The following is a 57671-nucleotide window of genomic DNA, read 5'->3' as shown; positions in this document are numbered from 1 at the left end:
GCTAATTCTGACGCATAATTTTTATGTGCATCCTCATGCCTCAATGTGCCGTCCGCTTGATAAATGCTGACCGTATCCCCTTCACGCCCGAATGAAGGCTTCTTCACATAGGCAGCCTGATTGTTGCGGAACGGTTCTTTATCTAAAAAGGTTGGCAAAAAGTATTGCCCGATCCAACAGTGCTCTTCTTCAGAGTAAAAAGAATGCTTTTGCTCATGAAGACCCCATATTAACGACATGACCGCTTTTGACTGCAATAAAAATGATGATGGAGGATTTATAATCGCAAGCTGCCGATTGGCAACTAACTGCAATAATAATTCACCGACTGAAGCGCCGGTTGCTGCATCTTTATCATTAATTAAATACTCGAGCGGATACGTCTGCCGATACAGCACATCAATTCTTTCGTTGTCTAGTGTATATAGTCCTCTAGGAACGACAATTTCACCATTTTGAATCACGTCCTCGTCAACCAACTGCAATTCATGAAGCGGAATGAACTCGGCTTTTAATCCGCTTATTTCCAATAAATATTTTGTCGTCAAATAATCTTCTTCATGGTCAATATGCGATGTAAAAACAATTTTACCGTTAGGCATGTAATCAAGGCTGTTTAACGACTGCTCCACTGCTTCCCGAATACCTTCAGCCAATTGTTTTTCCGAGCCTTCATTCGGGTTTTGAAGTTGCCAGTCACGGCAAATATACTCATTAACAAAAAAACATTCTTTTATAAAAGTCGGCGTGTCGCTATTAAATTCTAATAATTTTATTTTGTTCTTTGTAACGACTAAATCAAGACGGGCAATGATACTCTCATGCGAAATTCCTTTATAACGAAGATACCGCAAGGTTGCGGCAGGATAACCTAGCTGCAGCAATGTTTTGTCATCTAATTGCCGAAGCAGCGACGAAGTTTTATAAAAAATGCGAGCAATCCGCTCAGATGCGGTTCGAATTCGTTTGATTGTCTCTTCTTTTTCTGTTTTTACATCAAAAAGAGCGTACTCTGTATTATACAAATCGTGCCAAAATTCAGTAATTTCAGCATAAAAGTTTTGCCGTTTTTCTATATACATCAGCCGCCATAACTTCCCTTCGTTCCGCTTCCGATGCCGGATTTATAGCTAGCATAGGAACTGTCCTGGCTTAACGCGCTTTTTGATAAAAACTTTTTCCCGCCATAATAGTAGTGGCCATAGCTTCTTGATGAGGAATCATCGCAATAATAGGTGCCTGTCTCTTCATCCCAATCCCAGTCCCGGCATGAAGAATCATTCGGCTCAGCGGGCAAATTACCTGAAGAAGAGCCGCAGCCGGCCACGGTCACAGACACCAATGATGCCATTACCCCTGCCATCATTTTCTTTGTTTTATTCACGTTCTTCTACCCCTTCCATACATAGCTTGTCGGCGTGCCGTATAACACATAAACCATCCGGTCCTCATCAAGCTCCGCACTGTCGCGGAGCCATTCTTTTTCATCGACAAAAGTAAACGTGGAACCGATGACCGTCAATATATCGATATGCCGTTCAAATTGCAGCGTTTTTACTAACGGATGATTTTTTAAAGCATTTAACTCTCGAATCTCTAGCGTTATATCATCATGACTTGATAAGTAAACAGATTCAACCGGCCCTTCTTCAAACATTTCCACATAAATAACGCAAACATTGCCTTCTAGAGCAGAAGAAACTTGCTTATATGTCACACCATCTTTAACGAAAAACTCACATTCCCTTCTCGCCAAAATCTGCTCTAAATCTATATTTTCATAATAGTAAAGAGGCGTATAATGTTCATTGCCTTCCCATAATCGATACTCTAAAACGAATGTCTGTCGTTTCAATCCCCCACCCCCTCACTAAATTTTACACAATTGCAATACGGATTGACAGGAATTAAGGTTTCATATAGAAAAACCGACAACAATCCTTTTTCATGCGTATCACCTATGTTTACTCGATACTAAATATCAAAATAGGAAAAGAGAGCGACTCATTTATCGCTCTCTTTCAAACATTTCAATATTTCTCTCTGATTCTTCTCCAATTCCAATATTTGATCGTGCAGTTTTCCAAAATCAATTCACTTTTCAAATCGGTATGATAATCATACTTACTTCGCTGCGAATCTTTTTGGCTCTGTCTGTTCTGACTCATCATAATAATCGGAGCCTGCAATGCCGCCAAACAAGATAGCATCAGGTTCAACAAGATAAACGGATACGAATCGGGCGCTTCTTGGGCCAAGAAGTAATTTAAAATCAAGTTATTTCGATATAATGAAACTTACTGGTAATTACGCATACAAAATAAAAAGCCTATCCTTATAATAGGCTTTTTACTCTATATAATTTTGGTCGAAGTCGAAGTTCTTTCTAAAAAAACACTATATTAGAACCATTATTTCAGTTGAATTTGCTCGTATTCGCCGCCGGACCAGCCAAAGCCGCTAGAAACTTCTAACGTGTAGCTTGTAGCGTCTGCAGGCAATTCAAATACTAGCTGACCGGATTTCGAAAGTCCAGGATTGATATCCTGCAAGAAGAAGTCCATCATGCCATCAACTAACATCATCACTTCAGAATCACTTGACGGTTGGAACTCTCTTCCTTGATCATCTTTCATTTTAAACATGTTGCTGTCAACCATTCTTGCTTCGCTATCATTATTGTAGGCAGTAACATCAATGATAATAAATTGCCCTTCTGTTACTGCGGATTCAACAAATTCGTTATCTGATGCAATTTCGTTAGTCACTGATATATTTGTTACTTCATATGCTAATTTGCCGGCTTCTACTTTTTCGCCAACCTGATACACTTTTTCTTCAGTCGCTGCTGATTTCGTCGACGCTTTATCGGAAGACGATGTTTCATCATCTCCAAGCATTGATGCTATAATTCCAAAGGCAATAATTACCCCAAATACGATTAATATAAATTTACCGATTTTTTTCATTTTAAATCTCCCCATTCCGTTTTGTTCTGCTTACAAAATAAATATTATCAGGGAATGCGGCACTATATATGTTACATTGAAAATACTTATTATAAATTTTCAAGATTTTATCCACTATATATTTAGATTAAAAAAGCTTTTCACAGTTCCTAACCGGTGAAAAGCTTTTAATGAAGAGCCCCCCTAATCAATAGAAGGACTCTGTTATTTTATTGCTGTTTTTACTCACCCACCATACCATCACCGTCGTTATCTCTCATATATTGATACAACCAATGATCGCTTGTAATCGGCATACTATAACCTGCATCTTTGGCTTCCTTAATCGTAACTATTCCATTGCCGTCCGCATCTACACTGGAGAGGTCACCGCCCTCGCTTGAACCGGCACTTGAGTCCGTGCTTGAATTAGCGTTTGAATCAGTTGAACTAGAAGGCTCGCTCTCTGTTAAACCAAGCGATTCATTCACTTCGTCAGGATTTACATTATCAAAGGAATCCACAATCTCATTTCCGTTAATTGTGTAAGTATACTGATAATGTGATGGAACTTGCGTTTCCGTATTAGGATATGTGATTATCGCTTCAAAATTAGTTGCTCCACCTGCATCGCGAATAACTTTTTCCATATATGCTTGGTCACCGTGTCGATTGAGTGTACTATTTTGAGGAGTAATATTGTAAGCATTTGATACTCCGCCAAGAGAATCAGCGATAATATGTCCTTCATCTAATGAATCACTTTCAACCCCTGGAACTTTCGCCTCATCAGAATAGTATCTGCCGGAGGAATTTACGGGTTCACTGTTATCATCTTGCAGAATGATTTTGTCAGCAATGACCCTCACCAACTGGCCATATTCATTTGTAAATGCCCAGTATTCACGATCCCCAAAGCCAATATCTACGACAACCTTAGCTTGGCGATATCCAGACGTATCTCCACCATCAACTTCAATAAGTTTATAGCCTGAAAACTGTGTTTCTGTTTTTTGGGCTGCTTCCTTTTCTTCTTCTGCTTTGGCTTTAGCCTCTTCCTCTGCCTTAGCTTTAGCTTCTGCTTCCTCTTTTGCCTTAGCTTCTTCCTCTGCCTTAGCTTTAGCTTCCGCTTCCTCTTTTGCCTTAGCTTCTTCCTCTGCCTTAGCTTTGGCTTCCGCTTCCTCTTTTGCCTTAGCTTCTTCCTCTGCCTTAGCTTTGGCCGCACCTGCTTCTTCGCTCTTTTGTTCTACTTGCTCACTACTATCAGTGCTCTCTTCTGCCGGAGGTGCAGTTACACCAATTAAAATCATAAATAATAATGCTGCTGCCCCAAAAATCATCAATACATGCAATCTATTTTTTTGGGCCACAGGAAACTTCCTTAACACAATACCGGGTTTAACCAAACCTACGATTAATGCCAGAACAGATAATAAGAATAATATAAAAAATAAGGTATACATCTTATTTTTCCTCCTCTTAGCTCCCACAGTTAAATTTGTTTCATATTCATTGAAGACTCAATCAGTTCTCTCTAAGTTGATAAACTTATTCACTAATGTAATACCATTATTAGGTTTAATGGAAACCTTTTCTTAACGGATAGCAGGTAAGTCGTTGTGCAGTTTGTCCATTAATAAAAAAAGCCTCCCACAAGTTAAACAACTCATGAAAAGCTTCTACACTCAATGAAAAATCTTACTCTTCTTCGCATTTTTCGTAAACGCTTCGACTGCATCCATTAGCGGTTTTTTCAAAATCGTACCGATGATAATGAAGAGAGCCGCAAAGATGAGCAACATAGCAATATATTGAATTGCATTTTGCCAAATGACGCCTCCCAGCCCTTCCCGTAGCAAGTTGACCGCATACGTAAACGGCAGAAACGGGTACAGATGCTGAAAGAAGGATGAAGACACTTCAATCGGGAAGTTGCCTCCCGAGCTGGAAATTTGCAGGACGAGTAAGATGATGGCCCCGCCCTTGCCGATGTTGCCGAAGATTGCGACAAGCGTATACACAATTGTCGTGAAAACAAAACAAATGAGTAAGCTGAACAACACAAATGCAGTCCGGTCATGGACATCGACTCCAAGCAGAAAGATATCTCCTACAGAAACAATCGTTGCTTGGACAAGGGCAATTGCTAAGAACGTTAAACCACGGCCGAAATAAAAATGATGCGGCTTATATATTTTTTTAGGCATCTCAACATCTACCGATAGCATTGATACGAGCAATAGTGCACCGACCCAGATAGCCAGGCTCGTGTAAAACGGCGAGCTTGCCGAACCATAATTAGCAATCGGAAATAACATTTTCTCCTTCAACTCAATCGGATTAGACAGGAAGTCACTATCGGTTTGCACGTCCCGTCGCAAAATATCAATTACCTCTTCAAGCGTAATGTTTTCCTTCATCTCAGTTAGCTTGCCGGCAGCATTATTGATTGTTTTCACAAGCTGCGGCAGCTGTGATTGCGCCAACGAACTGGCTGTTTCAACTGCCTCCACAACTTTTGGCATTTTTTCTTCGACAAGCTTGGATGCACGTTCAAGCTCGGATTCCAAACCCGGCAGTTCATTTTGGACAAAATCACTGCCTTTATAAATGCCGGCTTCAACTTCGGCAAAATGATCACTATAAAAGGAAGCTGCAGTATCAATACCGTTAATGACATTATCCAAATTTTCATTAATGTAATTTGTTGCTGTTTGTACCTTTTCAGTCAAAGCCGGCAACGAGTCTTCGTATGATTGTAAAGTTGTTTTCGCATTTGTGATCATGTCGCTAGTGCTTGTGAGCAGTCCGGAAATATTCGGCAGCTGTTTTTGCGCTTCTTGGATGACATTTTCAGCTGTTGGCAGGTCTGTCTGTATATTGCTGAGCATATTTTTCACAGCAGGCAAATACGTGCCGTCAAAGTTATTCAACAGATTAGAAGTTGTCTGTTGAACTTTCACAGCCTGATAATACATATCTTGTATGTTATTGCTTTGCAGTTTGGATGATAGACTATTCACCTGGTTTTGGGCTGTGTTCGTTTTTTGCAATAAAGATTGCAGAGCAGCAGAGCCGCCATGGCCAGAGTTCAGCAAGGCTTGTAAATGACTGCTTTGCACACTTAATAAAGTGGCTTGCTGATTGAGTAATTGCTGCAATTGAGCTGTCGTCTGGGTCGAGTCCGTTTGATTGAGCATCGTCTCCAATACTTTGACAGTACTATTTGACGTACTGTTTACAATTGATATGTTGAGTTTTAAAGCATCAGCTATTGTATCGAAAGAGCCATTCATTTTTGCAACAAAATCCTCCACCACTGCGACATATTCTCCGCTGTTAGTAGTGATTTGTTCAATTTTCGGGAGCTGTTCCTGAACGGCTGCTATGACGGCAATCGCTTTATTCGCCTGATTGATGGCATCAGGGAGCACAGCTGTTGCTGAATCAAAATGGTTTTGAAAATCTCCGAGTTTTTCGGCAGACTCACGGATTTGTGGAATTTGTCCCTGCAATACGACAATTTTATCCCCAACTGCTTCTAAAGTCGGCAAAGCTTCTTCTACTTTCAGAACGCCTTCGCCAACCTTGTTGATTTCTGGTATATATTGAGGAAGGTCGACAATTTTATTGGCCTTCTCTTGAATAGTGGGCAAATGTTCCTCAAGCTTGACCACTTGCTGACCGAATTCTTTGATTTTCGGCAAAGCCTGCTGTAATTTATACAGTTTCTCTTCCAAATTGCGTATGGTCGGCAAATCTTCTTTCAAAGCAATGCCAATTTCATTAAAAGCTGATAATAAAGCCTCTGAAACAATCCCGACAAACTCTTCACGCACTTGATTAGTGATAGTGGTTGCTCCTGTTGTCGTAATTTTTGGCGTAATCGCATTGATTTTATCGTTCACAGTAAAAACAATTTCCGCTTTTTCCGGATTATCTGTAAGAACGCTAGAAAGGTTTTCAGAAAAGTCCTCCGGTATGTATAAACTTGCGTAATAATCGCCGTATTTTACGCCTTGATCAGCTTTTTTCTTGCTAACAAATCTCCAGCCGAGATTTTCATTGTCCTTTAGCTTTGCGATAATCTCATTACCTACATTTATTTTCTCGTCATTAATTGTTGTCCCTGCATCATCATTCGACACCGCAATTTCAATGCCGCCTGTATTTCCATACGGATCCCAGAGCGCTTTAATATTGAACCACGCATACAATGAAGGCAATATCATCAACGCAACAACAAGTAGAATCGCTGCCTTCGAACGCGAAATTCTGCGCCAATCAATCTTGAAAATATCCCACACCTTTTTCAACCTGCCACCTCATTTCACAGTTTTCATTAATTTCCCCCAAAACTGTGAAATTAAAAATGGTGCCTGTCACTCCCTGGTATTTATCAAAAAATCCCAGTAGCCACAGGCACCACTATCCTTATTTACCTTATCGACCTTCTATAACGATACTGCTTCCATTGATACCTAAAAAAGCAGCCAATGCAATATCCGAATGCCGCCCCAAGATTCGCTGCTAAACACATAACTGTGAATCCGTAGTAAATGCCGGGCATACCAATATAATAACCGATTACGGCTACTGCCAGCATGATAAAGGCCAGTGTGCTGTTAAAACGGAGCTGATCTTTGTCCTCCATGACATATTGATTTTTGCTGTTAAGAAGACTTTTTCCGATTAAGATAATCGGATTTTTGCCAATAAAAGCCCCTAAACCAAAATACAAAGTGGGAATAAGTATAAGTAATGGCTGCTGAATGATCCAAGCAACAGCAATGAGAGTAATAGTAATCCAATTATTAATCCGGACTAGTGGCTGAGGAACCGTAAGTGACCTATGATTATTCATAAAATTCCCTCCAATTTAATTCGTAGTATTTTTGTATGAATTATATGATTAATCATACAATAAAACTCAATATTTCGGAAGTGAAAAATATCCTATCATAGGCTCTTGGATAACCATTCGACAAAAACTGAGGAATTTCGGGTGGCGTAAGGTACCACCATTTACCATTTACAACACACCAAAAACTATATTAATATAACGTTAATTTAAAAAGAACCTTTAAGTTCAGTCCCGTGAGGCTGACAAGGTGGGCGTGTATGTAGGGTGTACTGTATTCTTTTTGAGTAGAATACGTATGTCTCTTTAGGCAAACCACTTGTCAGATCTTGACAAGTGGTTTTTTTATGCTCACCAAGGATTAAAAACTTGGGAGGAATTTCAATGCAAATGCAAGATAAAGATTATTCGTTTCAATCAGTGCCGAAAGGAGCTAGAAACAGCTTCATGAAAATGCTGGTTGTCATGCTCGGATTAACATTCTACTCAGCTAGTATGTGGGCTGGCGGATCACTAGGAGAAGGTATGACCTTCGCGCAAACGTTGGGTGCCATTTTAATCGGTAACATTATATTAGGAGCATTTACAGGAGCACTTGGCTATATTGCAGCAAAAACAGGATTATCAACTCACCTTCTTGCCCAATACTCTTTCGGCATCAAGGGAGCTTACATTAGTTCATTCATGCTTTCCGCTACACAAATCGGCTGGTTCGGGGTAGGTCTTGGCATGTTCGCATATCCGGTTTCTAAACTGACTGGTCTTCCATTAGTAGGTATCGTCATCGTTACAGGTATTTTAATGACAGCAACAGCTTACTTCGGCATGAAAGCTTTAACGATTTTAAGTTTTATTGCAGTACCGGCAATCGCTATATTAGGATCATTTAGTGCAACAAAAGCCGTTACCGACATAGGCGGGATGAGCGAGTTATTCGCTTACACACCGACAACATCTCTTTCATTGGCAGCAGCTTTAACAATCACAATCGGTTCATTCATCAGTGCAGGAACATTGACTCCAGACTTTGCACGTTACGCAAAATCAGGAAAAGACGCAGTATCAACAACTGTTATTGCCTTTTTCTTAGGAAATTCATTAATGTTCCTATTCGGTGTCATCGGCGTCATCGCAACTGGTCACAACGATATTTCAGACGTTATGCTTTCACAAGGATTACTATTGCCGGCAGTACTTGTACTCGGATTAAACATTTGGACAACGAATGACAACTCGCTTTATGCATCAGGTCTTGGTTTCGCCACAATGTTCAAAAAGCCGAAAGTATTCATGGTTATGATGAACGGAACAATCGGTACAGTGTTCGCTATCGTGCTTTACAATAATTTCACAAGCTGGCTGACATTCCTAGGATCTACCTTGCCGGCAATCGGGTCAATCATTATTGTCGACTATTATTTTATTAAAAAACGCCAATATATCGATTACGAAAGAGCGAACATTCAAAATGTTCATATTCCGGCGGTAATTGCTTGGGCTGTCGGTGTGATTTCCGGTTTAACGTTGCCGGGTATTTCATCACTAAACACATTATTCATTACAGGAATTGTTTACTTTGTTGCCGTTAAAGTTATGAAAACATCCCCTGTTACGGAAATTGAGGAGGAAGAAGTAGTATATGAAAAAGTGGGCTAATGCAGCAATCTTCGGCCGTGAAGGCTTATGGGATTTAATTATTGAAAATGATACATTTACGAAAATTGTCGAGGCTGGCACTGCCGGCTTTGATAACTTCGAAACATTCGATTTGGAAGGAAAACTGGTTTCAGCTCCGTTTATCGAGCCGCATATTCATCTGGATACGACTTTAACAGCAGGACAGCCGCGCTGGAACGAAAGCGGCACACTGTTTGAAGGCATCCAACGTTGGTCGGAGCGTAAAGAATTTTTAACAAAAGAAGATGTGAAAGAACGAGCAAAGAAAGCGTTAAGCTGGCAAATTGCCAACGGAATCGGTGCGGTTCGTACACATGTTGATACGACTGACCCGACATTAGTCGCTTTAGAAGCGATGCTTGAAGTGAAAGAAGAAATGAAGAATTACGTTGATTTGCAAATCGTTGCCTTCCCTCAAGAAGGACTGATTTCTTACCGTAACGGTCTGGAACTTGTTGAAGAAGCGATGAAGATGGGCGCTGATGTTGTCGGCGGTATTCCGCACTTCGAATTCACACGTGAAGACGGTGTTGAATCGATTCGTGAAATTTTTAAAATCGCCAAGAAATACGATAAACCTATCGACATTCATTGCGATGAAATCGATGATGAACAATCACGCCATATTGAAGTCGTTGCCCGCGAAACGATTATGAACGACTACCAAGGCCGTGTTACAGCGAGCCACACGACGGCAATGGGCTCATACAATGATGCATATACGTATAAATTAATGCGCGTGCTTGGTCTTGCGGAAATGAATTTTGTCGCAAATCCGCTTGTGAACATTCACCTGCAAGGACGCTTCGATACGTATCCGAAACGCCGCGGTTTAACGCGCGTGAAAGAGTTGGAGCAAAACGGCTTGAATGTATGCTTCGGACACGATGACATTATGGATCCTTGGTATCCGATTGGCAATGGAAATATGCTGCAAGTCCTTCATATGGGTCTGCATGTATCGCAGCTAATGGGCTACAGCGACATCGCAAACGGACTGCGTTTTGTAACTGAAAACAGCGCGAAAGCATTACAGTTAGATACTTACGGAATTAAAGAAGGAAACCCAGCCAACTTCATTGTTCTTAATGCCCAAGACGGCTACCATGCGCTTCGCCTACAATCCGAAGTACTGTACTCCGTCCGCAACGGCAAAATCATCGCACAAACAAAACCGCGTCAAACGAACATCTTTTTAGATAAAGAGATGCCGATTACTTTTATGTAAAATAGAAGAATAGTGCCTGTCACTCCCCGCAATTTGTCAAAAGAAAATTCGGGGAGTGACAGGCACTTTTTCTACTGCTTCAATTAAAATCGCAAATGACGGAATCCTTCGTCATTCACTACAGTTCCTGCGTCAACAAATGAACCTAAAACTGTCAAAGCGATTAAAATTCCTACTATTAAAAATACCCCTTTGTTATTGCTTTTTATATCTCCCATTTCCAATCCCCTTTAGTACGTTGGTCCTTGTTATTGTACTACATATAATATTCTCAATACTATTAATCAAGCCTTGGTTAATAGTGGCTGCGATGTATATAACTTGCAAACAACCTCCCTACCAATCTTTTTGAGAAAATCGAGGAAATGCGAGAAGTGACAGGCACTATCAAATAACGTTTCGACAAAACCCGAGGAGTGATAGGCACCATTTATGTCTATACTAAAAAATAAAGGAGATGATTCAGTTGTATTTGAGAAAGATTTGGCTAGTTTTGGCGTTTGTGCTTTTGTTTTTTCTGATGCCGACTGGTGATAGTTCTGCAGCAGAGATTAAGCAGGGTTATCCGGCTCCGAATTTCGAGTTGTCTACGCTTGACGGGAAGACTGTTGAATTGAAAGATTATAAGGGCAAGAAGGTGATTTTAAATTTTTGGGCGAGCTGGTGTGCACCGTGCAGAACGGAAATGCCGGTTTTGCAGAAATTTTATGATGAAAAAAATGAAGAGGTCGTCCTCTTGTCCGTCAATTTGACGAAAGAAGACAAAAGCAAAGACACCGTCAAAAAATTCGTCTCTGACAACAACCTGACTTTTCCGATTCCACTTGACGAACGCGGTGAAGTAAGTGATTTATATCAAGTGATTTCCCTTCCCACCACTTATTTCATCGACGAAAACGGCATACTGAAACAAAAAGTAATCGGTCCATTAAATTTAGATTTACTTAAAGAATTGCTGAGCGAAACATAAAGGGGCTATCCAATTGGATGCCCCTCATTCATCTTTAAATCGAAAGTTCTTTTTTATATCCTTAATATGTATAACAACAGGACTTCCCTTATAAAGGCCTTTATTCGGTCCATCCTTCTCAAATTTGCTTTGGCTATACGTTTTGAAAATCCGGTCTACTTGAAAATCACCATACATCACGACATAATCACAATACGGATCGTCACAATGCACCCAAACAGGCTTCGTGCTAGTCAGCACCAGCTTGCCTCCGCATTTGCATACATCTTCTTTTCTTAAATATTCTTTATCCATTTCATGCCCTCATTTTAAAAAGACTTGTTCTTAATTATATAGCATGTTGTGAACAAAATAAAAAGACAGCATGCAGCTGTCCATTGTATTATTTAAACCAGCCCTTTTCCTTCGAGCGTTTAATGGCTTCTATCCTGTTCTTTACCTCAAGTTTATCCAGAATAGTTGAAATATAGTTTCGCACCGTGCCGGCTGTGATGCTTAGCTGATTGGCAATTTCTTTTGTATCTTTGCCGTCGGCGACAAGTCCAAGCACGGCCTTTTCCCGGTCAGTGAGCGGATTTTCTTCACCGTACACTCCGTCCATTAGCTCAGGGGCATAAATTTTCCTGCCTGACAATACGCTTCTGATTGAATTTGCCAGCTCTTCACTCGGGCTGTCTTTCAATAAATAGCCGCTGACACCTGCCTTAAGGGCCCGCTGAAAATAACCTGTTCGGGCAAAGGTAGTCAAAATAATAACCTTGCACTTCCCTTTCAGCTCCTCAGCTGCCTCTAAGCCACTTTTCCCCGGCATTTCAATATCCATGATGCAAACATCCGGATGGAACTTCTCAACAAGTGCAATTGCTTCCTCTCCATTTGCCGCTTTCCCCACTACAGTCATATCTTCCTCCAACCCCAGCAAGGAACCGAACGCTCCAAGAAGCATTTTCTGGTCTTCCGCAATTACAATTGTTATCATCGAACTTCCTCCTAGTCTGTTTGCTTTACATCATTGGGAACAGTAATAATTAAGGTCGTTCCTTCAGAGATTTTTATATCAAGACTGCCGTTTACAAATTCGAGTCGTTCCTTCATGCCTGTCAGTCCATGTCCGCGTTCAAAGCTTGATTCATAATCTTTAAATCGGCCATTATCGTGGATTTTCATCTGAATACCATTTGCCGATTGCTCAATTGTAATTGAACATGCTGTTGCACCGCTATGCTTTACAATATTCGTAACAGCTTCTTTTAAACACATACTCAAAATATTTTCCGTCAACAATGTAACGTTTTTCAACTTTGGCAGCTGTATGGCATTAAATTCAATTTGCGCGACTTCAAGCATATCGGTTACCCGTACAATTTCATCCTTTAAGCGAATGCTACGCATCGATGAAACAAGTTGTCTAACTTCATTCAGCGCTGTTCGCGCCGTTTGCTGCACATCCTTCAATTCATTTCGTGCCGCTTCCGGATCATTGTTCATCACCCGTCTTGCCAAATCTGCCTTAAGCCCGATCAGTGAAAGCTTCTGACCTAACGTATCATGCAAGTCGCGCGATATACGGTCCCGCTCTTCAATTAAAACAAGTTCAGCAATCTTCTTGTTGGCATCTTCAAGTTTTATTTCCAACTGTTCCTTCACTTTTCGGCTCCGGATTGTCAGCGGTAGCAAAAAGATACTGATCCAGACGATAATTACGAACGGCAGCTGCTTCATCAATAAAGGTTCTTGCTGAAGCAAAATAAAGTTGATAGCAATTGATGAAGTTACACCATTAATGAAATAAAACGTGAAAAAAGCTGATTTCTGCTTAATATTACCGATATAATAGGCAAGGAAAAAGCCAAAATATACATAGCTAAACAAAGTAATCGCAGAAACTGAGATTGCTATTAAGATAGATGCCCAAACATAGACAGACCAACCTTTAGCCGTAATAGCAATCCGGTAAATTACTAAGAAAATAACCGTAAGGACGATTCCGATAATGATTTTGAACGTCGATGTCGCCTGAAAAATAAAATAAAAAGGCAGCACACAAAGAATCATCCAAATATACGGCACAATTCCGTTGTTTTTGTAATACGCAATATATTTCTTAAGCATGCTAAAACCTCATTTAATTTGACTAAACAGCTTGCTTTTGTAAAATCCTCTTTATATCCCTATATGTGACGAATTTCTTCTCCTCTTCATCCCAAAGGCGGAATTTTAGAGATTCTAGACTCGTCTTTAACGTAACCGTCGGAACATTCTGTAATGGCGCTACATTTTCATGCGCCTCTTCTAATTTATAATTCGGCACACGCGGACTTAAATGATGCACGTGATGATAGCCGATATTGCCAGTAACCCATTGCAAAACTTTCGGAAGCTGATAATAAGAGCTTCCTTCTACAGCTGCTTTAACATATTCCCATTCATCGCTCTCTTCAAAATAAGAGTCCTCGAATGTATGTTGCACATAAAATAGCCAGATGCCAAGCATCGCTGCGATAAACACAATCGGTCCATGAACCAACAGGAATGCCTTCCACCCTATTGTATAACATAAAACCGCAATGATGCTAACAATAGCTGCATTTGTATAGTACGTATTCATGCGCTCTTTTTTGCGGGCGCCTTTTCTATTAGTACGATTCGTCCAAAGCATTAAATAAAGTGGTCCCAAACCGAACATGACAAGCGGATTGCGGTATAAACGGTATGCTAAGCGCTCCTTTGGAGTTGCGGCCATATATTCATCGACCGTCATCACCCAGATATCGCCAACACCGCGCTTATCCAAATTGCCGCTTGAAGCATGGTGGACATTATGCTCATGTCTCCATTGCATGAACGGAAATCCAGTCACTATCCCTGTAATATTTCCGAAAATTACATTGGCCCGATGGCTTTTAAAAAATGAGTTGTGGCAGCAGTCATGGAAAATAATGAACATCCTGACGACAAACCCGGCTGTTAATATGCCAAAAAATAACGTGAGTAAATAGGATACGGATAAGCTTGCATAGGCAGCAATCCATAGCGCAAAAAAAGGAATAAATGTATTAACCAGTTGACGCACGCTCTTCTTCATCTCCGCTTTCTCATACGGAACAACTTGCTTTCTAAGAAGATTTTGCTTTTGTTTGATTTTGCTCATAAACAATTTAATTCCCTTCTATTTATTAGTAAGCTCATTATAATAAAAAAAGATATCAATCGAACAGACATAGCTGTCATGTAATGAACATGACATTTATCATATATCTAACTTAATAAGTCGCAAAAATAGAAATTATCTTGAAAAAGAAATACAATAAAGTTGGGATAAAAAAAGAAGATTTTTGTTTGAAGTATGATAGAAAAATGTCGAAGCAAGAAATTTATCATTCTTTCAAGCGTCCTAGGGGGATTATTAAATGGAGCTTTTATCTACTGATTCATTCTTTGATATTATAGGAGAATTGTTTTCGGATGAAATTTCAATTGCTGTTTCGGATAAAGAAAAATATATTTATTACCGTCCGAGCAAGCGCGTTAACCTAAAAATTAAACCAGGCGATCCGGTTAAAGAAGGAACAATGGCCCATAAAGCATTGAATACCAAAAAGAAGGTTTCTGAATTCATTAATAGAGAAGTATTCGGTATACCTTACGAGGGGCAAGCAATTCCGTTTTTTAAAAATGGAGAATTGCAAGGATGCGTAACTGCTATTTTCCCAGCAACAACACACGGAAAAGCAGTGATTACTGTTAAATCAAATGATGGCTGGATTCCAATTCCTTTCTCTGAAGTCATTTATTTGGAAGCCAAAGAGCGGAAAACATTTGTATATTCCGAGAAAAATACAGGAACGCACAAATACACTTTGCAAGAGTTTGATTATATATTGCCAAATGAGTCATTTATAAGATGCCATCGCTCTTATATTGTGAATGTGAATCACATAACAGAGATATTCCCGGATACTCATTCGACATTTATATTATCTATGTCAGATGGCTCGCAAATTCCTGTCAGCCAATCTTATTCCAGTTATTTCAGAAAACTTCTATCATTCTAAAAAAATTCTGTTTCAACCATGAAATATCGTCTTCTATCCAAAATCATTCTAATATCGTCCAAATTTGTCTAATTGATGAACAAGTAGTAGTAAAATGAATTTAGTTTCTTACGAAAGAGGGATGAAAATGGCAACTAACTTAGATCGAATTAGAGATCCTCGCCTACATGACAGAATCGTAACGGCTGAGGAAGCTGCTTCTTGGATTCAAGACGGTATGACATTGGGGTTAAGCGGATTCACTAAATGCGGTGATGCGAAAGCGGTTCCACACGCACTAGTAAAACGCGCTGAAAATGAAACTTTTAAAGTAAACGTTCTTACAGGTGCTTCACTTGGAGCAGATGTTGATACAAAAATGGCTGAAGCTGGAATCATTAACAAACGTACACCATTCCAAGCTGATCCTGTGATGAGAAAAAGCATTAACTCAGGAAACATGTTCTATACTGACATTCATTTATCTCAATTGGCTGAAATGGTGCGTCAGAACACAATTACTGACGGCATTGATTTCGCCATCTTGGAAGCGGTTGCAATCACTGAAGATGGATACATCATTCCTACTACTTCAGTTGGTAACAACAACATCTTCGCTGACCATGCAAAGAACATCATCGTTGAGGTTAACTTAGCTCATGTACAAGCACTTGAAGGAATACACGATATTTATACTCCGGAAGAGCAAGGCTCACGTAAAGCGATTCCTTTAGTAAATGCTTCTGACCGTATCGGTACAAAAGGCATTAAAGTGGATATCGAAAAGATTAAAGGTATCGTAATCACTGATTGGCCGGATTCTCCTTCAGCTATGGTTCCGCCTGATGCTGAAACACAAGAAATCGCTAACAATCTATTAGACTTCCTTCGTGCTGAAATTAAAAAAGGAAATCTTACTGAAAAATTAGCTCCTATCCAATCAGGTGTTGGTTCTGTAGCGAATGCTGTTCTTGACGGTATGCTAGATTCTGAGTTTGAAGATTTAGAGGTTTACTCTGAAGTACTTCAAGATGCAATGTTCGACTTGATCGATGCTGGCAAAGTTAAATTTGCTTCTGCTTCATCATTCACATTATCTGAAGCGAAAATGAAAACTGTTTTCGGAAACTTTGAGAAATATGCGGACAAGATTATCCTTCGTCCACAAGAAATCTCTAACCATCCGGAACTTATCCGCCGTATGGGTCTAATCGCAATCAACACTGCGCTTGAATTAGACATCTACGGAAACGTAAACTCAACACACGTTACTGGTACAAAAATGATGAACGGTATCGGCGGTTCTGGTGATTTTGCACGTAATGCTCGTATTGGCATTTTCGTAACAAAATCAATCGCTAAAGACGGCAAAATTTCTTCAATCGTACCATTCGTGTCACACGTAGACCACACTGAGCATGATGTAGACGTTATCGTTACTGAACAAGGCTATGCGGATCTTCGCGGAATGGCACCAAGACAACGTGTTGAAGCAATCATCACAAACTGTGTGCACCCAATGTACAAACAACAACTTTGGGATTACTATACAGAAGCTTTAACGAGAGGCGGACAAACTCCTCACGTATTAGAAAAAGCTTTCGAAATGCATACAAACTTTGCTAAGAACGGCACAATGCTTTTAGAAGAGCAATCTGCTTCTGAGCAAAAAGCGTAACACACGATCAAACAATGGGGTATTGGGGTTAAATAGATAGAAAAGGACCAGTATGGGGATGCTGGTCCTTTTTGGTTTCTCCCCCGATAGAATAGCATAGACACCCTCCTTTATTTATCTATTTTCCTGAAATATTTATAATTAAATAACCGGAAGGGAGCGTAAACGAAACAATCAGCACTACGCAGCTGTAATTGGAGGCATTCTGCTTCTGGCAGTGATAATCAGCTGTTTCGCATATTAATTTGTGAGAGCACTTATTTTCATGAGCACTCTTCTATTCTTTGGACCACTACTAAACAAGGCCCTCATCGTTGCATAAACGGCCCTTCATTCAACAACATCATGAGAAATCATTCTAAAGCCATCAATAATGAATCTTCCTCGCTTCAAACCAAACCTTCGCAAAGTCCACTAAATCTCTTTGCAGCATTAGGCGGCTCTCCGCTTTTCCGACATACCCGATTGAAACTTCATGCTTTTGTTCATACTCCTTGCCAAGTTCTGGAAAGCTATCAACATCATAAATGAATTCCTCATATTCCTTCCAGACACGCTTGCCTTCTTCCATAATTGGCGAGCACTGTCGGAAAGTAAAGCAACTGTTTGCGTAATGCTCAGCCAAATGAAGGCTTGTGTTGTTGCCGTAGCCGACACCGAGCAGCAGCACATACGCATTTAAATCGTACAGTTTTTGCAAAGGTGATTCTTCGCCTAAAGAATAAGACAAAGATTGTTCGCTCGTAATAGCCGCTTCATGCTTGCCCCAGGCGGCAAAACTGGTTGTCGGGTGATAGGAGCGCGTGACTCCTTCATATGTACGAAAGCATTCGACAATTGAACCCATTCCAAGCGTCGGGGTTGTACGAGGGTCAAAGGCTGGCATCTCTTGACGGATCGTTTCCCACCATTCCTCGGGTACGGGAGGATTTTCCCAAAATGACGGATCGCTTAAATCTGCTGATTGCGTCGGCATCACAATTGTTCCTTCCTTGCCGACTGTTTCCATCAAAGCGTTAACGACCGCTACCGGCCCCCCGCAAACCCATCCAAGCGACTTCAGAGAAGAATGAACAATCACAGTCATTCCTTCGCGTAAGCCTAGCCGCTGTAAGTCTTCTTTCAGGCTCGCAGCCGTATTCGGCAACTTTTGTTTTTCAACACTATATTTCATTAAATATTACTCCCCTCACTATTACTGACAGTATAGCTTTTACTTAGCTATACCATTTTTTTTGATAAAAATAAACATGCCCATTTTCAAATCATCATGTTGAATAGTGCAGGTACGTGATAAAATACAAATAATGACCTTGTATATGAAAGGTGGTCCTGAAAATGAGCTTTAATGAGGAGTTTGATATATTACTGAAAAAATATACAGAACTGCTTTTAGGAGAAAGTGACGATGCAAAAAAAGATCAAGTGGTAAAGTGGGCTTTGTACAGTCACATCGCTAAATCAATGCCGGCACTTGTACAGCACTGGAACCGCGAATTTCCCGAAGCAAAAGCTGAAGTGGTGAAGATAATTGCTGAAATCAAACAATTAAATGAGACGCATCGGCAACAGCTTAAAAAAGATTAAATATAATAAAAAGCGCGAACATCACCTGTTTCGCGCTTTTTCGCTATATAAACGTCAATACCTTTTCAATATGAAGTTCGGGCTGCTGCTGCAAATCTATAATGCGACCATTCTCCATTTGGATTACCGACCGAAGCGGCCTATATTGATTATTCATGACAATCGTGCCTTTTTGTCCATTATTTAATAGTACTGTTTTTCCGACAAGCATTTCCGTCATTTTATGCAAAAAAGTAATGATTGTAACAGGATCGAATCGTCCATGCAGCGTATCATTCATATGAGTAATCACTTGATAAAACGGTACCGCTTTTTTATAGGAGCGCTCCGACGATAAAGCATGGAAAACATCGGCGACATTGATGATTTTCGCATACGGATGAATTTGTTTCGCCCGTAATTGAAACGGATATCCTTTTCCGTCCATTCGTTCATGGTGCTGCAATGCTGATAGAGCGACAGCATCCGAGAGCGAAGGGGTATTTTGAATAATCTTATAACCATAAATGGTATGCTTATTCATCTCATCCACTTCGCTTGACGTCAACTTTCCGCGTTTATGTAACAAATAAAGCGGAATTCTCGTTTTACCGATATCATGAAATAATCCTGCTATTTCGAGCTCATGGAGTTGCTCTCCATTATAACCTAACCACTTCCCAATCATGGCTGAAATAACAGCAACGCAAATATTGTGACGATATGTGTAATCATCCTTATCCTGAAGCTCTTTAAACAAATAATAAACATGCGGTACTTCCGAAGCCTGTTGAATGATCGGCACTATGTCATTCATGACCTGTTTAATCGGTATTTCCTCTTTCCTTCTTACATATTGAAAAATCTCTTCTACATGCGCAGAAGCTTCATCGATTCCATGAGTTAATTCTTTAATTTTTTCTTTCATATTCCTCGGCAGCTTCTTTTCTTTTTCAGCACCAATTTCAGCAATTGTATAATCAAAATCTTTATATTGGTCAAGCAGTTTGTCAATCTCATCGTGTGTTAGCGGGGTTATATATTGGTTGGATTGTTTCATTTTCCTCTCCCCAATTGTTTTTCTTTCTATTTTACCAAAGTTAGACAAAGCAATGGAAGATATATGCATAGATTGCGGTTATTTCTTAATCTTATTAATTTGGTTTCCCGCTTCTCTTAATTGCTCCCCGACCGTGCAATGTGATAGACAAAACTTATGAGCATACGTTCTGCCAAACTCTTTTCTATGAGTACTGTACAGAAAGCAGCCCTCACAATATTCACGAAGTGTCCGGTCAACCTCATCGAGCAGCATCATTCTTTTTTGTTTCTTACTCATAGTTCCTCCTTGCCGGACAATTCAATTGTACTATTGATCATTGTTCTCTCTAAAGCCTGTGACGCAAGCGCATCAGCTTCTTTATTTTCTTTTCTAGAAATCGGCTCATACATAGGATGAATGCCCATTTCCTCCATCTTCTCTTCAATTCGGTCAGCCCATCTGTTCAATACATCATCAAAACATGGCCAATCACCTGAAAGCTGATTCAACACAACTTGCGAATCGCCTTTAAATGTACAAGATTGATGGTGAACACCAATCTCCTCTAATAAACGCAAACTTTCGTAAAAGGCGGCATACTCAGCCTCGTTATTGTTATCAAGCTGCTCCATCAGCTTATTTTGACGAATACGGTATTGTTTATCATTTTGCTTATAATAAATGATTACGCCGAGTCCGGCCAACCCGGCTTCACGATTAAATCCACCGTCAAAGTATATTGCCACGTCTTGTGGCTCTTCCTTTACTTCCTCAAGCAGCTTTTTCAATTCTTTTTTGCTCCATTTTAAGTCTTTCTCATCAGTAAATGTAATATCATGCGCTCTTCCCGTTTTCTCGAGATCCTCGGCAATGATTAGAGCAGCTGCTCCATCGATATATTCCGATTGGAAAATGCATGTTGGCTTTTTGGAATGTTTATACTTCCATGTTACATAAACTTTCATATCGACAGCCTCCACTCTTTTACTCGGTTAAAAATTACCTTCAATCCCCTTGCAAAATAGGGATTGAATAATTTGTGATTGTTTATTATTATATACAGATGGCTGTTGAAAATGAAACCTTTCAGCTGTTTCTTTCATAGTCAAAACAATTTCATATTAAAGCGGTTCGAAACCATCCCGCTCTAACAAAACTAGGGAGGTAACATGTAATCATGTTCAATGAAATTTTTGGTTTAATTTTTATTCTTATCAACTTCAGTCTCGTTTTGCTGATGTATCGTATGTTCGGTAAAACCGGCCTATTTGTATGGGTTGGATTTGCAACGGTGTTAAGCAATCTCCAAGTCATCAAATCGATTGAAGTATTCGGCATGTCAGCGACACTCGGAAATACAATGTATGCTTCTGCCTTTCTTGTAACGGATATCATTAATGAACGTTACGGGAGAAAGGAAGCGAAGAAAGCTGTTTGGCTTGGCTTCTTCACATTACTTGCGATGACGCTTATTATGCAAATGGTGCTTTTATTTGAACCGGGTGTTGGAGACTTCAGTCAAAGCTCGCTAGAAAGCATTTTTGGATTGCTTCCGCAGCTGGCGATCGGGAGCTTAGCCGCATATGTAGTCAGTCAGCATACTGACGTAATGATTTTCTCGGCAATCCGTAAACGATTTCCGAAGGATTCACAGTTCTGGATCCGCAATAACGGAAGCACACTAATCAGCCAATTGCTCGATACTCTAGTCTTCACAGGCATCGCCTTCTGGGGACTGTACTCATTCGAAATATGGCTGCAAATCTTCTTCACAACCTACATCCTAAAAGCTGTCGTATCAGTATTAGCCACACCATTCGGCTACGCAGCAAAACGCTTCAAATTCCCTGAAGAAGAACAACAAAACGAAAAACTACAGCAAGCTGTATAAATAGAAGGCCGGCAGATTATAAAAATCTGCTGGCTTTTTTGGTGCCTGTCACTCCCCGTTTTTTGTCGATGGCACCACCAGAACTTCCTCGAATTCACTCGATTTTTGTTCGAAGAATTCGCTTACAGTTGTCAATCAATATATAATAAGGGTAAATATTACACATAGATGGAGGATTGGACTCTATGCTAGAGGTTTATATTGATGGTGCAAGCGCAGGGAATCCCGGTCCTAGCGGAGCTGGAATTTTCATGAAGGAGAATGGCGTTGTAGATCGATTCGCGATTCCTCTCGGAGTGATGGATAATCATGAGGCAGAGTATTGGGCATTAATTAAAGCGCTGGAAATATGCTGTCAAAAAAATGCACAAACCGTTTCCTTCCGCACAGACTCGCAAGCGATTTGGTCAGCAATGGAAAAAGAATTTGCCAAAAACAAAAAGTATGCCCCACTATTAGAGCAAGCAGTGAAATTATCTAAGGAAATCCCGTTATTTTTCATCAAATGGATTCCGAGCAGTCAAAATAAAACCGCAGATGAGCTGGCTCGCAAAGCTGTCCAGCAATGCAAGGAAGACATAAGTTGAATAAAAAGTTCATTGCGGACTTCACACTGCTTCTCGTCGTATTTGTTTGGGGCTCGACGTTTGTTATTGTGCAAGATGCCATTTCTTTTCTGACACCATTCAGCTTTAACGCTATTCGTTTCTTTATTGCTTTTGTTATCTTATCGATAATATACTTAGTTTTTACGAAAAAAAACAAGCTTCATTTCACGAAAGAAAGCATTAAATCAGGGTTCATACTCGGAACATGGCTATGTCTCGGATACGGTTTTCAAACATTCGGCCTGCTATATACGACACCTGCTAAAGCAGGATTCATTACCGGATTAAGTGTCGTATTAGTTCCGTTACTTTCATTTCTTCTATTAAAATATCCGTTAAACCGTAACATCATTCTCGGTGTTATCTTTGCTGCCGGCGGTTTATATATGATGACAATGATGCAGAGCTCTTCATTCGGATTCGGAGATTTTCTTGTGCTGTTATGTGCAGTCAGCTTTGCGATGCATATTATTATGACGAGCAAATATGCGGCAAAATACCACGCAATACCGCTAACCATTCTGCAAATCGGCGTCGTCTCGCTTCTGTCATTCATCGGCAGTCTCTTGTTTGAACAGCCGGGCAAAATGTATCAGCTTGATGTGCTGTTGCAGCCGGAAGTGGTAATTGGATTGCTTGTGACTGCGATATTAGCGACGGCATTCGCATTTTTGGCACAAACTTATTTTCAGGCGTACACATCTCCGACCCGTGTTGCGTTAATTTTCGCTCTTGAGCCGGTATTTGCCGCTTTGACATCGTACTTCGTCATCAACGAAGCCTTTACTGCCAGTATGATTGCTGGGTGTACACTGATTTTGGCTGGGATTATTTTAGCTGAATGGCCTGTCAAAACTTCAACTAAACTTCAAGATCAGCATCATAGTCATTAATTTAAATGCACATAAAACGCTCAGAATACTGAGCGTTTTTCCCTGTTTTATATCCGCTACCTCTTCACAACATCAAACTCTTTATGAAAGGAACCCCCCATCAAGTTTTCTTACATCTACTAATTCAAAACGCTCACATACCAACATCATATCTTCCGAATATTCAAGTCCTAATGCTCTTAGTTCCTCAGTAAAGAAACTTTCATGTACTTCTTTCCAATATCGGTATGTTCTATCTCCTTCACCTTCTGCAATAGCAAAGTCTTCCGGAACCTCATTCATTGGCATCAATTTCACATCAATGGTTTTAATAATCGCTAAAGGTTCATCTTTACTGTTTAAAATAATGCCGTAATCTCCAATCGAAGGCACTGGTTCATTTTCAATTTCATAAAAAACATGTCCTGAACAAGTGGCTGTTTTTATGCCGTCTATTACTAATTGAGCTAAATATTCTGGATTATCACCGAATTGCCACGCACTTACACTTTCCGGTTTTTCTTGATTTTGAGACTCCCAAAATTCATTCCAATACACTCGTGCTGCTTCATTCATAGTTATTCTCTCCCTAGAAAATTTATCATCTTGCATAAGTTATACCAAATTAGCGTTTAAGTATTTCAGCCTCCGTCAGCCCTAAAGCTTCCCGTTCCTCTTCTATCCGTTCATTTGGAATTCTTTCAAAAAGCGGCTTTACATCCCGAATCTCAGTAATAGCAATTTGCACAAAGCCCCACACCGCATCCTTCAAGCCAAGTTTCTTCCTCACCCTCTCACTTGAAAACGGCAAAAACGGCTCAAGCAGCTGTGCCAAGTTGGCGATCATCTGCAAACAAGTGAAAATCGTTTGTTCACAGGCAGGTAAATTGTTTTTGATTTGAATCCATGGCTGTCGCTCATCAAAATACTTATTCGCCTTCCGTACATACTCAAAAATTATCTCCAAAGCATGCTTCATTTTCCCTTCCTCAATTGAAGCTCCGACTGTCGAATACAACTGTCTGATCTCCGCTTCAATCGCTTCAGAAACCAGACGTACCGGTACATATCCATTCATATTCTTTTCAATAAACTTCAACGTCCGATTAACGAAATTGCCGTATGCCCCTAACAGTTCGCTGTTATGGCTGTATATGAATTCCCGCCATGAAAAATCCGTATCGCGCTGCTCCGGTGCATTAATGGTCAGAAAATAACGGATGCTGTCACTTTCGTATTGCTCGAGCAAATCTGGCAGCCACACCGCCCAATTGCGGCTCGTTGAAATCTTCCGTTTCTCAAGCGTCACATACTCATTAGAGATTATATAGGTTGGCTTCTGCTCAAGATTTGCAGCGCTCATCAACGCCGGCCAAATGATGCTATGAAACGGAATATTGTCTTTTCCATGCACATAATACGCTTTGGTCTCGTTTTGCCAAAACGGTAAATAACTGTTGCCCGTTCGCTTCTCCCAAAGCCGGCTCGCTGTGTAGTAGCCTGCCACAGCTTCCATCCAAACGTAAATTTTCTTAGAATCATAGCCGGCAAGCGGAACCGAAATACCAATCGGCAAATCTCTTGTAATGGCTCGATCCTTCAACGTTTCATTCACATAACGTTGGCTGAGATCAACGGCATTTCCGCGCCATTTTCCTTTTACATTATCAATCAGTTCTTCGATTTCTTGCTGAAAAGACGACAGCTTGAAATAAAAATGCTCGGTCGGCTGCAAAGATGGCTCGGTGCCGCAAAGCTTGCAGCTCATCTCCAGCAGCTCCCCTGCTTCAAATATCGCCGAACAATGATCACATTGATCGCCTCGTGCCGGCTGATTGCATTCCGGACAAGTGCCCTCCACATAACGGTCAGGCAAAAACTGCTCACATCTTCCGCAATATAGTTGTTCCTCTTCTTTTTTATAAATATGTTTATTTTCATATAATTCCAAAAAAAATCGTTGCACTACTTCATGATGATGCGCTTCATCAGTCCTCGTATAACAGTCATAACTAAAGCCTAATTTTTCGAAGCAAGAAGCAAACTCCTGATGATAGTGCTCTTGAATCTGTTGCATCGGCACGCCTTCCTGCTTGGCGCGAATAGCAATCGGTGTTCCATTGCAATCACTACCTGAAACATACAACACCTCTTCACCCTTCAAACGATAATAACGGGCCAAAATATCCCCTGGCAACAAACTTGATACGTGGCCAACATGAAGCGAACCATTTGCATATGGCCAAGCCCCTCCAATAAATACTGCCATCTCTCCATCATCCTCCTAGAAAAACCGTTACCGGTCCTTTTTCGTGATATACTCCTTGATACAACTCCAATGGGAAAGGAGCCATGCGGCAGGTATAAGGTTAGACAACTTTCAATTTCAAAGTTGAACTTCCTTATCAATAAAAAAACCCCGCCCTCTTCTTTATAAAAAAGAAAAGGACGGGGATTGCTCCGCGTGGTACCACCTTTGTTCTCCGAAAGCTCACACTGTCGGACTCATTCAGTACGGAATGCGCCTGCATTCTTATACTGTGGCTTTTTGTAACGAGAGCCAAACCTCGTCGTCACCTACTCCATCTTCAAAGACGTTTCAGCACGCAGCTCCAAGGCCATTGTTCAAATGCGCGATCTCGCTTCTTCTCAGCTACCGAAGCTCTCTGTACAGACTGCCATCATTTTACTTTTCCTCTTCAACGCTTTTCGCAACTATTTCCATCATTATACAAGCAACTTATACTCTTCTGCAAATTGTAGAGCTTCTTTGCGGGATTGAATTTCCTGGCTCATCATAGATTCCAGTAAAGAAATAAAGAAGCTGCCGTCGAATGTAATTTTTGACTTCAGCGTCAGCTCGATCGCCGCGTTCACTAATTCATCCGGTGCGTTCGTCATTTCTTTGCCAAAAAAAATAAAGCCCTTGCCGTCTTCTCCTAGTTGAAATCCCTTCGATTCTAGCTGTTCAATATATTGTTCTACCTTCATATATGTATGCAGCCCTTTCATCAAACGCTTCTTTCTTTAATAATCTTACATGACACATTCGACAATTTCCATGACTATTTTCACAAAAATATAAAATTATTACAAAATTAGACATTTCTCCTCCAACAATAACCATTGACCTCAAGCTAGATTGAAAGATTATACTTTTATTGAGAGGAGGAAAAAAACATGAAAATCAAAGAAGTCAGCGAGAAATATAGCTTGCCCGTATCGACTCTTAGATACTATGAAGAAATCGGATTAATCGAACCTGTCAACAGAGTGAACGGCATTCGAGACTATCGGGAAGACGATCTGCACAGAATTGAATTTATCATTTGCCTGAAGGACGGCGGTTTGCCGTTAGAAGTTGTAAAAGAATACTTCGACCTTTATCGCCGCGGTGACGAAACGCTCGAGCTTCGGGAAGCATTGCTTATGAAGCAACATAATTACTTAATGGAGCAGCGGAGCAAATTGCAGAAATCGCTTGATTACATTGATTTTAAAATTCATATGACACGAGAAAAAATACAGAAACGCGAACAAGTACAGTGCTATGTGCAATGAAGACATTATATTTAATGCGGCGACAAACTTTATTCAATGCCAGAAAAGTGAAGACTTAAATCCGCCGATTGATCCAAATCGTAAAACGTACGGCGATTTTTTCGTACAGTATAATGGCAAATCCGACATTCAAGTGGAGGAGCAAATGAATAATTGCTTAACAGATCTCATGAAAAAAAACGATCATCGAAATGTTCTGGCCGTCAGTCATAGCGTCGCTTGTTATGCCTTCCTGATTTAATTGTGCAATTTAAAAATTTGAATATAAAGTTAGAGAGTACAAATTTATTGAAGCAATCAATCATGATTTTGACTTTTAATACATACAAAAAACCGTTACCGGTCCTTTTTCATTTTTGATTTTGCTCCTCGAGGCTACTTCTGAAGCGAAAAAATCCCCGCACAATGGATATGCGGGGATTTCCTATTATTTAAACTTCGACATAAGCCCTTTTAGCTCATGACTATGAATCATGTCCAACACTTTTTCATTATCATACTGGTAAAGCGCCGACTCAACATCCCAAGTTAGCGGCACGTCACATTTAATCGTGGCCAGCTGTCGAGATAAATGGAGCATATCCAATGATTCCTCGATTTTCTTGCGCTGTCCGGCAGTCAGCGACGGCAAGTTTTCCAAAATGCCTTCTACTGTCTCGTATTGTTGCAGCAGCTTAATAGCTGTTTTTTCGCCGATGCCTTTAACGCCTGGGTAGTTATCGGCTGTATCACCCATCAGGCCTTTCAAGTCAATCATTTGCTGTGGCTTAATGCCCTTCCAGTCAAAAAATGTTTGCTCATTGTGCGTTTCATAATTACCGTAGCCCTTTTTCAAAAGCGTTACCGCAATTGACTCTTCAATTAACTGTAGCATGTCCTGGTCACCTGTAATGATATTGACATCATAATCTGTGCGATGTGTTTTCGCAATTGTACCAATGCAATCATCTGCCTCGAAACCGGCTAGTCCAATATTCGGGATATCAAACGCCTCAACAGCTTCCTTCGCCAGATCAAACTGCGGAATCAATTCCTCCGGAGGCTGGCTGCGATTGCCTTTATAATCGGAAAACATCTCTGTGCGGAACGTCTTGCTTCCCATATCCCAGCAGACCGCAACATATTGCGGATTAAAGTGTTCAACCGCCATCAGCATATGCTTCAGCATCCCCTGCACGCCATTTGTCGGTACACCTTTAGAATTATACATAAACTGCCCCGTCATTGCCGTCGCATAAAAAGCGCGGAACAACAGCGCCATACCGTCCACTAACATTAAGTTTGATCGATTGTTGTTATTCAACGTGTCTCACCTCTAAAATCTATGATTCACCCATTGTAACACATTAAAAGACACAGCTAGTACAATCAATCACTGAGAAATGAAGAAGAAATTGTAAAGCAATTTTATTTCATGAATTCATGATTTGTAAAACAAATGAAAATATAATTAATTTTATTGCTTCCCCCTTGAAAACTATAATACCAAACCCATCGCAAGAAATTTTTTCAAATAACCATTGTTTCTGACGTTACGTCATGTTTTACAATGTACTTAGAGGGGAGGAAAACAAAATGAACGAAAAGTTTTCAATCGGACAGTTTTCCAAGAAAACCGGGACTACCGTCCGGACTTTGCATTATTATGATGAAATAGGCTTACTTATCCCTGAGCTGACTGCTTCAGGACGACGAATATACAATAACGGACATTTGATTACATTGCAGAAAATATTGACCTTAAAGTTTTTAGGATATTCTCTGGAGGATGTTAAGGAATTTTTGCAAGATGAGTCATGGGATTTGCGTGATTCTTTAACGATGCAACGAGAAATGATGGTTCAAAAGAGGAAACAGCTCGATCACATTATAAAAGCACTCGACCATGCGCTTCATATTGTCCATGGCGAAGAAAAAATCGATCCTGCCATCTTTGTTACGATTATTAATGGCATTCAAGATGAAGAGGAACATAAAAAATGGTTAAATAAAGTTTTCCCCGAACATATTGTTGATGGCATTTACGATATACCGGATGATCAGCAACGCGAAATCGAAAAAGTATTTGCGGAACTCATTGCCGAGATTAAAAAGATGGTCCAAGATAAAATAAGCCCCGATGATCCGAAAGCCATTCAGATTGCGAAGACATTATTCGAACTGGCATCAGAGCTTTTCGGTGAGGATCTTTTAAATATCATACTATCCGTTAATGAAGATGACATCGACGAAGAAAGTGTCATGCCGAATCCATTAAATGCCGAAGAAGAGCAGTGGTTTAAGCAAGCAATGGGACACTTCGAAAGTCAGGAGAGGAAAAACAAATGAAAAAATCTAATATACGCACCTTCATGCACTTGCTACATCGTACAAAGCCATCGTACGGCAGGCTATCATTTGCCCTTGGCTTAAGTATTATCACTACACTAATCGGGCTGCTCATACCGTTAATGACAAAAGAATTGGTCGACGGCTTCAGCATGGCTTCGCTATCGGCAAACCAAATTATTTTAATTATTGCCGTTTTCATCGTTCAAGCCATTTTAAGCGCCTATGCGACTTATGCTCTAAGCTACAATGGACAAAAAATAATAGCCGGTCTGCGCGAACTGCTTTGGAAGAAATTAATCAAACTGCCGGTTTCCTATTCTGACCGCAACCCATCCGGAGAAATGATCAGTCGCATAACAAATGATACTATGGTTGTCAAAGAACTGATTACGACCCATTTCACCGGGGCTATCACAGGCATCATCTCCGTCATCGGCTCGATTATCATTTTGTTTATCATGAACTGGAAGCTGACCTTATTGATTTTTATCGTTCTTCCGGTAGCAACTGCTATTCTTGTGCCAATAGGACGTTTAATGCATAAAATCTCGAAAGAAACACAAGCAGAGACAGCCAGTTTCACCGAAACATTGAATCAAGTATTACCAGAAATCCGCTTAGTGAAAGCATCAAATGCCGAGAATATCGAGCTAAAAAACGGCATGAGCGGCATCGAGAAACTGTTTAAATTAGGCTTAAAAGAAGCGCGCACGCAATCATTGGTCGGACCGCTCATCACATTAGTGTTGATGGCTGCCTTAGTCGAGGTCATCGGTTACGGAGGTATGCAGGTCGCAAGCGGCATTATTACAGCCGGTTCACTTGTTGCTTTCATTCTCTATATCTTCCAAATCATCATGCCGATGGGACAGATTACAATGTTCTTTACACAACTGCAAAAATCGGTCGGCGCAACCGATCGCATTATCGAAATTTTACAGGAGGAAGAAGAAGATTTAACGACAGGCGAGAAGCTAATAGCCGCCAATCAACCGATTACACTTCACAATGTATCGTTCCATTATAACGAAGAAGAGCCGATTTTAACCGACATCAGCGCTGAAATAGAAGCCGGCAAAGTCACCGCGATTATCGGACCGAGCGGCAGTGGAAAAACTACTTTGTTCAAGCTACTGGAGCGCTACTATGAACCAAATTTCGGCACGATCCGTATCGACGATAAAAACATTACCGACTACTCACTGGAGTCATGGCGCCAGCATATCGGCTATGTCTCCCAAGAGAGCCCGCTCCTTGCAGGCACGATCCGCGAAAACATTTGCTACGGAATTGAGCGGGAAGTAACAGATGAGGAACTTTGCCAGGCAGCGGATATGGCTTATGCCCTTCATTTTATCAAGGAGCTTCCGAATCAGTTTGACACCGAAGTCGGCGAACGCGGATTAAAGCTTTCCGGTGGACAGCGCCAGAGAATCGCTATCGCCCGTGCCCTTCTGCGCAACCCGGAAATATTAATGCTCGATGAAGCAACATCAAGCCTTGACAGTCAATCTGAACAATATGTGCAAATGGCATTGGAAAAATTGATGGTCGGCCGGACGACGATTGTGATTGCCCACCGTCTTGCAACAGTTGTCGATGCCGATCAGCTTTTATTTTTAGAAAAAGGCGAAATCACCGGTCGCGGCACTCACCATGAATTGATGCAATCACACCAAATGTATCGTGAATTTGCCAGCCAGCAGTTAAAGATTAATGAAGATTTAGAGGCTAAAGTATAGATACAAAAGTTTATAAATAAATGAAAATAAGCCCTCCTGTCAAAAGACAAGAGGGCTTATCATTTTAAAAAATACCTAAAAAACGTTTCCTTTTAATTGGTTGGATCGGTCTTGTCGGTATGTATTCACTTCGGACAAGTAATTCCGCATTTTTCTTCAAATAATCAACATAAGAAGAATCGAAATTTTTCGCAATTACTTCAAACGCTTCCTTCATGCGATTATTGCGTGATGTCGTATTGTGGGCATCCGATGCAACGAAATGCACTAAGTTTGCTTCCAGCAATTGCGTTGAGAACCTCTGAATTTTCTTCCCGAAAGCGCCAGTCACACTGGCAGCAGTTAATTGAACGAGCGCTCCTTTTTCGACAAACTCGCTTAAAGACTCCGGACGTTCAATAAAATGGCTGTTCCTTTCCGGATGGACAATAATCGGAATAATACCTTCAAACTGTATGTTGTAAAGTAATTGACTCGCATACATCGGAACATGACTCGAAGAAAACTCAATGAGTACATATTTGCCTCCATCATTGAGCGTCAATATTTCACCCTTTTGGTAATCTTCAACTAACTCGCCAAAAATACGGCACTCCTGCCCTGGCAGCACTTCTAAAGGAATACCCTCCTGCACAAGCGCAGCATTCAATTCCTCCACTTTAGGTAAAATACTATACTTCTCATTCGTGTACTTTCCATTTCTATGATGGGGCGTGGCAAAAACAGTGGTAATACCCTGCTCCACCGCCTGACGGGCCATCGCAATACTATCCTCGACAGTCTGCGCTCCATCATCAACGCCAAATAATATATGTGAATGAATATCGATCATATATGCAACCTCTTTCATATTCATTTGTTTGCTAAATTAATGGTAGTAATAATAATAGGATTTAGAGTAAGAAAATATATTATTTCATGTGAATTTTATTTTGTAATTGCCTGAACTAAACTCATAACATGAGACTCAAGTTCTTGTAATTGATGATGGCTCTCATCGTGAGAACTTCCACAAACACCAAAATAAAATTTGATTTTCGGCTCTGTGCCAGAAGGTCTTAAGCAGAACCACGAACCATTCTCGCAATAGAACTTTAGCACATTCGATGTCGGCAGTTTGATTGCTTTTATTTCCTTAGAGACTAGATCGAGTCGTTCACTAGATTGATAATCTTCTACTGCAATAACTTCCACTCCTGCAACTTCTTTCGGCATATGCTTACGGAATTCACTCATAATTTTTTCAATTAAAGCGGAACCTTCTTTTCCTTTTAACGTCAATGATTTGATTGATTCTTGGAAGTAGCCGAATTGTTTATATAATCCCATCAAGCTATCATATAATGACATTCCCTTTTCTTGATAAAATGCTGTCACTTCCGCCATCATTACCGCTGCCTGAATAGCATCTTTATCGCGGACGAAATCACGAATTAAGAAGCCATAGCTCTCTTCATAACCGAATAAAAAGTCATTTTCTTGCTTTTGACTGCATTCTTCAATTTTTTCAGCGATATATTTAAAGCCTGTTAACACATCTTCTGCTTGAACGCCGAATGACTTCGCAATCGCGACACCCATTTCAGACGTTACAATCGACTTCAGCACAAGACTTTTCTCTGACAGAGTTCCTTGTTCACGCTTTTGCGTAATCAAATAATGAATCAAGATTGCTCCGATTTGGTTGCCTGTCAGAATCACATATTGTCCTTCTGTATTTTTGACAGCAACTCCTAAACGGTCGGCATCCGGATCTGTCGCAATCAATAGATCCGCATTAAGCTTCTCGCCATAAGCAATTGTTAGCTTAAATGCATCTTGCTCCTCTGGATTTGGGGACTCGACTGTAGAAAAATCCGGATCAGGTAATTCTTGTTCTTCAACTACTGTCACATTTGCGAATCCAAGTCGCTTCAGACCTTCACGTACTAATTTATTTCCCGTTCCATGAAGCGGAGAATAAACGATTTTAATATCTTTTTTCGCTTTCTTGCGTAACGAGATTGTTTCTAATTGCGAAAGATATGCTTCATCAATCGTTTCCCCCACATACATTAATAGACCCTGTTGAATTAATTCTTCTTCCGTTAACACTTGAATGTGAAGTTCATTTTTAATTTGTTCAATATTATGAATAATTTGTTCCGCAGCTCCTGGCGTTATTTGACTGCCATCTTCGCCATATAACTTAAAACCATTATAAATAGAAGGATTATGACTTGCTGTAATCATAACACCCGCATAGGCATTTAAATATCGAACTGCAAAAGATAATTCCGGCGTAGGACTCAAAGCATCAAATAAATAAGCACGAATTCCATAAACACCAAGAGTTTTTGCTACTTCCAGAGCAAAGTCAGCAGATTTATGACGACTATCATAAGCAATCGCCACACCTCGATTCTTCACCTCTTGACCTAACCCATTCATATAAAGCGCTAACCCTTGCGCCGCTTTACGAACTGTATAGACATTCATTCGGTTCGTACCAGGACCAAGCTCACCGCGCATCCCCGCAGTACCGAACTCTAAGTTACGGTAAAACATATCCTCCAGCACTGCTTCATTTTCTTTGTATTCCTCAAGCTGTTTTTTTAATTCTTCATCCAAACTCGCATATTGTTGCCAAATAACTGACTTTATTTCCCAGTCCAATTTAGTACACTTCCTAACAATTATATTAATTAAAGTAGTTAAAGAGAATTTATTTGCACATGAAATTTTTCATAAAATATTTAACAAGCAGTTGTGTCACTCATCGAAACACACCATTAACTAGACTTATCACTTTAGAAAACTTATTAATTTATAAGCTAGTTATTATATAAATCATATTAACATAATTATTTTATGTTTCCAGTTATAATCTGAATGTATTTAATGAAACAACAAAATAAGCCCTCCCGATAGATAACGGGAGGACTCTAACTACCTAGAACCTGCTTCATCCTATGCCATTTTACAAATTGGGATTATTTCTTCCAAGAAATTAATTAAGTCGTCTCTTAATTCTTCATCCTGCAATGCCATCTCAATCGTCGTCTTTACAAATCCAAGCTTTTCTCCAACATCATGGCGTTTTCCTTCAAAGTCATAAGCAAATACACGTTGAATTTGGTTTAATTGTTGAATTGCATCTGTCAATTGAATTTCTCCGCCTGCTCCTTTTTCTTGTTTATCCAGAAACATGAATATTTCAGGCGTCAGAACATATCGACCCATAATAGCCAAGTTAGATGGAGCGGTTCCTTGCTTTGGCTTTTCAACGAAGTTATTCACTTGATAACGACGGTTGTATTGTTTATCCGGATCTATAATTCCATAACGATGCGTTTCGTCATTTGGAACTTGTTGCACGCCTATAATAGATGAGTGTGTTTCTTCATATTGTTCAATTAACTGTTTCAAACAAGGCTTGTCACTTTGAACAATATCGTCTCCTAAAAGTACAGCAAATGGCTCATTGCCAATAAATTTCCGCGCACACCACACAGCATGCCCTAACCCTTTTGGTTCTTTCTGACGAATATAATGAATGTCAACTAGATTAGATGAGTAGTTGACCTTTTCTAGTAGATCGTATTTCTCTTTTTCCAACAAGTTTCTTTCTAGTTCAGGAGCATAATCGAAATGATCTTCAATCGCTCGCTTTCCTTTACCGGTTACAATGATGATATCTTCAATACCTGAAGCAACAGCCTCTTCAACTATGTATTGAATTGTCGGTTTATCAACAATTGGCAACATTTCCTTTGGCATTGCTTTAGTTGCTGGCAAAAATCTTGTTCCTAAACCTGCTGCTGGAATAATGGCCTTTCTTACTTTATTCAAATTGTTCCCTCCAATTTTTTTAAAATAGAGTTTGACAATAACGTTGTACGTACTAGCTAACTGCAAAATTATTAAATTTTATTTGTTCTATACATAGTTTTTACTTATATATTGCAAGCACTTGCGAAGAAGATTAGTATTTACAAAGCCATAAACTATTATTTTAATTGGTTATATATTATATTAGCATAATTATTTTCTTTTTCCACCATGTAATCTAAAGAAAAATTTAAGTATCAAAATATAGTTTGTAATCATTGTGGTTATTTAAAGCACAAAAAAACTACCCATTTAAAGGTAGTTTCATTTCTTATAAAAGTTCTCCGTATAGTACGGGTGATTTTCCTTATTAAAAGCAACACCGACTCCTAAATATTCATACTTCGATTGCAATATATTTTCCCGGTGTCCCCAAGAATTCATGAGCCCTTCGTGAGCAAATATGCTGCTCGTCTGCCCATAGGCAAGGTTCTCACCTGCCATAGTATAACGGAGTTTATCTTCTTCCATGCGTTCGAATGGTGATTGTCCTCTCAAGTTCGTGTGGCTGAAATAGTTGTTTTCCGCCATATCCAAGCTGTGGTCACGCGCTGTTTCTCTTACCGCATCATCCCATGTTAGGACGGATAATTGATGAACAACCCTCGCTGCATTCGTCAAATCAAACAATTGATACTCAAAACCTTGGCGCAATTCTTCACTAGCAGCTGTATAATAATCAGATTTTTCTTTCTCAGTCTCTACTTCGATAATTTGAATTGCTGTTACAGTATCCTCTTCATGCACATCATAAAAAATTGTGACATAGCTATTGTTCAATTGAAAAACATCAAATCCGTCATCAGGTTGGTACTGATACACAACCAGCCCTTTTCTCATTCCTGTCATCGGCTCGCCCAATTGCTGTCGGACCTCATCTTTTGAGCTGTTCAGCGTAATGCCGATCGATGAAGTAATCAAATCTTGATTCGTATACAGACCAACGACCTTATCATTTTCATCATACATGACGCTAATATAATTGTAATAATTTTCATGATATGTAAACCAATTTTTTCCGTATTCGTTAAATGATACCCGCTGCGGTGTGCCGATAGCTGCTTCAACTTCTGATTTAGCATTGCCAATTTCAACATTGTATACAGAAAAGACTTGTTGTTCCGGTTCTTCTAAAACCGGCTTTTCAATATTTTTAGTTTGATTGTCCTGGGTCAATTCATTTTCAAGCTTTTGAAAGAAGGATTGAAAGGAGGTATATAGTTTGGAAAATTCCTCCTTATTAATGAACGATGAAATTTCGTCCTTGATTGACATTCCATTCTGGTCAAATTGGGCATTTACATAAAACCAACCGACCACCAATATACAAATGATGAATAACCAACGGATTAATTTTCTCACCTTCATTCCCCCCTTTCCATAAACACATATTATTAGTGTAGCCTATTTTTACGCAAATTTAATGGTTATATACTCACAAATAAAAAGACAAAAACCGCAAAATCGGATTCTGCGGTTTTTCTCATTCATTTCACTTTACCAAGTCCAACCGTATGCCTTCACATCAATGGTTGCAACTTTATCAGCTATGCCTTCAGGAAGATCCGGATAAGAAAGATCGAACCCTGCTTCACTTCCTGCGTTAATGCCTATGTCAACGCTACCGCTGAATACGCCTAATAAATTGCCTTCTGCATCATATAACCCTGCAGCGATACGAATATCATCTTGTAATTCTTCTGTTGTGTTTTTCACTATACCTGTCACTTTATATTGAGTATATTCATCTCCTTTAATTCCTTTCACTCCGCTCACTTCAAGAAGATTAGAAGTTTCATCCGTCTCTTCAAAGTTATAGTTAAAAGTTGTTTCCTTAAATTGGGCCGGATCAGTAATTCCATCTAGTATTGTAGACTCAGTAATATAGGCTGTTTCCCCCGGCATAACAACTTCCGGAATAGAATAAATCATCGTTGCTGTTCCTAATATAGATTCATCTTGACCTTTGAAATTCATTTGTGTTTCGCCTATTGCTACTGGCATATCGCCTGTATTTTCAAATACTGCTGAAGTGTGAACCCATACTGTGTCAATTGAATCCATCCATGCACCACTTGTTTGTTTGACAATTTCCACATTAGGTGCCGCCTCTTCTGCTGCTTTTTCTTCTTTATTGCTATTTTCCTCAGATTGGTTATCTGCCTTTTGGTTTGTATCTCCGGCATTTTTCACACCGCCACAAGCTGTCAGAAACGTCATTAACAAAACGATCAATAGTAAAGCCGACTTTTTCATATGTGATTCTCCTCAAAAATAAAATTTATAATGTGTTATTGTTCTGCCGTCACTATTTCATCAGGCAGTAATTTGACGATGATGGTATCTTTGACGATAAAGGCCACCTGACCTTTACATACCGTATCGAATGTATCGTAGATTCTTCCGGCACTGCGTGTTCCTTTAGCCACTGTCTGATAACTGTTGGCTACATATCCAACCTTGCCGATTGTACCTAATTCAACTTGAATTGCTTCATCATCGTACTTATTTTCAAGATCTTTTTTGAGCATAAGTTTTTGCCCCACTTTGAATATATCAGACCCAAAATAATGATTGACGCCAACAACAGAAATATAAAAATCCGCCATAATATCCCCTCTTTTCAATCCTGTTACTTTTCATATCCCACCCTTAAAAAACTAGTAAACCTCTCCCAATACTGATTTTCCTTCTATTATCGGGTGCTTACTTCATACACTTAGATTAACAGACAATGCGGTACTATACATGTCACATTGAAATATTTTTATTATTTGTTAACCTTCTATACAAAAGGATGTGTATCCCTCAGTTCATGAACTATACCATTATGTCCTTTTGCTTAACCGGGATTATTCACAAAAAAAGTCCAGCGCTAAACGCTGAACATAATCATAATAAAAACTCAAAAAATCTCCCGCAATATCCAATGACTTTCAATAACGCTGCTTTCATCGTACCCACTGTCCGTTCTTTAATGCTGTCCTTTTCAATCACATATTGCCCATCATCGCCAATAAGCAGGCTTTTCTTTTTATAGTCAGCCGTCATATCATCTAATTGTTTTTTTACCTCTTCACTATGTATGACGACCATCGTTTCTGTGCTTAAAAAGGCGCTCCTCGGATCTAGATTAAATGAACCGATCAAACTGATGTTATCATCAATGCCGTACGCTTTCGTGTGAATAGAGTGTTCGCCGTGGTATTCATACACTTCGGCCCCGGACTCAACAATTTGCTTCCGATACAGCAAGTAAACGGAAAATGCTAAATAGTTCGGTGTTGAAGCGCGTGAATTCGTTAAAACATTCAGTTTAACCCCTTCGTTCTTAAATTCATTGACAAAGCCCGGCATCATTTTCTTTGCAGGTACAATATACGGACTTTGCAGAAAAATTGATTTCTCGGCTTGCCTGAAAAGCTGTGTCATTTCATACCAAACCCAAGGTTCCTTGAATCGCTGAATCGGATTATGTATGAGTGTAATTTTATTGGTCGGAAGGGTCACTTCTGTCCAATTGATTTGTTTATGAAAGATGTTGTCTTTAGTAACCCGCTCTTTCTGCAGCGTTTGTTTCAGCTCTTTGATCTTTTCTGTCGCCATTTCTTCTTGTGGTTTCGATAAGATCCCTGCGGGTTCTTTTGCAAACTTACTGTTATACACTTCATTGAAGTATGCTGTTAAACTTGGAATAACGCTGTTTTTCTGATGATTGTTAAAGATCACTACATCGCGATCAAACGTCACTTTCCCTTCATAGCCCTTTGGAACCATGAAGCGATCGCCGATATTGCGCCCGCCTATGACAGCAATTGTTTCGTCTGCAATTATATACTTATCATGAAGGCGGTTATTGAGTGTCCACGGCTTCCAAACGTTAATTGGTTCATAAAACTTCAATTCGATGTTCGGATGTTTTTTTATCGCATACAAAATCTCGGCTTTATCACTCTTCAATCCATTGGCGATGCCGTCTAAAATGATACGCACCTTTACTCCGCGCTCAGCGGCCTCAAGCAGCAGCCCCCAAAATGTATTCGTCACCTTGCCTGAAACCATTGAATAATACGAGATGTCTAGTGTCTGTTGCGCCGTTTCTATCATGTTGACACGGACGATCGCGCTATCACGCGGTTCATCTATAATCAAAGCCCGGTCAGCACCCGTTTCATCTGCATAAAAACGTTCAACCGGATGTTCTTTTATATACGTGTCACTTACTCGCTTCTCAAATATGAAAATAAAAATACCAAATAAAAATATGTAAAAAATGAGTATCCCGACAAACAATGCGATCAGCTTCTTTTTCATGGAATGCACCTTAATTTTAATAATTTCGGTTTAGCATTCCCACTAAACCTAAACAATAGCCGCTACATTTGGTAGTCATTTGTATTTGTTGGTGCTGACATGCTTGGGGCGAAAGTGCAATCTTTTTTGGGAGGGTGTCGTAATGCTTGAGGTGAGGGTGCAATCTTTTTTGGGAGTGAGAAATCATTTGCCGCAACGACGCTATTTTTTCAATTACCGAGAAACTTCCTTGACGACAACGCAATCCTATCCGGGACAACGCTATTCTTTCAGCGACCGCGCATTAACCAAGACGAGAGCCCAATTTTTTCTCTAGAATCTCTAAAACTTGCAGAAATCGAAGCACGGATTCCTTGAAAAATCCCGAAATATGGCTGGCTTTTCGTAAAACAATGTGGGTTTTCTCTCCATTTCTGCTCTATTAGTGAACAAAAGGCCAGATTTTTATTGAGCTGAGAGCCTTCGGGGGCCTTCGCCTGATAGTTGAGAGCGGTCACGCAACTTTTGAGAGTTATCGACCGAAACTTGAGAGCGGTCACGCAACTTTTGAGGGCCGTCGCTACATACTTGAGAGCGGTCACACAACTTTTGAGAGTCGTCGCTCCTAACTCGAGAGCGGTCGCGCAACTTTTGAGAGCCGTCGCTCCTAACTCGAGAGCGGTCGCGCAACTTTTGAGAGCCGTCGCTACATACTTGAGAACGGTCGCACAACTTTTGAGAGCCGTCGCTACATACTTGAGAGCGGTCACACAACTTTTGAGAGCCGTCACTACAAACTTGAGAGCGGTCGCGCAACTTTTGAGAGTCGTCGATCCGAACTTGAGAGCGGTCGCGCAATTTTTGAGAGTCGTCGCTACAAACTTGAGAGCGGCTAAGCATTCATGAGAGTCACCCCACACCATAAGAGCACCACAACGAAAATGGTAAAAAAACCGGAGAGCATACGCATCCCCGGCTGCTGTTAATTTTTAATTTTCAATCCCATTAATGCTGCAAATCCAATCGCTTGCTCGGCAGATACTTCGCAGCCCTTAAGATTCTCTATAGAGACCGCAAGCTGTTGAAAAGTTGAATCACTTAAATCAATGCCCTTTAATGACGTGCCCATAAAATTTGCCTCATTCAAATCACATCGTTCAAAACCGACCTTTTTAAATACACATTCAAAAAAATCAGATCCTCTCATTAAACATTGCTCAAATGCAGTTTGTTTTAAGGTACTGTAACTGAATGAGCTAAGATTTAAATTGCAATCTTGAAAGCTGACATCATTAAAATTAGCATCAGCCAAATTAATGCCTGTCATTCTGCACTCTTTAAACACAACCCGGTGCAGATTTGCTTCCATGAAATCTAGATTGGACAAATCGCAATTTTCAAAAATGACGTTTGATAAATCGGCATATTTAAAGGCCACCTCAAAAAACGTTACATGCTTAAAAATAACTTGTGAAAATTCAATTTTATTAATCGATTCATGTTCAACATCACAATTTTCAACTTTACAGTTATGTAAATAAGGCTCTTCCATATAAAAAACATCTTGAAAATGACCCGCTGGCAACTCTGCAGGAATTCTCGGTTTTTCAATCATTATTCTATGCGCCACGTAAACACCTTCATCCCTTTCATTTCGTTTGAAACAAACACTCTGTTATTAATATAGCACATTATTGTCGAGTCCTCTTCTATCCATATGTTGACATATAATATTATACATCATATAATATGAGCAACTATACTATACAGCGTATAATATATAAACATGTATATCATTAAATACTGGAGGTGTCTCAATGTCTTTCCAACTTGGTTCCGCACTACTTGATGCTTGCGTGCTTGCTATTTTAGCGAAAGAGGATGCGTACGGCTATTCTCTTACTCAGCAGGTTCGTGAAGTAATGGATATATCAGAATCTACCCTATATCCAGTATTAAGACGACTACAAAAGAACGGATTTTTATCTACGTACGATCAGCCGTATCAAGGTCGAAACCGCCGCTACTATCGAATTACTGACAGTGGTCGTCTAAAATATGAACAGTTGTTAGAAGAATGGAATGACTATAAGGGAAAAGTAGATCACGTCTTATTAGGAGGGTTAAATCGTGACTAAGGAAACTTATTTAAAGCAGCTGAGGCATAAGCTAAGAAAATTGCCTGAAGAAGAAATTGAGTCTGCCATCGAATACTACACAGAATATTTTGATGAAGCTGGTGAAGAAAATACGCAAAGCGTCATTAATGAGCTCGGTTCTCCCGCTTCTGTTGCGTCAAAAATTTTAGCTGATTTTGCTGTAAAAGATTTATCGAATCATCCAAACTCAGCTAAAAAAAGCCTTTCAGCCGTATGGTTAATTGTTCTAGCTATATTTGCTTCACCAATTGCAATCCCGCTGCTGATCGGAGTATGCGCCCTAATATTTGGTTTATTCGTAACAGGCGCAGCCTTGATTTTCAGTTTCTTTGCCTTTATTTTCAGTTTAGTAATAGGCGGAATCATAAGTATCATCGGAGGCTTTGCCGTCATAACGCAAGATATTCCGTCAGCTATTTTCTTTATTGGTATTGGTTTAACAATAGGCGGAGTCGGACTATTACTCTTTCCACCTCTTTTATCAATCGGAAAGAAAGCCAGTATCGCACTTGTTAAACTATTGAAAAAGTTATTTGATAAACTGACGAAAAAGCAGAAGGAGGAGCTATAAATGAAAAAAAGCACAAAAATAATTACCGTTATAGCAGCCATTATGATTGTTTCCGGGATTCTCCTTACTGTTATCGGCTATTTTTCAGGAGCAAAATTAACTTTGACTAGTGACGAAAATGGCTTAAAAGCATTTGATTCCGGCAAACAAGTATCAGAATCATTCTCACTTGATTCTTTTACGAATATAGAAGGAAATTTAGATGATGTTGATTTTGAAATCATCCCTTCTACTGAATTTAAAGTGGAAATAACGCGACAAGAAAAGCAAATAATTACACATGAGATCAAAAATAACACGCTATATTTAAATGAAAAAAGCCCTAGCGGTTTAAATGGTGGTATTATCAAGTTCAATATAGACTTAGGCTTTGTTAGCACTCCTCAATCAATCGTTAAATTGTATGTACCAAAAGACACTATTTTTTCAGCTATTAACTTAGTAAGTGAATACGGTAATGTTCAGATTGATGGCATAACTAGTGCAAATTTCACAATTGAAGCCAACGACGGAGATATGGTCTTAAAGGGCATAAGCTCGGATGTTCTTACTGTTACAAATAGTTACGGCGATATTATCGCAGAAGACCTGAAAGGTGAACAAACAAAGTTCAAGACTAATGATGGAGATCTATCATTGAAAAGGCTGAACACCAAAACATTCAATGTCTCAAATGATTATGGCGACTCCAGCTTAGAAGATATTACAAGCACTGACACGATCGTTAGCATGTCTGATGGCGACATCAACTTAAAAAATGTTGATACAACAAATCTTCAAGTATCCAACGAATATGGTGATATGAATGGACAATCTATCGCTGCACAAAAACTTAACATTGCTTTAACGGACGGAAACGTGACATTGAATACTGTTAATACTAACAACGCAATCATCAACAATCAATATGGAGACATACTTTTGAGCCAATTCGAAAGCGAGGCGCTTGATGTCCAAAATGATTCTGGCAACGTTACGTTGGAAGGAACTTTATTAGGTACCTCGAGAGTATATGCGGATTATGGGGATATTCAATTAATCTTGAAAAACAAGCAATCTGAGCTAAACTACAAAATTCGAAGTGAGTATGGCGACATTAAAATAAACAACGAACAATTCGAAGGCAGTGTTACACAGACAGCTAACTCCACTAATCAATTAAATATTACAGCTGCGGACGGAGACGTTAATTTGCAATTTTAATTTTAAACCCTAGAGATCAATACCAGACTCTAGGGTTTATTTTTTAGCTAATGATTAAATTTAAGGTAAAATAGCGAAAGAACGTACCGGGAATCCCGAGGCTTTTTCCGGTTTTGGCACAATGTTGAAAATGATTGCACCTTTAGGTGGGAGCTGATCTAGGTTGGTCATTAATTCAATTTGATATGTATCTTGTGAAAGGACGTAATATTCTCCCTTCAATTCCCCATTTTTTCGAAAATCAATCGCTGAATCAGTATCGAATGTTTCATGACCAACTGCGCTTATTTTCCTTTCCTCAAATAAAAATTGCAATGCCTCGTATCCCCAGCCTGGAATATGATTGTTGCCTTCCTCGTCCTGATTGTTGAATTCTCCCTTATCTGGCCAACGCTTGCTCCAATCCGTACGAAGTGCCACAAACGTACCTGACTCAATCATGCCGTGTTCCTTCTCAAAATCGAGAATATCTTGAACACTCAATGTAAAATCATTGTCTGCAGCCGCCTCGGTTGATTTATCAATTACAATCAGCGGAAGCACCAGCTCTTTCAGTCCAAGCTCATCTAAATAACGCGCATCACGGACAAAGTGAATCGGCGGATCAATATGTGTTCCATATTGCCCAGGAAAAACATACTGTTGCGCAAAAAATCCATCATCATGTGAGAACAATGTTTGAAACTTTGCATCATCAAACATGAAGAAGTGCGGTGAATCCGGTCCAAATGTATGAGTTAAATCAATCCATTCCTTAGATTTAAGTAACTGAAGTGCTTGTAATAGTTCATTTGCCATTTACTTTACCTCTCCCTTGTTTAATTTTCAGATTTTTTAAATACTTTATCATATCATCTACTCTCCAACAAGCAGATACCTCCTTAAAAACAAAAATAAAACTACCCGAAATAGGTAGTTTAAATGAAATCAATTTCTGATCATATGGGCGATTTTATCAATTGCATCCTGCAGCTTCTTACTGTTCTTCTCAAACATTTGCTTCGCTTCCTTAGACTCGGTTGAAAGCGCAAACACTTCGAGGTCTGCCTGACATTTCTTCATTGTCGCGAATAAAAGCGGTCTTTGCATCGGCTCGGCAACCTTTAGCTTATCGTCAAATAAATCAACGGTCAGTTCGCCGTAAGAATTCACTTGTCCGAGAAAGACATTTTCGATTGTTACACCAAGTTTCTCTAATTCAGAATGGAGCCAGCCTCGACTGCGTCCGATTGTTGCAAGCGGTTCATTTAAGATTTTTCCATCCATAATGACTATCTCGGGCTCTTTTTCATTGGACACTTTCATATTCAAATCTTTTGGCGTTAATGGCCGGTATTCTTTCTTTAACAATACGTTCAGTACACCTGCCGCTTCAAGCACCGCATATTCAACTTCAGAAACTTGGAAAACATCTTTTTTGCGGAGCATTTCCATAAACTCATCGAGGGTTATTTTTTCCTTCTTTAAGTTATCTTCAAGAATTTTCCCGTCTTTAATAAATACTGTTCCTTTTCCATCAATAAAATCTCGGGCTCTTTTGCTTTTCATCGTAATCAGGCTTGATAAATACGGAATTGCAGCAGTAGCGACTAAAGCGATGATTCCTAAATAAACTTTCTGCTCTAAACCGGTAACGACTTCGGCACCGATATTGCCAATTGTAATGCCGGTTACATACTCGAACATCGATAGTTGCGATATTTGCTTTTTGCCCAGAATTTTTGTAATGATAAATAAAACGACAAGAAATAACACAGCACGAAATATGACATCTAACCAATCAGGCATCATTTTACACCACCTTTTTGTCAGCCAAATTGTTAAAAGCCTTTATACTGCAACTCTTCTCGTTCCAATTCACCGACTCTATCTCTTACATCAATGACAATTTGACTGACCATCGTCATAACTTCGTGGAAGAGGCGGCTAGATTCTTCATCCTGTGTTTGTACAGCGAGAGCAGAAAGCGTGGCTTCTATCCCTTTTAAGTTTGCTAAACATTGTTTTACGTCAGAAGCGACTGTCATAGCTGTTCACTCCTTTCTGCTATGAGCTTTCAATGGAGACTGCATGAGCAATGCACGGGATTGTTTCATTTTGCTGAAAAGATAGAGGAGACAATAGCGCTCCTGTAGCGACGACAAGCATACGCTTTATTTCTCCTTTTTTCATCCGGTTCAAAAGGTGACCATATACGACTGTAGCCGAACATCCGGCTCCGCTCGCCCCCGCGAGTACCGGCTGACCATCACGATAAATCATCAGCCCGCAATCTTGAAGAAGCACTTCTGAAATATCTGTTCCATGCTTTTGAAATAGATCCAGCGCAATATCTCGCCCAATTTTCCCGAGGTCGCCTGTCACAATCAAATCATAGTAAGAAGGCTCGATATTCCGCTCTTTTAGATGAGCCTCAATTGTATCGACAGCTGCCGGCGCCATCGCTCCTCCCATATTCATCGGATCAGTCATACCCATATCAACAACGCGACCGATTGTTGCTGAAGTCACACGCGGTCCCTTGCCACCTTGAGTGATGACTGCGGCTCCCGCCCCGGTTACTGTCCATTGCGAAGTCGGCGGCTTTTGACCGCCATAATCTGTCGGGTAACGAAACTGTTTTTCGACAGCCGCATTGTGGCTTGAAGCAGCTGTCAGCACATAGTTCGCTCCTCTTGTATTAACTAAATAAGCGCCTAAAGCTAACCCTTCCATTGAAGTTGAGCATGCTCCGAACAACCCCAAATACGGCACACCTAACGTCCGGCTCGCAAAGCTCGTCGGGGTGATTTGATTGATCAGGTCACCTCCAAAGAAAAACTGAATTTGCTCTTGCTGCAATTCTGCCTTTTCAATCGCTTTATGGCAGGCTTCTTCAATGAGTACGCGATGTGCTTTTTCATATGTATCTTGATTAAGCCAAAGATCATCATGCAATGTATCGAAGTCATTCGCCAGCTGTCCGTCTGCTTCAAATGGACCTCCTACAGTACCGGTAGATACAATCACCGGCTTATTGTCAAATATCCAAGTTCGATGCCCTTTCAGCATTACAAGCCACCCCACTTTATAAAAATCCATTTAATTATGGCGACAACGAATGCGGAAAATACCCCAAAAACGATAACAGAGCCAGCCAGTTTGAAAATATTCCCTCCCACACCTAGCACTAAACCTTCTCTTCGGTGTTCAATGGCTGCCGATATGACGGCATTTCCAAATCCAGTAACAGGTACGGCAGACCCCGCACCGGCAAATTGCGCAATTCTATCATATACGCCAAAGCCCGTCAGCAATAGCGAAATGAACACTAACGTGCCCACCGTCGGGCTTCCAGCTGTCTGTTCGGTAAAATTGAAAAAATAAAGATAGCATACTGTTATAAGCTGACCAATTACACAAATAAGACCGCCAATCAAGAAAGCTCTCAAGCAATTTTTGAATATCGGCCTTTTTATCTCATATTCTTTTTGGACCTTTTGATATTCCTGCTGTACAGGAGTCAATTTCTTCTTTTTGCTGCTTGACATGATTATGTCACCTCCGGGAAGGACGATTATCTAACCCTTCACATCCTTATACAAGCGGGGAGGGCCTATCGAAAGTCGTCTAATGACTTTCCGGAGAGGCCCTGTTTCAGTATTTATTCTGAGTATTGCGGTTCTTCTGCTTCTATTTGCTCAACGCGAGGAGCCAGACTGTCGACAATAGCTTGCGTTTGCTGCGCAGCATTCTGGTAAAGTTGCTTTGCTTCTTTATTGTCTGTGCTCAAAGCAAATGTTTCTAAGCTTGCTTGAGCACTTTTCAAACTAGCCAGTGTTGTTTTCACATTAGTAATAACAGTCATTATCTAATCACTCCTTCATTGTTTGAGTACACTATTAGATTGAATTATTTCCGCTTTATTATGTGAACTATTTTTATCCAATCTCCGAAAGCGAAAGTGCCCGGTTAGCACCGTATGAACCGGAGGCCGCGAACCAAGATAAAGGAAACACGAAGAACGACAGTGGTTCGATGTGACTAGTTGCATCGACCAGCCAGTTTTCATCTCAGATAGGATGAACTTGACAGCTCGGTTCACAAGCCAGCTCTCCTCCGGAAATAAAAATCGGATTTCCTACTGAGCTGTCTTATGCTGGACGTCAAGACATCTTGGTATACCTTTAGAAGGCAAAAAAAGACCCCAGACAGGATACAAATATCCCGCCAGGAGTCTTATGTTATTATTTTCCAACCTTTTCAACCGGGTTATCTTCATACGATACCCAATCGCTATAGCTGCCGACATACAGCTTAACGTTTTCATAGCCAGCTTCCTTCAGAGCGACAAAGTTTGGCGTCGCAGTAACACCTGAGCCGCAATACACAATAAATGTTTTGTTGCGGTCTAAATGTTTAAAGCGCTGAACTTGGTCTTGCGCTCCTAAGAAATAACCATCATTTAAACCTTCCGCAAACGGCTCATTAATGGCACCGGGAATGTGACCAGCAATACGGTCCATAGGCTCTTCGACACCGGCATAGCGTTTATAATCCCTAGAATCTATAAGCACCGTATCTTTTGGCTTAGTTATCGTGAATTCCTTCACCAAGTCGTAAGTCGCCAAAATTTCGTCTTGAACATACACTTCATATGTGCTTTCCCTTACTAGCGGCTTTTTATTTTCAACTGGATATCCTGCTTCTTTCCATTTGCTGAAACCACCATTTAAAATCATTACTTTTTCATGGCCGATGTACTTCATCATCCATAAGAATCTAGCCGCAAACGCACCGGCAAAAGGGCCATCTCCGCTGTCATAAACAACAATAGAAGTGTCATTGCAGATACCGGCTTTTTCAATTTTCAACTTAAACTGCTCTAAGTCTGGAAGCGGATGACGTCCCCCATGAATTTCTACTTCTCCGGAAAGGTCTTCTTCCAAATGAAAATAGATGGCATTCGGCAAATGGCCAATCTCATACTGCTGCTTGCCGTACTCCTTATTTTGCAAATCAAAACGACAATCAATAATGGAAAGATTATCATTGCCCAATCTCTTTACAAGCCATTCCTTTTCAACAATCATTCTCCCCACTCCATCCTTGACGCTTATTGATCTTGCAGAAGCTGTTGAAGCACTGATTCTTTCTCAATGTAAGAGGAAACGTCGACATTTTCCTTTAACACGGAAGTAAAACTAGTAAATACATCTTCTATTACTTTTTCAGCATATTGTCTCAATTGCTTCAGTTCATTTTGCAATATTTCATTATAGTAAATTTTAGCTTTTGTTCCTTCTGCGTTCAAGTAGTTTTGTGCAGGATTTTGCAGGGCAGCTTGAATAGCTTCTGCCATTTTTTGCTTTTCATTCTTTTCAAAGAACGATTTTGGATTCTTGAAAAGTGCCAGTTCCTTTTTAAACATATTGGCATCCAAGTCAGTGAATGCTTTGCTGTATTCAGGTACTGCGTATTGACCGACTGCATAATCGCCGATTTCTGCTGTGCTCCATGTTCGCTCAACAAGTTTGCGATAGTGGCCCAGATTATTTGTGACCAATTTCCTAATAAACGCTTCCAAACGCACAGAAGTAGCTCGCATTTCCTGTTCAAAGTCAAACCCGATGCTCGTTAATAGTTCCTGAAGTGAACCTCTTAACGCCGCTTTCATATCGCGCCCGTCATCTTGAAGGTTAGCTGGATTGAATGATTCTTTAAAGAAATCTTGGAAACGTAAGAATACACGCTGCTGAATATAGTAAAGCAGCTCTTCATTTTCTTTCGTCAGCTTTTGAGCATCAATTTCGATATCATATTCACCGATTGCTGCTCTCAACTGATCGTATTGCTGTTCAAGAAGCTGAAGACGCTCTTGCTTTTCAGCTGCAGACGATTGGCTTACTGCAATCATTTCCTGAAGCTGATTCAAGCCACGCTCAACTGTCGCTTTTGCTGATGAGCAAGCTAAATCGATTAATTCATGCTGTATAAAGTGCGAGAATGCCTGCTGGAATTGAGCCATTCCACTGTTTTGCAGGAACGGATGCTTAAACATATACTCCGAATTTCTTTCCTGAAGCGCTTCCTTACTTGAGATTGGGAACAGTCTTGGGAATCGAATGCCGAAGCCTTCAAGCTGGCCTTTAATATATTGCAATACATCCGATAATTCTTCTTCTTCCTGTGCTAAGTCAATCGCATTACAAATGAAGAACATCTTATCCATAGAGAATGCATCTTTAACACGCCCAAGCTGGATCAGGAACTCACGGTCTGCTTTTGCGAACGGATGGTTATAATACGTCACAAATAAAATCGCATCACTATTCTTAATGTAGTGGAATGCCGCATTTGTATGACGGGCATTGATCGAGTCTGCTCCCGGCGTATCAACTAATACGATTCCTTTTCTGGTCAACTCGCAATCGAAATGAAGAACGATTTCATCTACAAAACATGACTTCGATTCATCAGCAGCAAAGGCTGTATATTCATCATAATCAACTTTCAATGTTTGACCTAATTTGTCCTTTAATAGCGGATAGCCTTTATGGAAGGCGCGAACAAACGATAGGTGCGCTTTCTCTTGTCCTTCTCCGGTATTTTTTGAATCATCGAGTTTTTCCGCATATGCATAAGCTTCATCTAAAGTCTCCGGATACGCTTGCAATGCATTGCAGGCAAGCTTCACATCATCAAGCAGCATATCGGCATTTTTCAGTTTGACGCTTGCTGTGCGATGCTCAAAACCTTCATCAGGAGCCATTACTTTATTAATGACCGCTGTTGTCGGGTTTGGAGAAACAGGCAACACTTTCTCTCCGAATAAAGCATTGGCAAAAGAAGATTTCCCGGCACTGAATGCGCCAAATAACGCAATTGTATACGTTTGCTCTTTCATGCGGTTTGCTTTATCCTTCAATTCTTCCACTATTGTCGAAAATCCTTGTACGCCCTGCAATTGTTGTGAAGCAATAGCAAGCTTTTCGCTCCATAATTGCAAATCCTTGCTTCCGTCAGCTGATGAAGTACTTGTTATGACTGGCGCAGCCAAAATATCGTGCAATTCTGTTTCAATATTTTGCTCAATCTTTTGAAGCTTCGCCGTATCGATTGGTTTTTCTTTAGCAGCAGCTTCTGCTTTCAATTGCTGCAACAGTTGCTCATGACCATTCGCTTTTACAATTAAGTTGCCGGCAACGATTTCTTGTAATTGCTTACGCATGCTTTCTTCTTGTTCATTGACCGTATTCAATAAGTTAAGAGCGTTTTCATATGCTTGCAACTCGACTAATTGTTTCTCTAAGTCGGCCAGGTCATCACTTTGTTCATCTTCAATAAGCAACTTCAATTGATCTAGGAAGTGAATGCATTTCATTTTTGCTTGCTTTTTGATCAGTTCGGCTACATTTTGACTGAAGTTCAAAACATAATCTCCAGTAATTTCACTTTGCTTCATGACAAGAGATTTAATTTCATCCATTGAAACTGTCACAGCAAATTGTTGGATGAACGTTTCAAGTTCTGCCGCTCCCGTCACTCCGGATTGCTTTAATGTATTTTCAGCCCATACGCGAAGATGCCATTCCAATTGTGTTTTTGTACGTTCCTGCAGCTCGTTGAATAACGTCTCTTCTCTTGCGCTTCTTTCTTGTTCCGTTTTATTTTTCGCAAAAAATAACCCTACTTTAAACCCGTCTTGCTGAGATTCTAAAAAGGCGCGGATCATTTCACGGCTTTCAGCTGAAAGTAAATAAGCGTTCTTTATAAGCTCATTCAATTCTTTCAGCATTTCTAAATGAAACTCATTAGAGAAATCTTGCAATTGTTGTTTTTTTACTTTCAGCGTGTTCAACTTATCCATCAATTCTTGAACTTCCGCTTCTTGCAATGGTGAGAGAAGCTGCTCAGCCTTCTCAATCTCTTCTTTTTGTTTTTGCTTAATGAACAATAAATGGTCCTCAGCGATTTGCCCCGCAGAACGGATAATCGATTGGTCCAAATGTTCTCTTTCATATTGAATTTTATCGACAATGAATTGTTTCACTGTCTCGATTTCATTATTCTCAAGTTCCATATTGCGCAGTGATGTATAGAAAATGCCTAATGGCTCTATATTCCAGGCCGCAAATGAGTTCTTCACAGAATCTTTAAACTGTTCGAAGCTCAATTCTGACTCATCATGTTTGTCGATCATATTGACAATCAAATACAGTTTCTTGCCGGCCTCATTCATCTTTTTGGCGAATAGGAAATTCTCTTGCGATTGAACATGGTTATAATCCATCACATATAAAATAATGTCCGCCAAATGCAGTGTAGATTCAGTCGAGACACGGTGAGCATCATCTGTTGAATCAATACCGGGCGTATCTAAAACGGCACAATCAGATGGTAATGGAAAATCCTCCGAATAAATTTCGATTGAACGGACTTGATCTCCATCTTTACAATATGCTTTTATATCTTTCATATCATGCGCGCCACGGAAAGTCGTGTGCAATCCGTCAAAAAAGTGAACTCGAACCCCTTCTTCTCCCTGTTTCACTTTTACGACATTGGCACTGGTCGGAATAGGACTTGATGGCAAAATATTGTTTCCGACCAAGTAGTTTATCATGCTTGATTTCCCGGCCGAAAAATGCCCGCAAAATGCTAGCTGAACTTCATTCTGAACTGTTTTATTCATCAATTCCTTCATTTTTAGCACGTTTTCCGAATCACGATTTTGCTCGAATGTATAGTATAGATCAGCTAACGATTGCAACATTCGTGTGTGAGTCGATGTTGTAGTCTTTATCATGAATCATTCCCCTTGTATCCCATTTATTATTTTCTTTTATTGTAAAGCATTTCTTTCCACTTTCCCATCTTTATGAACAAAATTTGTCACTTTACAGAATATTCGAAGCTAAGGTTCGGTTATGATTAATCCGCTAATTGAAATATGAAGTTTTTCAATATATAAAAAAACACGTCAGCTAAAAGCGACTGACGTGTGTATCAGAAAACGATTATTATTGTTTAGTACCAGATGATACATGTACCGGTTTGCCGACTTTGTTCAATATATAAGTCGTCAGTGCAGAATATGTAACAACTGTAAGACTGACTAAAAGCAACAACATGTTATTCACCTTCCTTAAGAGGTCACGATTATTACTAACTTTATAATAACAAAAACGATTATCATTATCAATTAAAAATAGTTGTTATTTTTGTGGGAATGTTACAAAAATTATCTTATATTTAAAAGTAGGTAAATATAAACACATAAAAAGCACACAAAACAGCTTATATACTGTCATGTGTGCTTTTCATTCACTATTTGGGGCAGTCTCTTCAATTAAATCGTTCATCATTTGTCGAACGTATATAAATTGCAGCTCCATATTCAGGAACTGTTCTATTTTCCTGTCCAAAACATTTCCTCCTAGAAAACCCTTATTGGGCCATATCCTTATCGGTACTTATTTAGACATTCCTTTTTTGAAGCGTTTAAGTGACTGTACAGAAATAATAATTCTTCGGAATTCATTACGGCCGCATCCATCGCAGCATTCATTCAGATGAGCAATTCTGTTGCAATGTGTACAATATTTTTTCTCCATATAATTCAATCCTTTCTTTTTCTTCATATAGTTTATTCTTAAATTAATAAATTTGTTAAAAAATTAAATTACAAAATTATGAAATTATGATTATTAAAAACAATAATGGAAAGTGCTACGAGACAGAACAGAAGATAAATTAGTTGTATTTGGGTTTGGTTAAGGATGATGCATCTATTCATCCGGCATACGGGCGACACTCTTACTAAATGAATAATGATTTAGACTCTAATAAAACTTGGCCTAATTAATGAGGGAGGGCATTTTTAAAAAATGGAACGCTTTTATAAATTTTAACACATTTCCCTTTAATTGTCAAAATATTTTAACAATTATCAAAGGATATTAAGGGGGAAATAAAAAAAGTTCCAAAAAGGAACTATTTTTATCTTAAAAAAGAGAAGCCACCTTTGCCGTATTCACATAAGAAAGTTTTAAACCACCACTTCAAAAAGTGGGTGTTCGCAAAAACGTTTCTGCATGTTCTCCTTGTCATATAGACAGAGACTTGTCATTTACGTTTCGATGTTAAACTCCCTATTCTAGCTTAAAGGTTAAAACTTAATTATTCATTACGCACAACGCAGCTTGTGTAATTATATTACTGCATATCTTCATCGAATGCAATATGGAAGTTTATTCTGAATTTACCCAATCATTCTGCGGCTAACTCAGCATATTGTTTGCTGTATGGTTCACTGCAGCCTTCTTCACTCGGAAATCGGCCTTCTTGATCAGGAATGATGAGACGCAACACATCTCGGCCATCTTCTTTGAACTTCTTAAATTCAACTTCAAGTTCTTCAATAACTTTATTGCTGCGACCTTCATAATATGTGTATCCGCCTTTTATATTTTCGATAATGGAATGTAGAAGCGTACCTGCTGTTTCCTCATCCAGCTTTAATACAATCTGCAAATCTGTATGGTGCAAGTTCTCAGCAAGTCCATGTGTATGAATATTCGCAAGCGGTCCGTCGATTTCTTCATAATCAAAGAACCAGCCCTGTTTATCTAATAATTTTTGGTTTTCTTCCGAAATAAAAATTTCCTTTTCCATTTGTTCACCTTATTCTTTCTGCTGTTGTAAACATCATTATATCACTTAATCTTGCCATATAATAATTTAAACCGTTCTTGCTCAGTTAGTTATATTATACACTGAAGGAATATTTTATTATAAAGAAACCCTATTTACTATATTAGGTAAAGGAAAGGTCTCAATAGCATGAATATTTATCAGTACATGTCATGAAACCAAACGAAGATATCGTTTCATTATCTCAATATCAAAACAAGGTTCTTCTCATTGTCAATACAGCAAGTAAATGCGGTTTCACACCGCAGTTTGAAGATTTGCAAAAGTGTATCAAGAAAAGGGACTGGAAATTTTAGCATTTCCATGTAATCAATTTGGCGAGCAAGAACCCGGTACAAGCGAAGAAGTCAATGCATTTTGCAAACTGAATTACGGTGTTACCTTCCCGGTATTTCATAAAACTGACGTTCAAAGTTTTTAATTGATGCAAACGGTAATGTCATTCAAAGATATGAATCTACTAAAGAGCCGCTGGAGCTAAAAGAAGATATCGAGAAGCTACTGTAAGTAAATAAAACTGAAGATTCAAAACTAAGCAAAGCCTCAATCAGCAACCGAAAATAGGCAACACATTTTCCGGTTGCATTCTACATTACCTATACAAGGGGCATTTGTCCTTCATATAATGTTGTAATGTATGAAAAGGTGTAATGTATGAAAAGGTGAATGCAAATGAACTTTCACGATATTGATTTTTACGGAAAAGCCAATGCTGACGCACATCCACGTACGTACCATTATAATCAAGCCGGCAATAATACTTTAATGACCGTCACGCAATGGACAGAAGCCATCGGTACTGCTCTTTCAGCAATCGGAAGCACCCCGATCAGTTTCCTCAGTGCTGATACTTTAGCCAATCTTGATATTATCGGCGATGTCATACAAATTGGTTCAACCGCTATTCAAATAGACGCCGAGTCAAAAGTGACATTTAACAGTATCGGGAACATCGTTCAAGTTGTAGGTAATACAGAAGAGCTTGGAGGGCAAGTTATTTTTTATAACAACCAAGCTGAGCAAAATCTGTATACTACGCAAGGGAACGCCATTCAAGTAGCTGGAGTTGCCTTGTCATTAGTTTTTTTCTTTAATCAAAAACGAAATTTAATCAATTTATATAATATTAATGCAAACTTGCTGCAAATACTTGGACTCGGTATACAAACCTTATCGAGCAGCCCAAGTTTAACAACAGATCAATCTACTACTTGGAACGCTGTCGGCGCTTGGATTCAAACAATAGGAGCCATATTAGCAGCCATCGCTCAAAGTTTGGATATTTAACAAAATGCTAAAAGCCAACAGCGCCGTAACCGTACGCTGTTGGCTTTTGTTCTAAAGGCACTTCTAACGTGACACCAATCGCTTCTATATTCGAACCAATCGCTTGCACCCATGTCCCTACCGTATTTAACCTCTCTCCAAATTTGTTCTCTGTTGGAAATCCTCCGGCTATTGTTTGTAAAGACAAACCTATTGTTTGGATTAAAGTCCCGTATAAATAATATAAATCAAGGTATTTTTGTTGTACCTGTACTGCATCAACAAACGTTAAACCTGTACCTACTGTTTGTATAGCATTTCCACTGTTTGCCAAAAGTTCATTTGACGAAATATTGCCGGCGATTTCTGTTACATTACCGCTTGCATCAATTGAGTTTCCGATTTTGCTTAAGTTATACTCTTCTTCCAAATCAGCCATAATCGCCGCAGAGTTCGCCTGCAAAACATCGCCGACAAAATCAGTGTTTAATAAAAGTTGCTCACTTACAAATGGAAACGGAGTGTTGCCTATTGCTGAAAGAATTGTTCCGATACCATCTAACCATGCTGCGCCTACTTTCACCTGTAATTCTTCCAATATCGAACACCAACTTACACAAAAAGCATTTTACTTCTTTACATTGTATACAGCTCAGCCATTAATGTTTACTTTACTACGAAAAACCGTCACCGGTCCTTTTTCATTTTAGAATCTGCCTCTTGAATTCACTTCAATGAAAAAGGAGCCATGCGGGAACCGAAAAGCGTAAGCGGCCCGCAAGTAAGGAACAGCGACTAAGGACGCTACGTCCGCATATCTTCGTCGCTGTGACTCTCGTCCTGAGAGCCTCCGACATGCATAAGACGAATCACGTAGGAAATTGTAAAATTTCTGGAGTGATTTGGCTTATGACCTCAAGGGGCTGGCCGCTGTAGCTAGACAAAGCCTAAGAAGGTACAGCGACTAAAATCGCTACGTCCGCATACCTTCGTTGCTGTGACTCTCATCGTGAGAGCCCCACACGAGAAACCCACCTTTGGTTTCTTGGGGGAGGCAGCTTAGGACCGAGCATGGCAGGTATAAGGTTAGACAGCTTTCCTAGTTCAAAAATCTATACTTTCTTAAGAACGAAAAAAGAAGCAACTAGAATAAATCCAGTTGCTCCGTGACTTAAAAGAATAAATCCAGTAAGAAATAGACTAATGCAGCTAATGTAGCCGAAATCGGTAACGTAATAACCCATGTAATCACCATTCGTTGAGCAGTTCCCCATTTAACGCCTTTTAGACGGTGAGCAGAACCTACACCAAGAATAGAAGAAGAAATAACGTGTGTCGTACTTACAGGCAACCCGATTGTTGTCGCCCCGAAAATTAAAGACGCACCGGTTAAGTCAGCTGCTACCCCGTTTACAGGACGGATTTTCATAATCTTTCCGCCGACTGTTTTAATGATTTTCCAGCCTCCGACAGATGTTCCTAACCCCATTGCAGTCGCACAGGCTAATTGAACCCAGAAAGGAATATCGGATGTTGCGACATAACCGTTGGCGATTAATGCCATTGTTATAATCCCCATCGCTTTTTGTGCATCATTCGTTCCGTGTGTATATGCCTGCAGCGCGGCAGTGAATATTTGGAAGAAACGGAAATTCCTGTTTGTTTTTGCTAGATTATTATTTTTAAAGACGACCTTAAAAATACTGTACACAATAAAACCTAACGTAAATGCTAAGATTGGTGATAAAAGCAAGGCTGCAATAATTTTCGTGAAACCGGAGTATTTGATCGCTCCGAATCCTGCTGCCGCTATTGCAGCTCCGGCAATACTTCCGATAATCGCATGAGAAGAAGAGCTCGGAATTCCGTAATACCATGTAATTAAGTTCCAGGCAATGGCCGATATAAGCGCAGCCAATATAACGACTGATCCGTTTTCTAATGTAAACGGGTCGACAATCCCTTTTGTAATTGTTTTTGCCACGCCGGTAAACGTCATGGCACCGATGAAATTCATGATTGCTGCCATAAAAATCGCATGTTTCGGCTTTAACGCTTTTGTCGAAACAGCAGTCGCAATGGCGTTAGCCGTGTCATGGAAGCCATTGATAAAATCAAAGGCCAAAGCTCCGATGACAATTAAGATGGTTAAAACAAATAAAGAATCCACTATTCAAATCTCCTTACGCATTCTTCATAATGATGGTTTCAAGCGTATTTGCAACAGATTGACAATAGTCTGCGATTTCCTCAAGGCACTCATACAATTCCTTGTATTGAATAATGCGGATTGGATCCTTTTCAACAACAAACAAGTTCTTGATGCATTGTCTGTGCAAGCCATCACATGCTGATTCATGTTCTTTAATTTTAATGGCATGGTTGCGGATATCAAGCAACTTTTTAGAAGAAAGAAGCTCTACAGCTTTTTCGATTTCATAAACAGCATCACGAATATGTCCGTTCAGCTTTTCCATATACTCATCGATTGTAACAACTGAATACATTTCCATTAATGCTGCGCAATGTTCCAGCTCATCCAGCACATCATCCATACTCATAGCAAGATGCAGAATGTCTTCTCGCTCAATCGGCGTGATAAATA

At 39.8% G+C, this 57671-nt stretch carries 58 protein-coding genes, 1 other RNA gene, 1 pseudogene, 1 riboswitch and 1 other annotated feature (2 of these 62 cut by a window edge); of the genes and pseudogenes, 18 read left to right on the top strand and 42 right to left on the bottom strand.

The genetic code is table 11. The annotated features are described in order from the left end of the window. The 8 genes from IEO70_RS17610 to IEO70_RS17575 all read right to left on the bottom strand — a co-directional run. Positions 1 to 1082, bottom strand: partial view of a glutathionylspermidine synthase family protein gene (locus tag IEO70_RS17610; protein WP_190999677.1) — the 5' portion only. Its footprint begins 205 nt before the window's first position; only the first 1082 of its 1287 coding nucleotides appear in the window; its start codon is at positions 1080 to 1082; its stop codon lies beyond the left edge, outside the window. Further along, entirely contained in the window at positions 1082 to 1384 is a 303-nt protein-coding gene (locus tag IEO70_RS17605) for a hypothetical protein (RefSeq protein WP_190999676.1), read from the bottom strand. The genes IEO70_RS17610 and IEO70_RS17605 overlap by 1 nt, the downstream gene beginning before the upstream one ends. A gap of 6 nt (positions 1385 to 1390) precedes the next feature. Next, positions 1391 to 1855: a hypothetical protein gene (locus IEO70_RS17600; RefSeq protein ID WP_190999675.1), complete on the bottom strand. Its 465-nt coding sequence runs from the start codon at positions 1853 to 1855 to the stop codon at positions 1391 to 1393. Between the two features lie 175 nt (positions 1856 to 2030). Then, positions 2031 to 2219 carry a DUF1003 domain-containing protein gene (locus tag IEO70_RS17595; protein ID WP_235973655.1) on the bottom strand — a complete coding sequence of 63 codons (189 nt, stop codon included), beginning with the start codon at positions 2217 to 2219 and terminating at the stop codon, positions 2031 to 2033. Between the two features lie 192 nt (positions 2220 to 2411). Then, positions 2412 to 2969, bottom strand: coding sequence for a DUF4352 domain-containing protein (locus IEO70_RS17590; RefSeq protein ID WP_190999674.1), 558 nt, complete (start codon positions 2967 to 2969; stop codon positions 2412 to 2414). 221 nt (positions 2970 to 3190) lie between these two features. Continuing rightward, a complete protein-coding gene (locus IEO70_RS17585) occupies positions 3191 to 4411 on the bottom strand; it encodes a DNA/RNA non-specific endonuclease (protein WP_328820962.1) in 1221 nt (406 codons plus the stop codon). A 222-nt stretch (positions 4412 to 4633) separates the two neighbouring features. Then, positions 4634 to 7255, bottom strand: a complete 2622-nt coding sequence (locus IEO70_RS17580; protein WP_328820964.1) for a YhgE/Pip domain-containing protein — start codon at positions 7253 to 7255, stop codon at positions 4634 to 4636. Between the two features lie 131 nt (positions 7256 to 7386). Continuing rightward, on the bottom strand, positions 7387 to 7812 hold the full coding sequence (locus IEO70_RS17575) for a DUF4395 domain-containing protein (protein WP_190999672.1): 426 nt from the start codon (positions 7810 to 7812) through the stop codon (positions 7387 to 7389). Between the two features lie 381 nt (positions 7813 to 8193). Here IEO70_RS17575 and codB point away from each other — a divergent pair, with 381 nt between their 5' ends. Together codB and codA are read left to right on the top strand one after the other, a co-directional pair. Then, complete coding sequence (codB, locus tag IEO70_RS17570) at positions 8194 to 9465, top strand: cytosine permease (protein WP_190999671.1); 1272 nt, start codon at positions 8194 to 8196, stop codon at positions 9463 to 9465. Next, entirely contained in the window at positions 9449 to 10714 is a 1266-nt protein-coding gene (gene codA / locus IEO70_RS17565) for a cytosine deaminase (RefSeq protein ID WP_190999670.1), read from the top strand. The genes codB and codA overlap by 17 nt, the downstream gene beginning before the upstream one ends. Before the next feature lie 83 nt (positions 10715 to 10797). Here the strand turns inward: codA and IEO70_RS20260 are convergent, their stop codons facing one another. Beyond that, a complete protein-coding gene (locus IEO70_RS20260; RefSeq protein ID WP_268938779.1) occupies positions 10798 to 10932 on the bottom strand; it encodes a hypothetical protein in 135 nt (44 codons plus the stop codon). A gap of 248 nt (positions 10933 to 11180) precedes the next feature. Between IEO70_RS20260 and IEO70_RS17560 the strand changes: the two genes are divergently transcribed. Next, a complete protein-coding gene (locus IEO70_RS17560) occupies positions 11181 to 11684 on the top strand; it encodes a redoxin domain-containing protein (protein ID WP_190999669.1) in 504 nt (167 codons plus the stop codon). A gap of 24 nt (positions 11685 to 11708) precedes the next feature. On the opposite strand, the gene IEO70_RS17555 is transcribed toward IEO70_RS17560, so the two are convergent. From IEO70_RS17555 to IEO70_RS17540, 4 genes are all read right to left on the bottom strand, one after another. Further along, on the bottom strand, positions 11709 to 11978 hold the full coding sequence (locus tag IEO70_RS17555) for a hypothetical protein (protein ID WP_190999668.1): 270 nt from the start codon (positions 11976 to 11978) through the stop codon (positions 11709 to 11711). Between the two features lie 88 nt (positions 11979 to 12066). After that, positions 12067 to 12663: a response regulator transcription factor gene (locus tag IEO70_RS17550; protein ID WP_190999667.1), complete on the bottom strand. Its 597-nt coding sequence runs from the start codon at positions 12661 to 12663 to the stop codon at positions 12067 to 12069. A gap of 11 nt (positions 12664 to 12674) precedes the next feature. Beyond that, complete coding sequence (locus IEO70_RS17545; RefSeq protein WP_190999666.1) at positions 12675 to 13796, bottom strand: sensor histidine kinase; 1122 nt, start codon at positions 13794 to 13796, stop codon at positions 12675 to 12677. Positions 13797 to 13818: 22 nt separating this feature from the next. Then, positions 13819 to 14835, bottom strand: a complete 1017-nt coding sequence (locus IEO70_RS17540) for a fatty acid desaturase (protein WP_190999665.1) — start codon at positions 14833 to 14835, stop codon at positions 13819 to 13821. A 259-nt stretch (positions 14836 to 15094) separates the two neighbouring features. On the opposite strand from IEO70_RS17540, the gene IEO70_RS17535 reads away from it, so the two are divergent. Then, on the top strand, positions 15095 to 15739 hold the full coding sequence (locus IEO70_RS17535) for a LytTR family DNA-binding domain-containing protein (protein ID WP_190999664.1): 645 nt from the start codon (positions 15095 to 15097) through the stop codon (positions 15737 to 15739). A 127-nt stretch (positions 15740 to 15866) separates the two neighbouring features. Further along, positions 15867 to 17396 (top strand): acetyl-CoA hydrolase/transferase family protein, encoded by a 1530-nt coding sequence (locus IEO70_RS17530; RefSeq protein WP_190999663.1) that lies wholly within the window; start codon positions 15867 to 15869, stop codon positions 17394 to 17396. 367 nt (positions 17397 to 17763) lie between these two features. Here the strand turns inward: IEO70_RS17530 and IEO70_RS17525 are convergent, their stop codons facing one another. After that, on the bottom strand, positions 17764 to 18570 hold the full coding sequence (locus tag IEO70_RS17525) for an aminoglycoside N(3)-acetyltransferase (protein ID WP_190999662.1): 807 nt from the start codon (positions 18568 to 18570) through the stop codon (positions 17764 to 17766). A 164-nt stretch (positions 18571 to 18734) separates the two neighbouring features. On the opposite strand from IEO70_RS17525, the gene IEO70_RS17520 reads away from it, so the two are divergent. Further along, positions 18735 to 18983, top strand: coding sequence for a DUF2573 family protein (locus tag IEO70_RS17520; RefSeq protein WP_407949646.1), 249 nt, complete (start codon positions 18735 to 18737; stop codon positions 18981 to 18983). Positions 18984 to 19026: 43 nt separating this feature from the next. Here IEO70_RS17520 and IEO70_RS17515 read toward each other — a convergent pair whose 3' ends face one another. The 3 genes from IEO70_RS17515 to IEO70_RS17505 all read right to left on the bottom strand — a co-directional run bounded on the left by IEO70_RS17515 (position 19027) and on the right by IEO70_RS17505 (position 20969). Then, the gene (locus IEO70_RS17515) at positions 19027 to 20022 is read right to left on the bottom strand and encodes an HD-GYP domain-containing protein (RefSeq protein WP_190999661.1); all 996 of its coding nucleotides are present in this window, start codon (positions 20020 to 20022) and stop codon (positions 19027 to 19029) included. Between the two features lie 78 nt (positions 20023 to 20100). After that, entirely contained in the window at positions 20101 to 20301 is a 201-nt protein-coding gene (locus IEO70_RS17510; protein ID WP_190999660.1) for a zinc-finger domain-containing protein, read from the bottom strand. Continuing rightward, the gene (locus IEO70_RS17505) at positions 20298 to 20969 is read right to left on the bottom strand and encodes a reverse transcriptase-like protein (protein ID WP_190999659.1); all 672 of its coding nucleotides are present in this window, start codon (positions 20967 to 20969) and stop codon (positions 20298 to 20300) included. Before IEO70_RS17505 ends, IEO70_RS17510 begins: the two co-directional genes overlap by 4 nt. A 155-nt stretch (positions 20970 to 21124) precedes the next feature. Next, a riboswitch (PreQ1 riboswitch) is annotated at positions 21125 to 21170 on the top strand. Positions 21171 to 21181: 11 nt separating this feature from the next. On the opposite strand from IEO70_RS17505, the gene IEO70_RS17500 reads away from it, so the two are divergent. The 3 genes from IEO70_RS17500 to IEO70_RS17490 all read left to right on the top strand — a co-directional run bounded on the left by IEO70_RS17500 (position 21182) and on the right by IEO70_RS17490 (position 23396). Beyond that, complete coding sequence (locus IEO70_RS17500) at positions 21182 to 21895, top strand: queuosine precursor transporter (RefSeq protein ID WP_190999658.1); 714 nt, start codon at positions 21182 to 21184, stop codon at positions 21893 to 21895. Between the two features lie 185 nt (positions 21896 to 22080). Then, positions 22081 to 22482 (top strand): reverse transcriptase-like protein, encoded by a 402-nt coding sequence (locus tag IEO70_RS17495; protein WP_190999657.1) that lies wholly within the window; start codon positions 22081 to 22083, stop codon positions 22480 to 22482. Further along, positions 22479 to 23396 carry a DMT family transporter gene (locus tag IEO70_RS17490; protein ID WP_235973650.1) on the top strand — a complete coding sequence of 306 codons (918 nt, stop codon included), beginning with the start codon at positions 22479 to 22481 and terminating at the stop codon, positions 23394 to 23396. Before IEO70_RS17495 ends, IEO70_RS17490 begins: the two co-directional genes overlap by 4 nt. Before the next feature lie 81 nt (positions 23397 to 23477). Here the strand turns inward: IEO70_RS17490 and IEO70_RS17485 are convergent, their stop codons facing one another. The 3 genes from IEO70_RS17485 to IEO70_RS17475 all read right to left on the bottom strand — a co-directional run bounded on the left by IEO70_RS17485 (position 23478) and on the right by IEO70_RS17475 (position 26366). Further along, positions 23478 to 23951: an ASCH domain-containing protein gene (locus tag IEO70_RS17485; protein ID WP_190999655.1), complete on the bottom strand. Its 474-nt coding sequence runs from the start codon at positions 23949 to 23951 to the stop codon at positions 23478 to 23480. A 49-nt stretch (positions 23952 to 24000) separates the two neighbouring features. Then, complete coding sequence (gene metG / locus IEO70_RS17480) at positions 24001 to 25644, bottom strand: methionine--tRNA ligase (RefSeq protein ID WP_190999654.1); 1644 nt, start codon at positions 25642 to 25644, stop codon at positions 24001 to 24003. 172 nt (positions 25645 to 25816) lie between these two features. Further along, positions 25817 to 26087, bottom strand: a binding site (T-box leader). A 15-nt stretch (positions 26088 to 26102) separates the two neighbouring features. After that, complete coding sequence (locus IEO70_RS17475; protein ID WP_190999653.1) at positions 26103 to 26366, bottom strand: DUF6123 family protein; 264 nt, start codon at positions 26364 to 26366, stop codon at positions 26103 to 26105. 189 nt (positions 26367 to 26555) lie between these two features. On the opposite strand from IEO70_RS17475, the gene IEO70_RS17465 reads away from it, so the two are divergent. Further along, on the top strand, positions 26556 to 26936 hold the full coding sequence (locus tag IEO70_RS17465; protein ID WP_190999651.1) for a MerR family transcriptional regulator: 381 nt from the start codon (positions 26556 to 26558) through the stop codon (positions 26934 to 26936). Continuing rightward, complete coding sequence (locus IEO70_RS17460; RefSeq protein ID WP_190999650.1) at positions 26926 to 27177, top strand: hypothetical protein; 252 nt, start codon at positions 26926 to 26928, stop codon at positions 27175 to 27177. Before IEO70_RS17465 ends, IEO70_RS17460 begins: the two co-directional genes overlap by 11 nt. Before the next feature lie 186 nt (positions 27178 to 27363). Here the strand turns inward: IEO70_RS17460 and IEO70_RS17455 are convergent, their stop codons facing one another. Continuing rightward, positions 27364 to 28212, bottom strand: coding sequence for a 5'-3' exonuclease (locus IEO70_RS17455; protein ID WP_190999694.1), 849 nt, complete (start codon positions 28210 to 28212; stop codon positions 27364 to 27366). A gap of 299 nt (positions 28213 to 28511) precedes the next feature. Here IEO70_RS17455 and IEO70_RS17450 point away from each other — a divergent pair, with 299 nt between their 5' ends. Further along, positions 28512 to 29264 carry a MerR family transcriptional regulator gene (locus IEO70_RS17450; RefSeq protein ID WP_190999649.1) on the top strand — a complete coding sequence of 251 codons (753 nt, stop codon included), beginning with the start codon at positions 28512 to 28514 and terminating at the stop codon, positions 29262 to 29264. Next, positions 29261 to 31009: an ABC transporter ATP-binding protein gene (locus tag IEO70_RS17445; protein WP_190999648.1), complete on the top strand. Its 1749-nt coding sequence runs from the start codon at positions 29261 to 29263 to the stop codon at positions 31007 to 31009. The genes IEO70_RS17450 and IEO70_RS17445 overlap by 4 nt, the downstream gene beginning before the upstream one ends. 64 nt (positions 31010 to 31073) lie before the next feature. Here the strand turns inward: IEO70_RS17445 and IEO70_RS17440 are convergent, their stop codons facing one another. The 8 genes from IEO70_RS17440 to IEO70_RS17405 form a co-directional block, all read right to left on the bottom strand. Then, positions 31074 to 31841 (bottom strand): tyrosine-protein phosphatase, encoded by a 768-nt coding sequence (locus IEO70_RS17440; RefSeq protein WP_190999647.1) that lies wholly within the window; start codon positions 31839 to 31841, stop codon positions 31074 to 31076. A gap of 95 nt (positions 31842 to 31936) precedes the next feature. Beyond that, positions 31937 to 33664, bottom strand: a complete 1728-nt coding sequence (locus IEO70_RS17435) for a phospho-sugar mutase (protein WP_235973649.1) — start codon at positions 33662 to 33664, stop codon at positions 31937 to 31939. A gap of 294 nt (positions 33665 to 33958) precedes the next feature. Beyond that, complete coding sequence (gene galU, locus IEO70_RS17430; RefSeq protein ID WP_190999646.1) at positions 33959 to 34840, bottom strand: UTP--glucose-1-phosphate uridylyltransferase GalU; 882 nt, start codon at positions 34838 to 34840, stop codon at positions 33959 to 33961. Positions 34841 to 35143: 303 nt separating this feature from the next. After that, on the bottom strand, positions 35144 to 36247 hold the full coding sequence (locus IEO70_RS17425) for a CAP domain-containing protein (protein WP_190999645.1): 1104 nt from the start codon (positions 36245 to 36247) through the stop codon (positions 35144 to 35146). Positions 36248 to 36376: 129 nt separating this feature from the next. Further along, complete coding sequence (locus tag IEO70_RS17420; protein WP_190999644.1) at positions 36377 to 37135, bottom strand: FxLYD domain-containing protein; 759 nt, start codon at positions 37133 to 37135, stop codon at positions 36377 to 36379. 35 nt (positions 37136 to 37170) lie between these two features. Next, positions 37171 to 37488 (bottom strand): HIRAN domain-containing protein, encoded by a 318-nt coding sequence (locus IEO70_RS17415; RefSeq protein ID WP_190999643.1) that lies wholly within the window; start codon positions 37486 to 37488, stop codon positions 37171 to 37173. 283 nt (positions 37489 to 37771) lie between these two features. Beyond that, complete coding sequence (locus tag IEO70_RS17410; RefSeq protein ID WP_190999642.1) at positions 37772 to 39193, bottom strand: phospholipase D-like domain-containing protein; 1422 nt, start codon at positions 39191 to 39193, stop codon at positions 37772 to 37774. Positions 39194 to 40154: 961 nt separating this feature from the next. After that, positions 40155 to 40787, bottom strand: a complete 633-nt coding sequence (locus IEO70_RS17405) for a pentapeptide repeat-containing protein (protein WP_190999641.1) — start codon at positions 40785 to 40787, stop codon at positions 40155 to 40157. Positions 40788 to 40989: 202 nt separating this feature from the next. Between IEO70_RS17405 and IEO70_RS17400 the strand changes: the two genes are divergently transcribed. From IEO70_RS17400 to IEO70_RS17390, 3 genes are read left to right on the top strand one after another with little or no spacing between them, the layout of a single operon-like run. Then, positions 40990 to 41310 carry a PadR family transcriptional regulator gene (locus tag IEO70_RS17400; RefSeq protein ID WP_190999640.1) on the top strand — a complete coding sequence of 107 codons (321 nt, stop codon included), beginning with the start codon at positions 40990 to 40992 and terminating at the stop codon, positions 41308 to 41310. Further along, positions 41303 to 41902, top strand: coding sequence for a DUF1700 domain-containing protein (locus tag IEO70_RS17395; protein WP_190999639.1), 600 nt, complete (start codon positions 41303 to 41305; stop codon positions 41900 to 41902). Before IEO70_RS17400 ends, IEO70_RS17395 begins: the two co-directional genes overlap by 8 nt. Beyond that, a complete protein-coding gene (locus IEO70_RS17390) occupies positions 41903 to 43105 on the top strand; it encodes a DUF4097 family beta strand repeat-containing protein (RefSeq protein ID WP_190999638.1) in 1203 nt (400 codons plus the stop codon). Positions 43106 to 43165: 60 nt separating this feature from the next. On the opposite strand, the gene IEO70_RS17385 is transcribed toward IEO70_RS17390, so the two are convergent. The 10 genes from IEO70_RS17385 to IEO70_RS17340 all read right to left on the bottom strand — a co-directional run bounded on the left by IEO70_RS17385 (position 43166) and on the right by IEO70_RS17340 (position 53761). After that, positions 43166 to 43903 (bottom strand): cyclase family protein, encoded by a 738-nt coding sequence (locus tag IEO70_RS17385; RefSeq protein ID WP_190999637.1) that lies wholly within the window; start codon positions 43901 to 43903, stop codon positions 43166 to 43168. 129 nt (positions 43904 to 44032) lie between these two features. Then, on the bottom strand, positions 44033 to 44893 hold the full coding sequence (locus IEO70_RS17380) for a DUF421 domain-containing protein (RefSeq protein WP_190999692.1): 861 nt from the start codon (positions 44891 to 44893) through the stop codon (positions 44033 to 44035). Positions 44894 to 44925: 32 nt separating this feature from the next. Next, positions 44926 to 45132 (bottom strand): DUF1657 domain-containing protein, encoded by a 207-nt coding sequence (locus IEO70_RS17375; RefSeq protein ID WP_190999636.1) that lies wholly within the window; start codon positions 45130 to 45132, stop codon positions 44926 to 44928. 19 nt (positions 45133 to 45151) lie between these two features. Further along, positions 45152 to 46156 carry a stage V sporulation protein AD gene (gene spoVAD / locus IEO70_RS17370; protein ID WP_190999635.1) on the bottom strand — a complete coding sequence of 335 codons (1005 nt, stop codon included), beginning with the start codon at positions 46154 to 46156 and terminating at the stop codon, positions 45152 to 45154. After that, entirely contained in the window at positions 46156 to 46635 is a 480-nt protein-coding gene (gene spoVAC / locus IEO70_RS17365; protein ID WP_190999634.1) for a stage V sporulation protein AC, read from the bottom strand. The genes spoVAD and spoVAC overlap by 1 nt, the downstream gene beginning before the upstream one ends. Before the next feature lie 113 nt (positions 46636 to 46748). Continuing rightward, entirely contained in the window at positions 46749 to 46952 is a 204-nt protein-coding gene (locus IEO70_RS17360; protein ID WP_190999633.1) for a DUF1657 domain-containing protein, read from the bottom strand. 379 nt (positions 46953 to 47331) lie between these two features. Then, complete coding sequence (locus tag IEO70_RS17355) at positions 47332 to 48177, bottom strand: sulfurtransferase (RefSeq protein ID WP_190999632.1); 846 nt, start codon at positions 48175 to 48177, stop codon at positions 47332 to 47334. Positions 48178 to 48200: 23 nt separating this feature from the next. Continuing rightward, positions 48201 to 51893, bottom strand: a complete 3693-nt coding sequence (locus IEO70_RS17350; protein WP_190999631.1) for a dynamin family protein — start codon at positions 51891 to 51893, stop codon at positions 48201 to 48203. Between the two features lie 1205 nt (positions 51894 to 53098). Beyond that, positions 53099 to 53294, bottom strand: a non-coding RNA gene (ssrS, locus tag IEO70_RS17345) — 6S RNA. A gap of 62 nt (positions 53295 to 53356) precedes the next feature. Next, positions 53357 to 53761 (bottom strand): DUF4262 domain-containing protein, encoded by a 405-nt coding sequence (locus IEO70_RS17340; protein ID WP_190999630.1) that lies wholly within the window; start codon positions 53759 to 53761, stop codon positions 53357 to 53359. Between the two features lie 191 nt (positions 53762 to 53952). On the opposite strand from IEO70_RS17340, the pseudogene IEO70_RS17335 reads away from it, so the two are divergent. Together IEO70_RS17335 and IEO70_RS17330 are read left to right on the top strand one after the other, a co-directional pair. Then, positions 53953 to 54307: pseudogene (locus IEO70_RS17335) on the top strand (glutathione peroxidase). Between the two features lie 165 nt (positions 54308 to 54472). Then, positions 54473 to 55087, top strand: a complete 615-nt coding sequence (locus tag IEO70_RS17330; protein WP_190999629.1) for a DUF6944 family repetitive protein — start codon at positions 54473 to 54475, stop codon at positions 55085 to 55087. A gap of 7 nt (positions 55088 to 55094) precedes the next feature. Here the strand turns inward: IEO70_RS17330 and IEO70_RS17325 are convergent, their stop codons facing one another. From IEO70_RS17325 to IEO70_RS17315, 3 genes are all read right to left on the bottom strand, one after another. Further along, a complete protein-coding gene (locus IEO70_RS17325) occupies positions 55095 to 55664 on the bottom strand; it encodes a DUF6944 family repetitive protein (protein ID WP_190999628.1) in 570 nt (189 codons plus the stop codon). A 573-nt stretch (positions 55665 to 56237) separates the two neighbouring features. Continuing rightward, positions 56238 to 57236: an inorganic phosphate transporter gene (locus IEO70_RS17320; RefSeq protein ID WP_190999627.1), complete on the bottom strand. Its 999-nt coding sequence runs from the start codon at positions 57234 to 57236 to the stop codon at positions 56238 to 56240. 13 nt (positions 57237 to 57249) lie between these two features. Continuing rightward, positions 57250 to 57671, bottom strand: the 3' portion of a protein-coding gene (locus IEO70_RS17315; protein ID WP_190999626.1) for a DUF47 domain-containing protein. 199 nt of this gene lie beyond the right edge of the window; 422 of the gene's 621 nt are visible here — the last part of the coding sequence; the start codon falls outside the window, past its right edge — the gene reads right to left on this strand; it ends in the stop codon at positions 57250 to 57252.

Source organism: Peribacillus faecalis (genome assembly GCF_014712675.1).
Classification (GTDB): Bacteria; Bacillota; Bacilli; order Bacillales; family DSM-1321; genus Bacillus_AD; species Bacillus_AD faecalis.
Note: the sequence above shows the minus strand (reverse complement) of the source record. Positions and strands in the feature narration are given on the sequence as shown.

Excerpts from the sequence above, each read along its gene's own strand:
- IEO70_RS17415 (WP_190999643.1), bottom strand. The coding sequence starts at position 37,488 with ATGGCGGATTTTTATATTTCTGTTGTTGGCGTCAATCATTATTTTGGG.
- IEO70_RS17425 (WP_190999645.1), bottom strand. The coding sequence starts at position 36,247 with ATGAAGGTGAGAAAATTAATCCGTTGGTTATTCATCATTTGTATATTG.
- IEO70_RS17540 (WP_190999665.1), bottom strand. The coding sequence starts at position 14,835 with ATGAGCAAAATCAAACAAAAGCAAAATCTTCTTAGAAAGCAAGTTGTT.
- IEO70_RS17390 (WP_190999638.1), top strand. The coding sequence starts at position 41,903 with ATGAAAAAAAGCACAAAAATAATTACCGTTATAGCAGCCATTATGATT.
- spoVAC (WP_190999634.1), bottom strand. The coding sequence starts at position 46,635 with ATGTCAAGCAGCAAAAAGAAGAAATTGACTCCTGTACAGCAGGAATAT.
- spoVAD (WP_190999635.1), bottom strand. The coding sequence starts at position 46,156 with ATGCTGAAAGGGCATCGAACTTGGATATTTGACAATAAGCCGGTGATT.
- IEO70_RS17385 (WP_190999637.1), bottom strand. The coding sequence starts at position 43,903 with ATGGCAAATGAACTATTACAAGCACTTCAGTTACTTAAATCTAAGGAA.
- IEO70_RS17535 (WP_190999664.1), top strand. The coding sequence starts at position 15,095 with ATGGAGCTTTTATCTACTGATTCATTCTTTGATATTATAGGAGAATTG.
- IEO70_RS17505 (WP_190999659.1), bottom strand. The coding sequence starts at position 20,969 with ATGAAAGTTTATGTAACATGGAAGTATAAACATTCCAAAAAGCCAACA.
- IEO70_RS17525 (WP_190999662.1), bottom strand. The coding sequence starts at position 18,570 with ATGAAATATAGTGTTGAAAAACAAAAGTTGCCGAATACGGCTGCGAGC.
- IEO70_RS17585 (WP_328820962.1), bottom strand. The coding sequence starts at position 4,411 with ATGTATACCTTATTTTTTATATTATTCTTATTATCTGTTCTGGCATTA.
- metG (WP_190999654.1), bottom strand. The coding sequence starts at position 25,644 with ATGGCAGTATTTATTGGAGGGGCTTGGCCATATGCAAATGGTTCGCTT.
- IEO70_RS17380 (WP_190999692.1), bottom strand. The coding sequence starts at position 44,893 with ATGCCTGATTGGTTAGATGTCATATTTCGTGCTGTGTTATTTCTTGTC.
- IEO70_RS17445 (WP_190999648.1), top strand. The coding sequence starts at position 29,261 with ATGAAAAAATCTAATATACGCACCTTCATGCACTTGCTACATCGTACA.
- IEO70_RS17410 (WP_190999642.1), bottom strand. The coding sequence starts at position 39,193 with ATGAAAAAGAAGCTGATCGCATTGTTTGTCGGGATACTCATTTTTTAC.
- IEO70_RS17355 (WP_190999632.1), bottom strand. The coding sequence starts at position 48,177 with ATGATTGTTGAAAAGGAATGGCTTGTAAAGAGATTGGGCAATGATAAT.
- IEO70_RS17405 (WP_190999641.1), bottom strand. The coding sequence starts at position 40,787 with ATGATTGAAAAACCGAGAATTCCTGCAGAGTTGCCAGCGGGTCATTTT.
- IEO70_RS17350 (WP_190999631.1), bottom strand. The coding sequence starts at position 51,893 with ATGATAAAGACTACAACATCGACTCACACACGAATGTTGCAATCGTTA.
- codB (WP_190999671.1), top strand. The coding sequence starts at position 8,194 with ATGCAAATGCAAGATAAAGATTATTCGTTTCAATCAGTGCCGAAAGGA.
- IEO70_RS17500 (WP_190999658.1), top strand. The coding sequence starts at position 21,182 with ATGTTCAATGAAATTTTTGGTTTAATTTTTATTCTTATCAACTTCAGT.
- IEO70_RS17375 (WP_190999636.1), bottom strand. The coding sequence starts at position 45,132 with ATGACAGTCGCTTCTGACGTAAAACAATGTTTAGCAAACTTAAAAGGG.
- IEO70_RS17520 (WP_407949646.1), top strand. The coding sequence starts at position 18,735 with ATGAGCTTTAATGAGGAGTTTGATATATTACTGAAAAAATATACAGAA.
- IEO70_RS17400 (WP_190999640.1), top strand. The coding sequence starts at position 40,990 with ATGTCTTTCCAACTTGGTTCCGCACTACTTGATGCTTGCGTGCTTGCT.
- codA (WP_190999670.1), top strand. The coding sequence starts at position 9,449 with ATGAAAAAGTGGGCTAATGCAGCAATCTTCGGCCGTGAAGGCTTATGG.
- IEO70_RS17420 (WP_190999644.1), bottom strand. The coding sequence starts at position 37,135 with ATGAAAAAGTCGGCTTTACTATTGATCGTTTTGTTAATGACGTTTCTG.
- IEO70_RS17545 (WP_190999666.1), bottom strand. The coding sequence starts at position 13,796 with ATGCTTAAGAAATATATTGCGTATTACAAAAACAACGGAATTGTGCCG.
- IEO70_RS17330 (WP_190999629.1), top strand. The coding sequence starts at position 54,473 with ATGAACTTTCACGATATTGATTTTTACGGAAAAGCCAATGCTGACGCA.
- IEO70_RS17530 (WP_190999663.1), top strand. The coding sequence starts at position 15,867 with ATGGCAACTAACTTAGATCGAATTAGAGATCCTCGCCTACATGACAGA.
- IEO70_RS17590 (WP_190999674.1), bottom strand. The coding sequence starts at position 2,969 with ATGAAAAAAATCGGTAAATTTATATTAATCGTATTTGGGGTAATTATT.
- IEO70_RS17510 (WP_190999660.1), bottom strand. The coding sequence starts at position 20,301 with ATGAGTAAGAAACAAAAAAGAATGATGCTGCTCGATGAGGTTGACCGG.
- IEO70_RS17475 (WP_190999653.1), bottom strand. The coding sequence starts at position 26,366 with ATGAAGGTAGAACAATATATTGAACAGCTAGAATCGAAGGGATTTCAA.
- IEO70_RS17555 (WP_190999668.1), bottom strand. The coding sequence starts at position 11,978 with ATGGATAAAGAATATTTAAGAAAAGAAGATGTATGCAAATGCGGAGGC.
- IEO70_RS17440 (WP_190999647.1), bottom strand. The coding sequence starts at position 31,841 with ATGATCGATATTCATTCACATATATTATTTGGCGTTGATGATGGAGCG.
- IEO70_RS17340 (WP_190999630.1), bottom strand. The coding sequence starts at position 53,761 with ATGGAAAAGGAAATTTTTATTTCGGAAGAAAACCAAAAATTATTAGAT.
- IEO70_RS17450 (WP_190999649.1), top strand. The coding sequence starts at position 28,512 with ATGAACGAAAAGTTTTCAATCGGACAGTTTTCCAAGAAAACCGGGACT.
- IEO70_RS17485 (WP_190999655.1), bottom strand. The coding sequence starts at position 23,951 with ATGAATGAAGCAGCACGAGTGTATTGGAATGAATTTTGGGAGTCTCAA.
- IEO70_RS17575 (WP_190999672.1), bottom strand. The coding sequence starts at position 7,812 with ATGAATAATCATAGGTCACTTACGGTTCCTCAGCCACTAGTCCGGATT.
- IEO70_RS17515 (WP_190999661.1), bottom strand. The coding sequence starts at position 20,022 with ATGAAACAATCCAACCAATATATAACCCCGCTAACACACGATGAGATT.
- IEO70_RS17465 (WP_190999651.1), top strand. The coding sequence starts at position 26,556 with ATGAAAATCAAAGAAGTCAGCGAGAAATATAGCTTGCCCGTATCGACT.
- IEO70_RS17455 (WP_190999694.1), bottom strand. The coding sequence starts at position 28,212 with ATGTTAGTGGACGGTATGGCGCTGTTGTTCCGCGCTTTTTATGCGACG.
- IEO70_RS17550 (WP_190999667.1), bottom strand. The coding sequence starts at position 12,663 with ATGATAACAATTGTAATTGCGGAAGACCAGAAAATGCTTCTTGGAGCG.
- IEO70_RS17460 (WP_190999650.1), top strand. The coding sequence starts at position 26,926 with ATGTGCAATGAAGACATTATATTTAATGCGGCGACAAACTTTATTCAA.
- IEO70_RS17360 (WP_190999633.1), bottom strand. The coding sequence starts at position 46,952 with ATGACTGTTATTACTAATGTGAAAACAACACTGGCTAGTTTGAAAAGT.
- IEO70_RS17495 (WP_190999657.1), top strand. The coding sequence starts at position 22,081 with ATGCTAGAGGTTTATATTGATGGTGCAAGCGCAGGGAATCCCGGTCCT.
- IEO70_RS20260 (WP_268938779.1), bottom strand. The coding sequence starts at position 10,932 with ATGGGAGATATAAAAAGCAATAACAAAGGGGTATTTTTAATAGTAGGA.